Below are 57671 nucleotides of genomic sequence, written 5' to 3' on the forward strand. Positions count from 1 at the left end.
CCGGGCCTCCCGTCCGTCGTTCGGTTGCGTCCTGGACGCGGGCCGGGTTACCGGGCCAGCTTCAGCCAGACGGCGCCGAGCGGCGGGACCACGACGTGCGCTGAGGCCGGGCGGCCCGCCCACGGGGTGTCCTCGGCGGTGACGACGCCGAGGTTGCCGACTCCGGAGCCGCCGTACTCGGACGCGTCGGTGTTGAGCACCTCGTGCCACTCGCCCGCGGTCGGCAGCCCGAAGCGACGCTCCACCGGGACGCCGGAGAAGTTGACGAACACCGCGACGCGGTCGTCGCCGTCCTTCCGCAGGAACCCGAGGGTCGAGTGCGGTGCGTCGCCGCCCTCGAGCCACTCGAAGCCGTCGGCCGTCGAGTCGTGGGTCCAGAGCGCCGGGGAGTCCTTGTAGACGCGGTTGAGTTCGGCGACGAGGTCCTGCACGCCGCGGTGGCCGGGCTGGTCGAGGAGCCACCAGTCGAGGCCCTTCGCCTCGGACCACTCCGCGGGCTGCGCGAACTCCTGGCCCATGAAGAGCAGCTGCTTGCCGGGGTGCGCCCACATGAACGCCAGGTAGGCGCGCACGTTCGCGAGCTTCTGCCACTCGTCGCCGGGCATCTTGCCGTACAGGGAGCCCTTGCCGTGCACGACCTCGTCGTGGCTGATCGGCAGGGTGAACTGCTCGCTGAACGCGTAGACGAACGAGAACGTGATCTCGTCGTGGTGGTAGCTGCGGTACGCCGGGTCGCGCTGCACGTACTCGAGCGAGTCGTGCATCCAGCCCATGTTCCACTTCTGCCCGAAGCCGAGCCCACCGGCGCTCGTCGGCTGGGTCACCCCCGGCCACGAGGTGCTCTCCTCCGCGATCATCACGATGCCGGGGTACCGCTTGTACGCCGTCGCGTTCGTCTCCTGCAGGAAGGCGATCGCGTCGAGGTTCTCGCGCCCACCGTGGATGTTCGGCAGCCAGTCGGTGCGGGAGTAGTCGAGGTACAGCATCGACGCCACCGCGTCGACGCGCAGACCGTCGATGTGGAACTCCTCGAGCCAGTACAGCGCGTTCGCGACCAGGAAGTTGCGGACCTGCGGCTGCCCGAAGTCGAAGACGTAGGTGCCCCAGTCGAGCTGCTCACCGCGGCGGGGGTCGGGGTGCTCGAACAGCGCGTAGCCGTCGAAGCGGCCGAGCGCCCACTCGTCCTTCGGGAAGTGCCCGGGAACCCAGTCCATGATCACGCCGATGCCCGCCGAGTGCAGGCGGTCGATCAGGTATCGCAGGTCGTCCGGCGAACCGAAGCGTGCGGTCGGGGCGTAGTACCCGGTGACCTGGTAGCCCCACGAGCCACCGAACGGGTGCTCGGAGAGCGGCAGGAACTCCACGTGCGTGAAGCCGGTGTACTCCATGTGCCCGATGAGCTGGTCGGCGACCTCGCGGTACGACAGGCCGGGGCGCCACGAGCCGAGGTGCACCTCGTAGACGCTCATGGGGGCGTCGTGCGTGGTGGTCTGCGCACGGCGCTCCATCCACGCGGCGTCGCCCTCGGACCACGTGTACGTGGACTCGGTGATGACGGAGGCCGTCGCCGGCGCGATCTCGGCTTCGCGGGCGAACGGGTCGGCCCGCTCCACCCAGCCGGAGTCGGTGAGGATCTGGAACTTGTAGCGCTGGCCGACGACGGCACCGGGCCAGAAGAGTTCCCAGACACCGAGGTCGCTCAGACGGCGCATCGCGGTGGTGCGGCCTTCCCAGCCCTCGAAGTCCCCGATGACACGCACGGCGGTGGCGCGCGGTGCCCAGACGGCGAATGCGACCCCGTCGACCCCGTCGACCGTGCGGCCGTGTGCACCGAGGTGCTGCCAGAGCTGCTCGTCGCGGCCTTCGCCGAACAGGTGCAGGTCGAGCTCGCCGAGCGTCGGGGCGAACCGGTACGCGTCGTCGGTGGTCCAGGTGGCGTCGTCCTCGTCCGTTGACGCGTCGTAGTCGTACTCCGACTCGACGCGGTACCGACCGAGGGTGTCGGCCGTGGCGCCGGCCCAGAGCCCGTCGCCCTCGTGCGTGAGCTCGATGTCGTCGCCGTCGGGGCGGACGAGTCGCACCGCGCGAGCCAGGTGGCGGACGACGCGGACGCTCGTGCCGCCGTCGACGGGGTGCGGGCCGAGCACGTCGTGCGGCTGGGACCACCGGCCCTCGGCCACCTGCAGGCGCAGCCAGTCCTCGATCGGTGCCGGGCGCGGGTCCGTGGCGGCACCGGCAGTGCCGACGGCCGGGGCCGGGGCATCGGCCGGAGCCGGGGAGGCGGCAGCGGCGCCGGGGGCGACCGGGGCGTCGACGGACGCCGGACGGACGACCGGTGCCGAGCCTCCGGTCGGGGCCTGCGGGTCGTCCGACGACGAGGCTGCCGCCACGGACGGCTGCCGCGGGTGCGTCGGGTCGGCGGGGTGTCCGGCGAGCGTCGCGGACTCCGCCACGCCGCGGTCGGGCGCCTCGCGCTCGGCCGGAGGGGCACCGGGCAGGTCCTCGGCGGGAGCGGACACCTTCGGCTCGTAGCGCGGCACGGCCGGCGGCGGAGGCGGTACCGGCGGCACGGCCGGTCCGCGCTTCGTGGGGTCGGTCGGTTCGGGGGTCATCGGTGGGGTCCTTCCACGACGAGCAGGTGCACGGGCTCCTGGAACGCGTCCAGGCGGACGTAGTTCGACGCGCCCCAGGTCCAGCGCTGACCGGTCACGACGTCACGGACGTCGAACAGGCCCTCGGTCGGCAGACCGAGTGCGGCGAGGTCCAGGTGCACGGTGGTCTCACGGGCGGAGTGCGGGTCGACGTTGGCGACGACGATCACCGTGTCGGGCCGACCCGACCGGATGAAGTCACCCGACAGGTGCTTCGAGTAGACGACGATCGCCGGGTCGTCAGCGGCGTGCACGTGCAGGTTCCGCAGCTGTCGCAGCGCGGGGTGCGCCGCCCGGAACCGGTTGAGCATCGTGACGTACGGGGCGAGGGACGCGCCCTCGGCCTCGGCCAGTGCGAAGTCGCGCGGCTTGTACTCGTACTTCTCGTTGTCGATGTTCTCTTCGGAGCCCGGTCGTGCGACGTCCTCGAACAGCTCGTACCCGGCGTACATGCCCCACGTCGGCGCACCGGTGGCGGCGAGCGCCGCACGCACCTTGTAGCCGGCTCGGCCGCCGAACTGCAGGTACTCGGTGAGGATGTCGGGGGTGTTCACGAAGAGGTTCGGGCGCAGGTAGTCGCTCGTCTCGTGCGAGAGCTCGGTGAAGTAGTCCTCGATCTCGTCCTTGGTGTTGCGCCAGGTGAAGTACGAGTACGACTGCTGGAACCCGGCTTCGGCGAGCGCGCGCATCATCGCCGGGCGGGTGAACGCCTCGGCCAGGAACACGGTGTCGGGGTGCTCGTCGCGGATCTCACGGATGACCCGTTCCCAGAACCACAGCGGCTTGGTGTGCGGGTTGTCGACGCGGAAGATGCGGATGCCGAAGGCGATCCAGTGGCGCAGGACGCGCTCGACCTCGGTGACCAGGCCCTCGGGGTCGGTGTCGAACTGGATCGGGTAGATGTCCTGGTAGCGCTTCGGTGGGTTCTCGGCGGTCGCGATGGAGCCGTCGGCGCGCTGCGTGAACCACTCCGGGTGCTGGGTGACCCAGGGGTGGTCGGGGGAGCACTGGAGCGCGAAGTCGAGCGCGACTTCCATGCCGGTGTTCTTCGCCGTCTCGACGAAGTCGCGGAAGTCGTCCTCGGTGCCGAGGTCGGGGTGGATCGCGTCGTGCCCGCCTTCGGGGGAGCCGATCGCCCAGGGGCTGCCGGGGTCGTTCGGCCCGGGCGTGAGCGTGTTGTTCGGCCCCTTGCGGGCGGTGGTGCCGATGGGGTGGATCGGCGGCAGGTAGATGACGTCGAAGCCCATCCGGGCGACGGCGGGCAGGCGGCGGGCCGCGGTGCGGAAGTCACCGCTCTTCCAGGAGCCTTCGGGGTTCTTCTTCGCGCCTTCGGAGCGGGGGAAGAACTCGTACCAGGCGCCGACGCCGGCGCGGGTGCGTTCGACGTCGAGCAGCTGGGTGGCGGAGTGCGTGCGGAGCGAGGTGAGGGGGGCTTCCTCGACCTCGGCGACGATGCGCGGGTCGTCGACGGCGGCCAGGCGTTCCGCCGGGTCGAGGTCGGTGTCGCGGACCCGTGCGGCGGCGCGTGTGGCGGCGGGGGAGCCGGTCTCGTCGGCCAGCCGGTCGAGCAGCACGGCGCCGTCGAGCAGCGTCGCCTCGGTGTCGACGCCGGCTGCGATCTTCAGGCGTGCGCCGTGCAGCCAGCTCGCCCAGTCGTCGGAGTACGACTCGACGTGCCAGGTCCAGACGCCGACGTGGTCGACCTGCACCGTGGCGTCGTAGCGGTCGGTGCCGGGGGCACCGAGGGTCATGGGGACGGTGCGTGTTCCACCGTCTGGGCGTTCGAGGACGAGGTCGGCGCCGATGATGCCGTGTCCTTCTCGGAAGACGGTCGCACCGAACGTGATCACCTCGCCGTCGAATGCCTTGCCGGGGAAGCCGTTCGGCGTCCTCGGGGCGAGCTCGGTGATCGGGATGCGCCCGATCTTCGGGCGTCGGGGTCGGTCTGCGGTGGCCACGGAAGCGACGCTACCCGGCGGGCGGCTCCGCGTTCCCCGGATTCCGCCCACTGTGGAGGGGCCGGGCGCGCCGTGGACCCTGTGGAGGACCGGACGCAAGGCCCGTGGCGGGGCCGCCACGAGCCTTGCGTCCGCCTGTCGGTCGCTGTGCCCGGCCGCACCCGCCTGCTCGCGCTACGCCACCTCGAACAGGTGGATGCCGGGGCCGTAGGCGGTGAAGACCTGCCCGGCGGGACGGAGGCGCTCGTGGTCTCGGTGCTTCTCGCTCGACCAGGCCAGGCGGTACCCGAGGACGTCCTCGCGCACCGGCAGGGTCAGGTCGCGGGTACGGCCGCTGCCGTGCACGACCACCAGGACGCGGTCGAAGGGCTCGTGCTCCGGTGTCGACTCGACGAAGTACTGCAGGGCGCGGTGCACCGGCTGGTCCCACCCCTCGATCGTCATCGGCTGCCCGTCCGGTCCGTACCAGGACATCCGCGAGGCCCCCGGTGTCTCCTGGCCCTCGACGCCGAAGCGGGTGGGCCGGAGTGACGGGTGCGCCTGCCGGAACCGGGCCAGCGCGGCGACGGCCTCGGTCATCGTCTCGGCGTCCTCGTCGTCGGACCAGTCGACCGGGGTCAGATCGTCGGACACCACGTAGGCGTTGTTGTTGCCGTGCTGGGTGCGGCTCCGCTCGTCGCCGGCGGTGAGCATCGGCACCCCGGCGGACAGCATGAGCGTCGCCACCAGGTTGCGCATCGACCGGCCACGCGCGGCGCGGACCCCCCGGTCGGCGGTGTCGCCCTCGATGCCGTGGTTGAACGAGCGGTTGTCGTTCGACCCGTCGCGGTTGTCCTCGCCGTTGGCCTCGTTGTGCTTGCCGTCGTACGACACCAGGTCGAGCAGGGTGAAGCCGTCGTGTGCGGTGACGAAGTTCACGCTCGCCAGCGGGCCGCGGTCGGCGCCGAAGACACTCCTCGACCCCGACAACGCTTCAGCCAGCCGGCCGATCCCGGTCTGCGGCAGGCCGGTGCGGCGCTCCTCGGCGATGTCGGTGAGCCAGAACTGCCTGACCGTGTTCCGGAAGCCGTCGTTCCACTCGCTCGTGCGGTCCCCGGCCGCACCGAACGCCCCGGTCTTCCAGCCGTCGGGGCCGACGTCCCACGGCTCGGCGACCACCAGGGTGTCCTGCAGGTCGGGGTGGTTCCGGATGCGTTCGAGCAGCGGGTGCGACGGGTCGAACCGGTGCTCGCCGTCGCGGGCCAGGGCGGCCATCAGGTCGAAGCGGAAGCCGTCGACCTGCACCTCGCGCGCCCAGTACACCAGGCTGTCGACGATGAGGTCCGCGGTCGCCTCGACCGAGGTGTCGAGCGTGTTCCCGCACCCGGTGGTGTCGTAGTAGCCGTCCCGGTACGGCGAGGCGGAGTGCGCCCAGCGGTACTGGTTCGCACCGTCGATGCCGCGCAGGCTCGTCGTCGGGCCACCCAGGCCCTCTTCCGCGGTGTGGTTGTAGACGACGTCCAGGACGACCTGGATGCCGGCCTCGTGCAGCAGCCGGACCATGCCCTTGAACTCGCGCAGGACGGCGTCGGCGCCTTCCTGCTGCGCCGGCGCCGAGGCGTGCGCGGCGTGCGGGGCGAAGAACCCGAGCGTGTTGTAGCCCCAGGCGTTCTGCCTGCCGGCGTCGCGGAGCCACCGCTCGGTGTCGAAGGCCTGCACGGGCAGCAGCTCGAGCGTGGTGACGCCGATGCGGTGCAGGTGCGCGATCGTGCTCTCGTGTGCGACCCCGGCGTACGTGCCGCGCAGGTGTTCCGGCAGGTGCGGGTTCGCGGCCGTCAGGGTGCGGACGTTCGCCTCGTAGACGACGGCGCGGTCGAGCGGGACCTGCGGCTTCACGACGCCGCCCCAGTCGAAGGCGTCGTCGACGACGACGCTGGTCCAGCGCGGGCCGGCTGCTTCGTCGTTCCCCGTCGGCAGGATGCCCCGCGCGTACGGGTCGAGCAGCGGACGCGTCGGGTCGAACTCGTGCCGCGGGCCGACCGGGCCGTCGACGAGCAGGTGGTACCGGTCGCCGGGCACGACCCCGGGGACCTCGCCGGTCCACACGTCCGTGTCCGGCACGCGCTCGAGCGGGTGTCGGGTCGGCCGGCCCTCGGAGCCGTCGGAGCGGTCGGTCCCGTCCGCGCCGTCGGCGCTTCCCGCGCTCGTCACGACCAGGACGACGCCCGTCGCCGTCGCGGACCGCAGGGTGAACCGGGGGACGGTCCCGCCCAGGGAGAACCCCGGCGTCAGGTCGATCGCTGTCTCGTGCACGCGACAAGGGTACGAGGACCGGCGCGTATCCTGGACACTGCTCGATCCAGGGGGTGCATGTGTCGGTCTACCTCGACCACGCCGCGACGACGCCGATCCTGCCGGAGGCGCTCGCCGCCTTCACCGATGCCCTGGGCACCGTCGGCAACCCGTCGTCCATCCACAGCGCCGGTCAGCGCGCGAAGATGCTGCTCGAGGACGGCCGCGCCGCCGTCGCCCGCTCGCTCGACGCGGACCCGGTCGAGGTCGTGTTCACCTCCGGCGGCACCGAGAGCATCAACCTCGCCGTGAAGGGCCTGTTCTGGGCTCGCCAGCGTGACCGCCAGCGGCCCCGCATCATCGTCCCGGGCGGCGAGCACCACGCCACCGTCGACACCCTGACCTGGTTGGAGACGCACGATGGGGCCGTCGTCGACGTGGTCCCGTTGGACGCGCAGGGTCGCGTCGACCTCGCCGGACTGGAGGCGCGGCTCGCCGACGCCTCGGACGTCGCCCTGGTCACGTTCCTGTGGGCGAACAACGAGGTGGGCACCATCCAGCCCGTGTCACGGATCGTCGAACTCGCGCACGCCGCCGGCGTGCCCGTGCACAGCGACGCGGTCGCCGCCTACGGCCAGGTGCCCGTGTCGTTCGCGGCGTCCGGCCTCGACGCCCTCAGCGTCTCCGCCCACAAGATCGGCGGGCCCGTCGGCATCGGTGCGCTCGTGCTCGGACGGAAGGCGACCGTCGAACCCCTCATCCACGGTGGTGGGCAGCAGCGGCAGGTGCGGAGCGGCACGCAGGACGCCCCTGCGGCTGCGGCCTTCGGCGTGGCGGCCGGCGCCGTGGTCGCCGAGCCGATGCCGCACCCGGCGCTCGCCGCCCTGCGGGACCGCCTGGTCGCCGGGGTGCGTGCGGCCGTGCCGTCAGCCGTGCTGATGGGGGACCCCACCGACCGGCTGCCGGGCAACGCGCACTTCACGTTCCCCGGGTGCGAGGGCGATTCGCTCCTGTTCCTGCTCGACGCCGCCGGGGTCGCGGTGTCGACCGGATCGGCGTGCCAGGCCGGGGTGCCCGAGGCGTCGCACGTGCTGCTCGCGATGGGGCTGTCGGAGCAGGACGCCCGCGGTGCGCTCCGGATCACACTCGGGCACACGACGACCGACGCCGACGTCGACGCGTTCCTGGCTGCGCTGCCGGATGCGGTCGCGCGGGCCGGTGCCGCGGGGATGGCGTCGCGGGAGCCGCTGCTCGGGCGGTAGGGCCTCTTCCGTCGGGCTGGACGCCACGGGGCACGGTTGCGGTGCTGGACATCGTTCTCGTCCTGACGTCGAGAGCCTCGCGACTCTACGGGTCACGGCGGGTGCGGGTCGCGCGCGGCTGCGGGAGCGGCTGCCGTCGGATCCACACACCGACCCAGACGTGCGAGAGCCCGGTCGCTGCAAGACCGACCATCGCCCACCCGACGACGCCGTGCCCGGTCCCGACCCAGAAGACCCCGAGGACGAGGACGAGCGTCGTCACGACTGCACCGAAGGCGAGCATGAGCAGACTGGACACGGGACTGGCGTTCTGGGCGAGCCGAGCGTCACGCACCCAGGCCGGGTTCCGCACGCGCCACAGGACGATCGCGACGGTGCCCAGCAAGACCGCGATGCTCACTGCGAGCAGACCTGTTCCAGCCACGGCCCGATGGTAATCCGACAGGACCGTCCTCGACGCGATCTCCACGAGGGCCTCGCGACCGACCCGCATCGTTGTGATACTTGGACATGCTCGAGTTGGTGCGACCGCAGACGGCGTTGTACGAGGCGTGGGCTGAAGCGCATGCCGAGTGGGGGCCGGGTCTGCACGAGGACGGGTTCGGGATCACGGCGCACGACGACGTCAGTGACGAGGACGGGTTCCGCACCTGGGTCGGCCGAGTGCACGCCAGGCCCGGCGCGCTCTGGTGGATCGTCGAGGACGGCCGTGTCCTGGGCGGGATCGCACTCCGGGCTCCGGGAGACACCGCCGGCGTGCACCGGTTCGGCCACGTCGGGTACGGGATCCGCCCGTCAGCACGGGGCCGCGGCGTGGCGACGTGGGCGCTGGGCCAGGTGCTCGCCCACGCCTCGCGAGTCGGGATCGACCCCGTGATCGCGCTCTGCCGCGATGACAACGCCGGGTCCATCCGAGTCCTGGAGCACTACGACGCGGTCCTGTCGTCGATCGAACGGCGTGAGGGAGTGCGGCTCCGGCGGTACGCCGTCTCCCGGTCGCACCGGCGTCCCGGGTAGCCGATCGAGCGCACGGCCGCCCCCGGGAACCCGTGTCGACGCGTCACACCAGCCGGGCGAGGAGCGCGTCCGTCTCGGCTGCGGTCGGCGCTGTCGCCGGACCGTTCCTGGTGACCGCGAGGGCCGCCGCGGCGTTCGCCCGGCGGACGGCCTCGACGAGCGACGCACCACGGGACAGCGCAGCGACGAGCACTCCGCCGTGGGCGTCTCCCGCACCGTTGGAGTCCACCGCGACGACCCGGAAGCCGGGGACCAGCACGGGGGAGGCGCCGGGCTCGACGACCCAGCAGCCGGCTGCGCCGTCGCGCACCAGGGCGGTCCCGCGGGCGGCCGCGGCGATCGTGGTGACCGCCTCGGGGAGTCCCGCGGACGTGGGAGCCATGAGTCGCGCCTCCCGTCCGTTGGCGCTGACCACGTCCGCACGCGCCATGACGGGGCCGAGCACCGCCGGGGGCAGCGTGTCGACCAGCGGCGACGGGTCCAGGACGACGCGGACTGAGTCGGGGACACCCCCGAGCCAGTCGGCGATCGCTCGCCCGTTGACGGCGTGCGCGAGGCCGTAGCCGGACACGAACACGGTGTCGTCGGCGACGAGGGCGATCCGGTCGAGGTCGGCGCGGCCGAGCTGCCCCTCTGCGCCGACGCTCGTGACGAAGGTCCGCTCCGTCGAGGCGTCCACGAGTGCGACGCAGTACCCGCTGTCGACGTCGTCGAGACCGGGCTGCAGGACGTCCACGCCGGACGTGGCGAGCGCGCGACGCACCACGTCGCCGAACGGCCCGCTGCCGTACTGCCCCCCGAACGCGACGTCGAGTCCGTCCCGGACAGCGGCGACCATCGTGTTCAGGCCGCCGCCCGCGGTGATCTCCGACGCGGAGGCGATGACGTCGCCGCCCGGATCCGGGATCGCGTCGACGCGCATGACGATGTCGACGATGACGTTGCCGACCGAGACGAGGCGGGGCATCAGGCGCGCGCCCCGGCGTCCGTGGTGGTGGCCGGCTCGTGCTCGGTGAGCCGGCCGCGTGCTCCGCCGGTCAGCAGGTAGACCGCGGCAGCGACGATGAACGTGATCACCCAGCCGAGTCCGTTCGCGCCGATCCAGGTCGCGGAGAACGCACCGACGAAGACGGGGTCCGCGTCACCGACCTGCACCTCGGTGAACAGGAAGCCGATCACGATCGCGACGATCCAGGCGGCAAGGGCACCCCAGGCGACACCACCGCGGTACCAGTACCGGCCGCCAGCGCGCAGGTCGAGGAGCGCCGCCGGGTCGTACCAGCGCCGCCGGACCATGTCGGCGGTGAAGACGCCGAGCCACGCGGTGATCGGGACGGCGAGGACGGAGATGAACGTGATGAACGGGGCGTAGAAACCGTCGGCGACGAGCATGAAGTACATCGCGCCGAGTGTGGTGACGACCACGTCGACCGCGACCGCCCACACGCGCGGGACCTTGATGCCGAGGGTCAGCGTGGTGAGGCTCGCCGAGTACACGGACAGGTGGTTCGACAGCAGCAGGCCACCGAACGCCGCGATGAGGTACGGGATCGCCATCCAGCTCGGCAGCAGGTCGCGGATCGCAGCGACCGGGTCACCGGCCTGCGCCAGCGTCGGGTCTCCGGCGGAGACGAGCGCGCCGAGGCCGACCAGGACGACGAGCGGGATGCCCGCACCGGCGGCACTCGACGCGATGAGCGCGCCGGCCTTCGACGAGGTGCGGGTGTAGCGGGCGATGTCCGCTCCGGCCGTGGCCCAACCGATGCCGGTACCGGCTGCGATCGTGCCGATGCCGATGACCATCGCGGCGACGGGGCCCGCGGGCTGGGACCCGACGACGTCCCAGTCGACGCGCAGCACGAGGAAGACCGCGACGAACACGTTGAGCGCACCGAACACCCACGTCGCCCACTTCTGGACGGCGACGATGAACGCGTGCCCGAGGCCGGAGACCAGCACCGTGGCGACGACGAACACCAGGATCGCGACGATCGTCAACACCGGGTTCGCCTTCGCGTCACCGCCCGTCCCGAACAGGATCGTGAACAGCGACAGGAGCACGAACGCCGCCGTCGTGGTGTTCACCGTCTCCCAGCCGAGCCGCGACAGCAGCGACACGAACGTCGGCCCGATGTTCCCGCGGACGCCGAACACCGCTCGGCTGAGGGTCAGACCCGGAGCACCGCCGCGGCGGCCGGCGACGGAGATCACGCCGACGACCGCGAAGGACCCTGCGGCGCCGATCACCGCGACGAGCAACGCCTGCCAGATGGTCAGGCCCTGGAACGCGACCAGGGTCGCACCGAGCGGAAGACCGAGGATGGAGATGTTCGCGGCGAACCAGACCCAGAACAGCGCGCCGGGCGTACCGGTCCGTTCGTCGTGGGGCACGGGCTCGATGCCCCGCTGCTCGATCGTCGTCAGCGTGCCGCTGCTGAGCGTGGTGGGCGTGTGGGACATGGTTCGGTTCCTCTTACGTCGTCGGAAGGGTGGTGCGCGAAACCGTGCGTCGGCCTGTCCAGGCGACGCCACAGCGTGGGGGGAGGGGGAGGCGGGTCAGCTGCCCGCGCGGAGGGTGAGGAGTCCGTCGACGACCCGGTCGAGCCGGAGGTCGTTGACCGTGGTCACGGTGGCGACGGCATCGGCGGGCCAGGCATCCGGCCCGTGGACGGCGCCGAGCACCGCACCGGCCATCGCGGCGATCGTGTCGGTGTCGCCGCCGAGTGCAGCCGCTGCGCAGAGGGTCTGCCACGGGTCGAGGTCGAGGGCGACGAGGGCGAGTGCGGCGACGACGGACTCCTGGCTGGCCACGCTCGTGCCGATGAGCCGCGTGATCGTGTCGATCTGCGCGGACGCGGGCACGGTCGGCAGGTGCTCACGCGCCCACGTCGTCCTCGCAGCGATCTCCGCACCGGCGACCCAGTGGCCGCGCTCCGCGCCGATCGTGGCGGCGGCGACCGCGGCGTCGAGCGCTCCGGACCGGGTCGCCCCGTCGATGCCGGCGCTCACGGCCCCGGCGATCGCGCTCGCTCCGGCGATGCCGAGCCCGGTGTCGTGCGTGACGCGGCTGGCGTCCTGGACGGCGTCGACCAAGCGGACCAGGTCGTTCGAGGGCACGGCGACGCCGACCGGTGTGATCCGCATCGCGGCCCCGTTCGTCGTGCCGGTCGAGCCCGCCTCGGACGCGGGGACGCCGTCGAGGATCCGCTGCACCGCGGTCTTCGTGCTCGGGCCGAGCAGGTCGAGCGAGCCCTTCGCCTCCATCCCGCGCTCCCAGGCGATGAGCGCCTCGGCGAAGCGGACCGGGTCCAGTCGTCCGTTGCCCTCGAGCAGCAGCTCGGCGAGCATCAGGGCCTGTTCGGTGTCGTCGGTGATCGTGCCAGCCGGCATGCCGGTGGCGATGCGCTGGTGCGGTCCGGCGTCGGCGAACCCGGCGATGGCCCCGTGGTCGGCGAGGATCTGCGCGCGGGACATCGACTGGGTCGGCATGCCGAGGGCGTCGCCGATCGCCAGGCCCGTCAGGGCAGCGAGGGCGTGGTCTCGGAGGCGGTGCTGGTTCACGGTGTCCTGTCGTGGGGTCGTGACGTGGTCCCGAAGCGCATGTGCAGTCGGAAGCGGTCGGGGTCGAGGAGGCTGTCGACACGCTCGACGAACGCGCCTTCGGCCGTGCGTGCGATGCGTCGGCTGCGCAGGAACGGCGTGCCCGCGGTGCGGTCGAGCAAGGCCGCGTCGTCGATGTCGAGCGGCACGACGTCGATCCACTGCTCGGCGCTCGCCGGCACCAGACCGGTCTCGGCGATCGTGGCCGTCAGGGAGCCGTCGACGAGTCCGTCGGTGGTCGCGGACGCCAGGCGCCCCAGGTGCGGCACGACGCTGCGCTCCAGGGACACCGGACTGCCACCGACGACGACACGGAGCCGGTCGACCGCGACGAACGTCGCGCTGGCGGCATCGACCTCGGTCTGGAGCGCTGTGTCCTCGAACCGCTCGATGCGCAGGGTGCGGGTCGACACCTCGGTCCCGGAAGCGGCGATGGACCGTGCCCAGCCGCCGCGGGGGTCGAGGGAGGCGCCGTCGAACGTGACGACCGAGCCGATCCCACCCCGGGTGGCGATGTACTCGTCGTCTGCGAGGTCGGCGAGGGCAGCTCGGACGGTGCCACGACTGACGGCGAAGCGCACGGCCAGGTCGTGCTCGCCGGGCAGGCGCTCGCCGGCTCGGTACCGCCCCGTCGCGATCTCGTCGCGGAGCGCGTCGGCGACGAGACGTCGCTTCGAGGTGATCGGCATGCCGTGAGCGTACATGTACAAGACCTGTTCAGTCGTGTCTCCGCGCTCAGTGGATGACCGGCCGGTCCGGTCCGGGTGCCTCGACGCTCAGAGGTCGCAGACCGCGGTGGGCAGGTTCTGCTCGGCGCTGACCCACACCGATTCGACGTTCGCCCCGCCCTCGCCGAGTTGGAACGAGACGAGGCCGCCGGGCAGCTGGACGTCCCACCGCGACCAGGATCCGTCCGGTGTCGAGATCCGTTCCGTGAGTGACGGGTACGCGGCCCGGAGTGCATCGGAGCTCGACCCCACACCGATCCCCGCGGCGGTCGTCGGCCCCGCCGTCGTCGTCCGGGCAGAGTCACCCTCGGCGCCGATCAGGACCCCGGTCACGCGGTCGTCCTCCTCCATGATCCGCAGCGTCGGGCTGCCGTCGCGCGCCCACGTTCCCGGAGCCGTGCACGTGCTCGGCGTCGCGGGCACCAGACGGTACGCCTGGGCGAGGTCGTCGCTCTCCGCCTCCGTGGCGCCGCCGAGCGCGATCGGACCGACCTCGTCGCCCGAGATGGTCCACGAGGACGGGGCGTCGAGCGCGAAGGGGCCCTTGCTCGGGGTCGGGGCAGTGGATCGTGTCGGTGGGGCTGTGGGCTCCGGGGTCTCCTGGACCGGAGCGGACTCCGGGGTGCTGGTCGTGGCCGGTTCGCTGGGCCCCGGCGTGGAGACGGGGGCGGGGTCGGCGGAGAACGGCTGCGGGATCACGCCGAGTGCGACGCCGCCACCGGTGATCCCGAGGCCGAGCAGGGCGACGACACCGATGACGATCGCGGCGCGGCGACCACGTCGGCGCGGCGCAGGGCGCTGTTCGGTCGCGCGGGTGAGCACGGTGCGCTTCATCGCGACGAGCATGCGCTGCAGGTCGTCGCCGGAGGGAGGCTCAGTGTTCATCGTGCATCACCGCCTGCTGCAGTCGGGCACGGGATCGGGCTGCACCGCGGGGAGCAGCGTCGACGGTGAGGCCGAGGGCCTCGGCGGCGTCCGCGTAGGAGCGTCCGTCGACGAGGCAGGCTTCGCAGAGGCGGCGGTCGACGGGTGCCAGCGCATCGATCTCGTCGCGGACCCAGCGCAGTCCGACGCGGGCATCGTCCGCGTCGGTGCCTGCGGTGTCGCCGTCACCCGTGCCGGGGCGGCGCGCGTGGTCGCGGCACGCGACGAGCAGCCAGGGCAGCAGGGCGTCGGTCGCCAGGCGGAGCGTTCCGCCGTGCTGCCAGAGCGTGAGGAAGGTGTCCTGCACGATCCGTTCGGCGTCCTCGCTGCTGGAGGCCAGGGCCCATGCGAAGCGGGTCAGGGCGGCCGCGTACCGATCGAACGCGTCAGCCAACGCCGCACGTTCGCCGTTCGCGAGTCGACGCCTCAGTGCTGCGTCGGCGTTGGCGCCGTCATCCACGGTTGCCCCCTCTCACCTCAGGAGTGTCGCCAGCGACGCGATCCTGACACAGCGGCGTCCGCCGGCGTGTCGCGCCGCGGGCGGACGCGGGTGGCAGGCCCCCGGTCGACGTCACCGTGACGGGTGTGACGGACCTGCGTCGGGCCTCCCGGTCGGCCGTTTCCCAGCGCGCCGGACAGGCGGGCGCGCTGGGGCACCGCACGGTCGGCGCGTCCGTCGTCAGCGGTCGTCGGCCGTCGGTCTCGGACTGCTCGTCGTGCGCCGCACCACCAGTGACACCGGCACTCGGTGCACGCGCGGCTCCGGCGTTCGGCCGTGCACGCGTTCCCCGAGCCAGCGTGCGGCCTGGGCCCCGATCGCGAAGGTCCCGTTGTCGACCGTGGTCAGCGAGATGTGCCGGATGCTGCCGAGGTACGTGTCGTCGTAGCCGACGAGCGACACGTCGTCCGGGACGGCCAGGCCCAGGTCGTCGGCCGCGGACAACGCGCCGATGGCGACGAGGTCGTTGTAGGCGACGAGCGCGGTCGGACGGTCAGCCATGGCCAGGACTCGTCGGGCCGCCGCGTACCCGCTCTCCTCGCTCATGCCGGCCGGTACCACGACGGCGTCGGCACCGTGGCGGGTCATCGTCGTGCGGAAACCCTGCTCGCGGAGCTCCCCGACGCGCCCGGGGCCGACGAGGTGACCGATCCGCGTGTGCCCGAGTGCGAGGAGGTGCTCGGTCGCGATCGACGCGCCGGCGTGGTCGTCGTTCACGACCACGTCGGTGTGCAGGTCGTCCGGCTCGTAGGTCCCGGCGAGGACCACCGGGATCTCCTGGGCGGCCCGTCGGAGCGCGGCGTCGTCCTCGGTGGTGCCGACCACGACGATCCCGTCGACCTGTTGTCGCAGGAGCATGTCCACGGGGGAGCCGCCCACACGCCGGGTGGTCGCCGAGTCGACCAGGATGGGTGCCAGCCCGACGGTGTCGAGTGTGGCGGTCAGGCCGGCGAGCAGGTCGACGAACCAGGGGTTCCGCAGGTCGTTCAGCAGCACGCCGACGGTGCCCGTCCGCTGCTCACCGAGGCTCCTGGCTGCGCGGTTCGGTCGGTAGCCGAGTTCGGCGACTGCTCGTTCGACGGCCGCGCGACGAGCGTCACTGACCCCTGGGTCGCCGCGGAGCGCGAGCGAGACCAGCGACTTCGAGACCCCGGCGTGCTCGGCGACGTCCCGGATGGTCGGGGCGTGGTGCGGTCTCGACATGGATGCAGGCTAGTCCTATTCTGGACCGGTCCAGTTCATTCCAGTGCTGTCCAACGAAGCGAGCGCAGATGCCCCCGAAGATCTCCATGAACGTCACGACGACGTTCCACGGCAACGTCGTCCAGGACATCCGACTGGCGAGGGAAGCCGGGTACGGCGGGATCGAGCTGCAGAGCCCGAAGCTCTACCGGTACCTCGACGCCGGCTACGACATCCGGACGCTGCCGCCGCTGCTCGAGGGGCTCGAAGTGACGGGGCTCGGTGCGGTGCTCGACATCGAGCGTCAGGGTGCCGGTCGCGACGACTTCGTGGCGGAGGTCGAGCGCATGTGCGGTGTGGCGACCGCCGTCGGGGCGCCCATCGTGCAGCTGTGCACCGGGCCGGTCGATTCCGCGGTCGTCCGTGACCACCGCGCGGGCCGCCTGGCCGACGACGACACCCGGTACCGGGCGACGCTGGGGCTCGACGAGGACGCAGCGGTCCGCATCACCGGAGCGAACGTCCGTCTGGCGGCGGACATCGCCGCGGACCACGGACTCGAGGTCTACCTGGAGCCCCTCGCGTGGGCGCACCTCAACCGATGCCGGCACGCGCTGGACATCATCGAGGAGGCCGGGCGCGACAACGTCGGCATCGCACTCGACACCTGGCACTTCTGGACGACCGGGGACACGCTGGCCGAGGTCCGAGCGCTGCCCGCGTCGGTCATCAAGGCCGTCCACCTGTCGGACGGGTTCGACCTGGACCGCGACCGGACGGTTCCCGACCAAGCCGTCCACCGGAACGTCGTCATCGGTGGCGGTGCGATCCCGCTGCAGCAGTGGGTCGACGCGATCAAGGCCACCGGGTACGACGGATGGTGGGTCACCGAGATGTTCTCCGACCGGGCGAACGAACAGGATCCCGCCGTCGTCGCACGCACGATGCACGACCTGACCGCGATCCTGGTGGGCTGATCATGACGCAACGCTTCGCACTCGTCGGTGCCGGCTTCATCGGCGCCGTGCACGCCGCGTCCCTCGCAGCGCACCCCGACGTCGACTTCGTGGGGATCCACGACGTCGACCGTGACCGCGCTGCATCGCTGGCGGCACGGCACGGCACGCGGGTGCTCACCCAGGACGAGGCGTTCGACGCGGCGCAGGTCGACGCGGTCTTCGTCGCTTCCTCCACCGACACCCACGCGCAGCACCTGCACGCTGCCGCAGACACCGGGATCGCCGTGCTCTGCGAGAAACCCATCGCTGCCGGGTTCGCCGACGCGGTCGCGGTGGTGGAGCACGTGCGTGCCAGCGGCGTGCCGGCGATGCTCGACTTCAACCGGCGGTGGGACCGCGACCACGCCGAGCTGCAGCGCATCGTCGCCGCGGGGGAGATCGGGGCGGTCGAGCTCGTCCAGCTCAGTTCCCGCGGTCCGTCCCTGCCGCCGCTCGACTACCTGCGGGTCTCGGGCGGACAGCTCCGCGACCAGACCGTGCACTTCTTCGACCTCGTGCGGTGGATCACCGGCGAGGACCCGGTGACGGTCGCGGTGGCGGGTTCCGCGCTCGTCGACCCGGCCATCCGGGAGTTCGGCGACGTGGACACGTCGGTCACGACCCTCACGATGCCCTCCGGCGCGCTCGTGCAGATCGACAGCGTCCGACGCACCGGCTACGGGTACGACGAGCGCATCGAGGTCATGGGGTCGTCCGGGCTCGTCGAGTCACGGCGGAACCACCGCGGGAACGTCGCTCGTTACACCGATGGGCAGATCGTCGCGGACGGACTCCACGACGGCTGGTTCGAGCGTGTGCAGGCCACCTACGCCGCGACGCTCGCCGCCTTCGTCGCGTCGCTCGAGTCCGGATCCGAGCCGCCGGTCTCCCTGGAGGACGGGCTCAGGGCCCAGGCCATCGCCGAGGCGGCCACTCGTGCCCTGTCGTCGGGACGGACGGAGCACATCGACTACTGACCCCCGGTCGGCCGAGTCGGACTCGCGCCGGTAGGATCGATGACCATGGTCGAACTGGACTTCACCGAGCAGCTCTCCGCCCTTCGCGAGACCTTCGGCAACATCCGCTCGGTGGTCGACGTCGACCGCCTGCAGCGTGAGATCGCCGACCTCAGCGAGCAGGCCGGGGCCCAGGACCTCTGGGACGACGTCGACCACGCGCAGCAGGTGACGAGCTCGCTCTCGCACCGGCAGTCGGAGCTGAAGAAGATCACCGACACCGAGCAGCGCATCGACGACCTCGAGGTGCTGGTCGAGATGGCGAACGAGGGCGACGACCAGGAGTCGGCCGACGAAGCCCTCGCCGAGCTCAAGGCGATCCAGAAGATGATCGGCGACTTCGAGGTGCAGACGCTCCTCGACGGCGAGTACGACGACCGTCCGGCCGTCATCACGATCCGTGCCGGCGCCGGTGGTGTCGACGCGGCGGACTTCGCCGAGATGCTCCTCCGCATGTACCTCCGGTACGCCGAGCAGCACAACTTCAAGACCACCGTGATGGACACCTCCTACGCCGAAGAAGCGGGCATCAAGTCCGCGACGTTCGAGATCGACGCCCCGCACGCGTTCGGCACGCTGTCGGTCGAGGCCGGCACCCACCGCCTGGTCCGGATGTCGCCGTTCGGCGCCGCCGGCAAGCGCCAGACGTCCTTCGCCGCGGTCGAGGTCATCCCGCTCATGCCGGAGACCGCCGTCATCGACATCCCCGAGAACGACATCCGTGTCGACGTGTTCCGCTCGTCGGGCCCCGGCGGACAGTCCGTCAACACGACCGACTCGGCGGTGCGGCTGACGCACATCCCGACCGGCACCGTGGTCTCGATGCAGAACGAGAAGTCACAGATCCAGAACCGCGCAGCCGCCATGCGCGTGCTGCAGTCGCGCCTGCTCCTGCTGAAGAAGGAAGAGGAGAACGCGAAGAAGAAGGAGCTCGCCGGCAACATCACGGCGAGCTGGGGCGACCAGATCCGCTCGTACGTCCTGGCGCCGTACCAGATGGTCAAGGACCTCCGGACGGAGCACGAGGTGAACAACCCCTCAGCCGTGTTCGACGGCGATCTGGACGGCTTCATCAACGCCGGCATCCGCTGGCGCAAGCAATCCGTCGCCGACTAGGGGTCCGTGAGCCGCGCGCCTCGCTTGCTTTCCAAGCGGGGCGACCTACCCTGATCCGGTCATGATCAAATTCGACCAGGTCACCAAGGTCTACTCGGGCAACCCGAGTCCGGCGCTCGACAACCTCACCCTCGAGATCCTCAAGGGTGAGTTCGTGTTCCTCGTGGGCGCGTCCGGTTCCGGCAAGTCCAGCTTCCTGCGCCTCGTGCTCAAGGAGGAGAAGCCCACCAGCGGGCAGATCCACGTGCTCGGGCAGCGCCTCGGGTCCCTGGCGTCGCGGAAGGTCCCGTACTTCCGACGCAACCTCGGCGTGGTGTTCCAGGACTTCCGTCTGCTGCCGAACAAGAACGTGTTCGACAACGTGGCGTTCTCGCTGCAGGTCATCGGCAAGAGCAAGGGCTTCATCAGTGAAGCCGTGACCGACGTGCTGAAGCTCGTCGGACTCGCCGGCAAGGCCACCCGCATGCCGCACGAACTCTCCGGTGGTGAGCAGCAGCGTGTGGCCATCGCCCGCGCCGTCGTGAACAAGCCGGCGATCCTGCTGGCCGACGAGCCCACCGGAAACCTGGACCCCACCACGTCCGCCGGCATCATGGCGCTCCTCGAACGCATCAACCAGGGAGGCACCACCGTGCTGATGGCGACGCACGACGCCAGCATCGTGAACCAGATGCAGCGGCGGGTCATCGAGCTCTCGAACGGCACCGTCCTGCGTGACGAGCAGTCCGGCGGCTACCAGACCCAGGCGGTCCCGATCCAGCGAGGCACCGTGTCCAACACCACCGGCATGCAGACGATCCCGGGGCTCATCCGATGAGGCTCGGACTCGTCATGTCCGAGGTCGGCTCGGGCCTGCGGCGCAACGCGTCGATGGTCGTCTCCGTCGTCCTCGTGACCTTCATCTCACTGACCTTCGTCGGTACCGCGATCCTGCTGCAGATGCAGATCAACCAGATGAAGGGGTACTGGTACGACCGGGCGCAGGTCGCCGTCTACCTGTGCACCGACACCGACACCACGGGCAACTGCACCGGCGCGAAGGCCACCGCGGACCAGCGCGAACAGGTCCAGGCGCAACTCGAGTCGTCGACGCTCAAGCCCTACATCGAGAAGACCTACTACGAGAACCAGGACCAGGCCTTCACCCGGTTCAAGGAGCAGTTCAAGGACTCGGCCGCGACGGAGTTCGTCAAGCCGGAGTACCTGAACGAGACCTTCTGGGTCAACCTGAAGAACCCGTCGCAGGCCGATGTCCTGGTCGAGAGCCTGTCGAAGGTCGCCGGCGTGCAGAGCGTCGTCGACCAACGCGGGTACCTGCAACCGATCTTCAACCTGCTCAACGCATCGTCGTACACGGCGATCGGCATCGCGGGGCTCATGCTCGTGGCGGCCGTGCTGCTGATCGCGACGACGATCCGGTTGTCGGCGTTCAGTCGACGGCGAGAGCTCGGCATCATGCGACTCGTGGGTGCGTCGAACCGGTTCATCCAGACACCGTTCGTGCTCGAGGGGGTGATCGCCGCAGCCATCGGAGCCGTCCTGGCCGGCGGCGCGATCACCGCCGTGGTGTGGTTCTTCGTCCGGAACTTCCTGGCGGAGCGCTTCACCGGCACGGCGTTCATCGGCATGGGGGACGCGGCCATCGTGGTCCCCGCGGTGATCGTGATCGGGGTGCTCCTCGCAGCGGCATCGGCATCGATCGCCATCCGTCGGTACCTGAAGGTCTGACGCAGCGCAGCATCCGCCAGCGGGCGGCGCGCCGGGAAGGTGCGCCGCCCGCTTCGTGTTGAGTAGTCTGTAGGGCTGCGCGGAACCGTCCGGCGCAGTGCACCGGTCACCATCGAGAGGAGTCGTCATGGCGAAGGAACGCGGTGAGAAGATCGTCGCGACGAACCGTCGCGCCCGACACGACTACCTCATCGAGGACACGTACGAAGCAGGCATGGTCCTGTCCGGCACCGAGGTGAAGTCCCTGCGCATGGGGCGTGCGTCACTCGTCGACGGGTACGCCTTCATCGACGGTGGCGAAGCCTGGATCGACGCCGTGCACATCCCGGAGTACACCGAGGGCACGTGGAACAACCACTCGCCCCGACGGAAGCGCAAGCTGCTCCTGCACAAGCAGCAGATCGTGAAGATCTCGCACAAGACGGCGCAGGGTGGCTACACCCTGGTGCCGTTGCAGATCTACTTCCACGACGGTCGGGCCAAGATCGAGATCGCCGTCGCGAAGGGCAAGCGCGAGTTCGACAAGCGCCAGGCCCTGCGCGAGAAGACCGACAAGCGTGAGGCCGAGCGGGCCATGCGCACGCGGAACCGTGTCGGCGAGTAGCGCCGACGCACGTCCTCGGCTAGAATGAGGGACTGCTCCGATCGGGGCATTGGCAACTCAACAGCGTGACAGCGGTTCGCACGTCCGGCCCGCATGGGGATGATCGGTTTCGACATTGCCTGTGTGCCGACGGGAAGCGGGCCGAGGACCCACGGTTATCTCGTTAACGATCCGTGGAAACCAACAAGTGCCAATTCCAAGCGCACTGACTTCGCTCTCGCTGCGTAAGCAGCCCAGCACATGAAGTCCGTCGGCCAGGTGACCGTCCCCTAACCTGATCCCGACGTCATCCAGAGGACTTGCTGCACGGTTGCGCCTCAGGGCCGTGCGGGACTTGCACTGAGACTGGGCTCGTCGTCCTAGAAGCCGGTAGCAAAGGACGGGGCCGAGCAGAACGAACTATCCGGATACGCCCGTAGAAGACGTCGAATTGCAGCGATGGACGGGGGTTCGATTCCCCCCATCTCCACCATTCGCCGAACGACGAACCGCTGTCACGCTGAGCCACCTGAACGCCCCGGCACCGTCCCCTGGACAGTGCCGGGGCGTTTCCTGTTCCGCCACGTCCGAGGACTACGCTGCGGAGCAGGCGCGCAGAACACGCTCGCGTCGAACCCGAACGAGAGGTCAGCACGTGGTGCAGGAGATCGCGATCCGTGTCCGTCTGCGGGAGCAAGAACGAGTGGTGCTCAGCGAGTACGAGCGGATCGTGGGCTCCGTCGCCACGGTCGCCGCCCTCGCCGCCTGGCTGCCGAACCCCGACACCCGACTGGTCGTCCGCGGCCGCGGTGCCGAACCGGTGCGGCTCGAGACCGTCACGTACGGGTCGGTGGTCGAGATGCTCGTCGTGCTCGACCAGCGCTCCGCCGGGGTGGAACGTGCCGCCGCCGCCATCGCCGCGCTCATCGAGTCGGTCCGGCACGAGCACGTCGCCGACGACGTCTCCGGGGTCGCCGGGGAACTCGACCGGCTCGACCGCGCTGCCCCGCGCGGCCGCTCCGTCGTGGAACGCGCCCTGCGGACGTTCCTCGAGGGGGCACGGTCCGACGTCCTCGCGCGCCGGTCCACGACCCGCGTGCGGACCGCACAGGCGCTGCTCCGACTCGCCGAGGCGGACGCGGTGCTCACGGTCGAACGGGTCGCCGATGCCCTGGCGCCGGTGCTCGAGGAGCACGCTGTCGACGTCGAGCTGGACACCGGCTCCGCCGTGGTCGTCGCGCCGATCGACGGGGTGGAGTCGCCGGAGACCGAGGCTGCGCCCGGCGACGCCGACGCCTCGCAGGCGGAGCGAGAGGCCGTGTCGGCCGTCCTGCCGCTGCCGACGGGTGCGAGCAAGGCGAAGTCGAAGCAGGACGACGGCAAGAAGAAGCAGTCGAAGAAGGACGGCGACAAGAAGAAGCAGTCGAAGAAGGACGACGGCAAGAAGAAGCAGTCGAAGAAGGACGACGGCAAGAAGAAGCAGTCCAAGAAGGACGACAGCAAGAAGCAATCCAAGAAGGACGACGGCAAGAAGTCCAAGAAGAAGTAGCTCGCGGCCGCTCCCGCTAGAAGTCGAACAGGTTCGCCCGGATCCCTCCGGCGCCGTAGTCCCGTCGCAGCAGCCCGCGGCGCCGGAGCACGGGCACCAGGTCGCCGAACATCCGGTGGATCTGCGCCGGGTGCAGGTCACCCGAGAAGATGATCCCGTCGTTGTCGGCGTCGCTGCCGAGCTCCTCGACGAAGTCCGCGAACTCGTCGGCGGTCCCCACGAACCCCGAGCGTGACGCGATCCGCCCCTGCCGCGCCTTGCGGGTGAGCAGCTCCCGCAGCGGTGCGTCCGGGGTGTCCCCGAGCAGCCCGCGGATCGTGCCGGCCGAGACGTGGTCGCCGAAGGTCCCGTCGGGTACCGGGGCGTCCAGGTCGAGCGCGAGCAGGTCGGTCTCGGAGTCGCTCGACCACGCGATGGCCGCCGCACGCAGCGCGTCGTCCGAAGGGTGCTCGGACGCCGCGACGATGCGGTCGGCCTCCTCCGGCGAGGACACGATCACCGGCTTGAGCACGAACAGGATCCGCAGGTCCGACGCGGAGCGCCCCGCCGCTTCCGCTGCAGCGATCACCCGTGCTCGGTAGTCCGTCACCGCGGCGGCCGACAACGGCGCGAGCGCGAGCTGCACGTCCGAGTGGGTCCCGGCGAACGCGAGCCCACGACCGGAGCCGCCGGGGGAGACGACGACCGGGTCCGAGGCGAGCGGCAACGCGTTGAGCGGCCCGTCGGCGGTGAAGTGGGCGCCCTCGTGGTGGAACGCGTCGAGGGCGTCCCCGTCCGCGAAGTGCCAGGAGTCCGGCGCCCCGACGTACCCGTCGCCCCACGAGTGCCAGAGCCGGCGAAGCAGCGTGATCCACTCCTCGGCGCGGTCGTACGCCTGGTCGTGGGGCAGCGGCGGCAGGCCGGCGTGCCGCGCACTGCCGACGTCGGTGACGACGTTGATCCCCAGGCGGTCCGAGGACAGGTGTGCCAGGGTCGCGAACTGCCGTGCCGCCAGGTACGGCGGGGTGATCCCCGCGTTGACGGTCGGCGCGATGCCGATGTGCGAGGTGGCGGCGAACAGGTACGGGGCGAGCAGCAGCGGGTCGTGCTTCGGGCCGCCGTACGCCTGCCGGATGCGCAGGTCGAGGGTCGCGGGGTTCCCGAGCGAGACGGCGTCCTCGGCGATGACCAGGTCCATGCCGGCCTGCTCGAGTGTCCGGACGGACTGCTGGTACAGGTCGGGCTTCGTCCAGTCGTGGCCCCAGTCCCAGTCGGACCGGCCCCACGCCTGCGGGCCGAAGCCCCGCGAGAAGAAGTACCCGAAGTGCTGCAGCTCGGCCATTCAGCGCTCCTGCCGGTCGAGGGCCGGCCCATCGACCGACGAGCGGTGCGCGTCGGACGCTCCACGTGCCTCCAGGCCGGTGGTCGCTGCGGACCGCACGGCGGCGAACCCGCGTTCCAGGTCGCGGAGCAGGTCCGCGATGTCCTCGATGCCCACCGACAGCCGGATCAGGCCGTCGTCGATGCCCTGCTCGGCGCGTTCTTCCGGCGTGCGGCCGGCGTGGGTGGTGGTCGCCGGGTGCAGGATCAGCGAGCGGACGTCGCCCAGGTGGGTCATCCGGCTGAACAGCTGCACGGCGTCGATGAACGCGCGCGCGGCGGCTCCGCCACCGGCGAGCGTGAAGGCGAAGACGGATCCGGCCCCACGGGGAAGGTAGCGCTGGGCGAGGTCGTGGAACGGACTGGAGGCCAGGCCCGCGTGGTCGACGCTCGTCACCTCCGGCTGCTGGTCCAGCCAGGACGCGACGGCCAGCGCGTTCGCGCAGTGGCGTTCCACCCGCAGCGACAGCGTCTCGATGCCCTGGCGGAGCAGGAACGCGTTGAACGGGGACGGCGCCGGACCGATGCGTGCGGCGACGACGTCGCGGGCGAACACGGCGAACGCCCGGTTGCCGTACCGCTCGACGTAGCTCTCGCCGCCGAGGGACCGTTCGGGGCTGGTCAGGTGCGTCCAGCGCTCGGGGGCGGCGGACCAGTCGAAGCGGCCGCCGTCGACGACCACCCCGCCGAGTCCGGCACCGTGCCCGGACAGGAACTTCGACGCCGAGTGCACGACGATGTCCGCACCGTGCTCGACCGGGCGCACCAGGTACGGCGTGGCGAGGGTGTTGTCGACGATCAGCGGGACCCCGGCGCGGTGCGCGGTCTCGGCGACGCCGGCGATGTCGAGGACGTCGTTCTTCGGGTTGGGGATCGTCTCGGCGAAGAACGCCTTGGTGTTCGGCCGGACCGCGGCTGCCCAGGCGTCGAGGTCGCGGGCGTCGGTGACGAAGTCGACCTCGATGCCGAGCCGGCCGAGGTTCTGCAGCAGCAGTCCGCGGGTGCCCTCGTAGATGCTCCGGGCGCTGACGACGTGGTCGCCGGTCTGCAGCAGACCGAGGAACGCCACGGTCGCCGCCGCCTGGCCGCTGCCGACCAGGATCGCCTGGACCCCGCGTTCGAGCAGCGCCACGCGACGCTCGACGTCGGCGTTCGTGGGGTTGCCGAGTCGCGTGTAGGTGTAGCCGTCGTCGGTGTCGGCGAAGCGGTCACGGGCCTGGTCGAAGTCGTCGAACAGGAACCCGGAGGACATGTGGATCGCGGGCACCCGGGCGCCGTGCCCGGCGTCGGGCACGAAGCCGCCGTGCACCTGCTCGGTCGCGAAGCCGTGGTCGTCGGTCGCCATGGGACACCTCCGGGGGTCGTGTGGCGGTAGCCTCGCAGCCCCTCGGAGCGGACAGGCGATTGCGGCCCCCGGTTACGTGGCCGCCACCCCTCAGACGAGCGCGCGGACCCCGGCGACGACGGTGTCCCAGACCTGGAGCAGGGGCTCACGCGCCAGCCACACCGCGACGGCGTTGACGAGGACGAACAGCACGAACCACAGCGACGCCGGCACCCGCATCTCGGCTGCGGCGATGTGGAAGTCGGTCTGCACCCGGGCGCCGGTGAGCAGCCAGCGACCGACCTGCACCACCGACCGCAGGCCGTCGACGACGAAGAAGGCCCCGACGGCGGCGACCACCAGCACGGTCACCTCGGACGGGCGGACGGCCACCCACAGGGCGAGGGCGTCGAAGCCGAGCACGACGAGCAGGCCGAACCAGTTCCGGACGAAGGCGAGCGCCACGAGGCCGATGACCGCGAGCACCACCACGGGCAGCCAGCGGGAGCCGTGCAGCACCCCGGTGACCAGGAGCACACCCGCCCACAGGGGTGCGCTGTAGCCGGCGTACAGGTTGAGGATGCGGACGAGCCACCGGATGCCGCCGGGCACCCGTCCGAGTTGGACCCAGGCCTCGCCGGAGCCGTCCGGGTGCAGTTCGATGCGCTGGATCCGTCCGCCGAACGGCACGACGACGATCGCGTGTCCGACCTCGTGCGCGATGGTGGCGGCGATGCGTGCCACACGGCCGACGAACGGCACGAACGGCAGGACGGCGCCGACGAGGAGCGCGACGAAGACGAGGGGCGGGGCTGCGGTGGTCAAGCCACCAGCATCGCAGCCCCGCCCAGGAAGATCCTGCGGGACCGGCGTCAGGGGAGCACAGCGGTCGTCAGCACCACCGTGACCAGGACCACGGTGCTGGCGATCGCCAGGGCGGTGAGGACGGCGAGGAACACCGTCAGGCGGTTCACGCGTCGGCGCCCGGCTACTCGACCGTCACCGACTTCGCCAGGTTCCGGGGTTTGTCGACGTCGCACCCGAGCTGCAGGGCGAGTTCACGGGCGAGCATCTGCAGCGGCACGACGGCCTCGAGCGGACCCCACGGCGCCGTCATCGCGCCCCAGGCCAGGCCACCGGTGCCACGGCGGCCGAGCGCGGGGATGTCCGCCGACTCGCCGCCGATGGTGATGACGAAACCACCGCGGGCCCGGACCTCGGCGATCGCCGACCGGATCTTCGGTTCGCCGTGGTCGATGACGACCACCGGTGTGCCCTCGTCCACCAGGGCGAGCGGTCCGTGCTTGAGTTCACCGGCGGGGTAGGCCTCGGCCCAGCGGTAGCTGAGCTCCTTGAGCTTCAGGGCGCCCTCGGCGGCGTACGGCAGCCCGGTGCCACGGCCGAGGAACAGGAATCCGGTCGCCTCCTTGACGCTCGACGCCAGCAGCGGCATCCGCTCGGCGGACACCCGCGCGGCGTGCTCGATCCGGGCGGGCAGGTCGAGCAGCTCGTCGACGAGCACCTGGGCGTGCGACGGCTCGATGCGGCCGGAGGCGACCATCGCGGCGATCATCGCCGCGACGCCGACGACGACCTGCGCCGTGAACGTCTTCGTGGCGGCGACCCCGATCTCCGGACCGGCGTGGCAGTCGAGCACGGCGTCCGCTCGTCGGGCCAGCGAGGAGTGCATGTTGTTCGTCAGCGCGAGCACCGGGTGGCGGTCCTCGAACCGGTCCAGGGCGCGGAGCACGTCGGCCGTCTCACCGGACTGGCTGATCGCGACGACCAGGGTGCCAGGACCGAGCACGGCCTGGTCGGCCTCGCTCGCGACGACGATGTCGGTCGGCACCCCGCCGATCCCGCGCAGTGCCGTCGCGATCACCTGACCGGCGTTCAACGACGTGCCGCAGGCGACGATCGCCAGCCGGTGGAAGCCGGCCAGACCGAGGCCCACCCACATGCTGCCGTCGGCGGTGCGCCGGGCCACCCGGTCCAGGATCGTCGCGACGACGTCGGCCTGCTCGCCGATCTCCTTGGCCATGTGGTCGGTGTGGTCACCGAGGTCGAGCGCGGCCGCGGCGAACGGGGACGCCGTGGGGAACGGCACGGGCACCGTGATGCCGTCGGACGACCAGGTCCAGGCTTCGCCGAGCTCGACGACGTCGCCGTCGCGGAGCGCCACGAACGTCTCGCACCACTCGGCGATCGCACCGATGTCGCTCGCCACGAAGTCACCGCGGCCGGAGCGGGCGACGACCAGCGGGGAACGGTCCGCCGCCACGACCATCCGGCCGTCCCGGGCGTCCAGCACCACGATCGCCCACGACCCCTCGAGCTGCGCCGTCGCGATCTGCACCGCGAGCATCAGGTCTGGGTCGACCGTCAGGGCCCGCTCGACCAGGTGGGCGATGACCTCGGAGTCGACGTCGGACCGGAACCGGTGCCCCTGCGCCTCGAGCGTCTGCCGCAGCCGCTCCGCGTTCTCGATGATGCCGTTGTGCACGATCGAGATCCGGCCGGTGCAGTCGGCGTGCGGGTGTGCGTTCGCCTCACGCACCGCACCGTGCGTGGCCCAGCGGGTGTGACCGATGCCGATGCCGGTGAGCGCGTCGCCGGAACGGGCCGCGACGAGCGTGCGCAGGTCGCCGACGCGGGAGACCGAGCGGATCGTCTCGGCGCCGCCGACGGCCGTCCGGACGGCGATGCCGGCGGAGTCGTACCCGCGGTACTCGAGTCGTTCGAGTCCGTCGAGCAGGTAGGGGGTCGCGTCGTCAGACACGCGGGCCGCGATGATGCCGCACATCGGTTGTCCCTTCGGGGGAGCGAGGGTGGGTGGAACGGGGCGGTGGGGCTGCACCGACCGCCGTCGGGTCTGCCGCGCGTCCGGGTCCCCTGGGCGAGGGAACCGGCGCCCGTCCTCGGATCAGGCGAGGACGGACGTCGGTGTCGTTGGGCCGAGGGGCTCGGGTACCGGACGGGGGTACCGCGGGCTGGCCCCGGGGGAGGGGCACGGCGGTCGGTGCAGGAGAAGCCTCACCCGCCGCCGACCCCACGGCAACACCGGTCGGCCGCTCTTGCGGTTCCCCGCGCGTGGGGGCACACCGCCCTGCGGGCGCGTGCGGACTCCCGCAACCGCGCGCGCTTCGCGTGGAGCGACGCGCCAGCGGCGCGCGGCGCCAGCGCCGACCGAGCCTGCGAGGTCGGTTGCGTGAAGACGTGGAGCGCAGACGGACAGGAGGCCCGGTACCAGCTGGTACCGGGCCTCCCCTTCATCCTGTGGTGGCGTCTCCTACGTGAGGAGCGCGACCAGGTGCGATCGCGACCGCGCGCCGACCTTGCGGTAGATCTGCGTGAGCCGCAGTTCCACCGTGCGCTGCGACATGAACAGCGACGACGCGATCTCACGGTTGCGGTACCCCTCGGTGACCTTCTGCACCACCGCGCGCTCCTCGGCGGTCAGCGACGTGAGCACCGCCGACGCGTCCGGCGCGCTGCGCGGCGTCCCGGGGAACGCCGGCGACAGCACCGGCGCGGACCGGACCGACGACGAGCCCGTGCCGAACGGCGGCATCGCCGCAGCCGGCGCCGGGGTCACGAGCGGACGACGCAGGCCCGCCGCCTCGTAGGCCGCTGCGGCCGCCGCACCCAGGCGCGGACGCTCCGCAGGGTTGCCGACCGCAGCCAGCGCCGCGAACGTGCGAGCCCGCTCGTACTGCGAGTCGTGCGGCTGGAACAGCTCCAGCGCGCGGCGACGAGCCGACTCGCGGGTGGTGTCGTCGGCGACGAGCGCCAGGCTCCGCGCCAGCACCAGGGCACCCCACCGACCCGGGCGGGCGTGGTGGTCCGCAGCGAGACGGGCCGTGATCGTCCGGGCATCCTCGATCCGACCGAGGCGCACGTACGCCTCGACCAGGTCACCGAGGTGCCGGAGCACCGCCGGGTTCCGGAGCGACCGGCCGATCGCGTCGGCGGCCTCGAGCGCGGTCGCTGCCTCGTCGAGCCGACCGTCGAGCAGCAGGACCTTACCGCGGAGCGCGTGCAGCTTCGCCGTCGCACCCCAGAGCCGACTCGTCGAACGGTGCTCGAGGCACCGGTCCACCACGTCGAGCGCCTCGGCCGACCGGCCCTCAGCGAAGTGCCGCCACGCGACGGCGATCGCCCGGGACGGCTCACGCAGCCGCTCGGCGACGGACGAGCCGGACTCCCAGACGTCGATCGCGCGGAGCGCCTGCCGGAAGTTGCCGGAGCGCACCTCGTTCTCGGACGTCAGGTACCGGGCCGCCTCGTTCCACACCGCCGCGGACTCCTGCCCACGGGCGAGCACGAGTGCGAACACCCGTCGCGCGCTCCGGTAGCGCTCGCCGATGCTCAGCGCGTGGGCGAGGAGCAGCAGGGCCGGGTCGGACATCGCCACGAGCGCCGACGTCGCGAGCCCGTCGTGCAGCTCGGTGTCGGGCGGCAGCACGCCGTCCACCGCGGCGATGAGCTCGCGCGCGGTCGTCGTGATCTCGAGGGTGTGCGCGGACGCCGACGCCTCGAGCGGTTCGATCCGGTGCAGCAGGTCCTTCGCCTGGTCGAGCTCCCACGCCTCGGCGCGGAAGCACGCCACCATGGCCATCAGTCCGGCGACGGCGTCCACCTCGGTGGGGTCGGTCGCGTCGACGGGGACGAGCAACTCGTCCGCGTGCACGGCGTCACCGCTGAGGTACTCGGCCGAGTACTGCAGACGCAGTCGGCGGACCTCGTTCGGCGTCGTCCGGAACGGACGGAGCGCCGCCAGGTACCGCGCGGCGAAACCGAGCAGACGCTTGCCGAGCATGGCCTCCGCGACCCCGAGGAGCGCGACGTGCTCGTCCTCGGTCCCGCCACCGATGTGCAGGGCACGCTCGGTCAGCGCGATCGCGGCGTGCACGGCGCCGTCCACGACGTACGACCGTGCGGCCTGCAGCAGCGCGACCACGTCGGGGACGTCGTCGACGAAGCTCCGGTGCCACGCGGCCGACCGCGGGTCGGTCTCGGCGCTCGCCGTGGCCAGCTCGGCGTGTGCCGCGCGGCGGTCACGGGCGGGCATCCGCCAGTAGAGCGCGGAACGGACCAGTGGATGCCGCACGGTGACGCTCTGCCCGCGGACGGTCGCGAGACCGGCCCCGACCAGGTCGTCCAGCTCGTCCCGGTCCCACGCCGTGGTCTTCGCGACGGGCACCAGGGCGAGCTTCGCGAGGACGTCCAGATCGCGTCCTGCGGCCGGCTCGAGTGCGAGCGCAGCGATGGCCTCGGTGGTCGGAGTGGGGCGGAGCGGGAGCACGATCGGCTCGGCACCGGTGAGCTGCTCCCGGGTGAGCACCGCGAGCTGTTCGCGGAGTGCGCCGGGGTTGCCGCCGGTCTCCTCGGCGAGGACGGCGAGGACGCCGTCGTTCGCCTCGGCCGGTGCCATGGACCGGGCGAGGAGCAGGGCCTCGTCCGACGGCAGCGGCTCGATGCGCAGGGTCGGCAGGGCCGCGAGCGGACCGTCCGACGGCACCGAGCGGACCGTCGCCACGACGCGCAGGGCGGTGCCCGCGAGTCGTCCGGCGAGGAACGCGATGAGCTCCTGGCTCTCCGTGTCCATCCGGTCGAGGTCGTCGATGAGGACGAGCGTCGGCGGCAGGGTCAGAGCGTGCACGGCGTCGAGGAAGTCGTGGGCCGCCGCCAGTCCGGCCGTCACAGCGGCCGCGGTCCCACCGGCCTGCAGCAGGTGGGCGATGTGCGCGGTCGCTCGTGGGTCGTCCAGCGCGGTGAACAGGGAGGTCACCCCGGCCAGTGGCCAGCGGGATTCACTCCCGTTGACACCGACCCGGACGATGGGCAGGGAAACGCGGTTCGAGACCGCGTCGAGGACGCTGCTGCGTCCGGAACCAGGGTCGCCGACCACGACCATCGCGGACTCCCGTGGGAGCACTGCGAGGGTCGCGATCCGGTCGACCTCGAGACGTCGACCGGTGAGTGCCATGACTCACCGGCCTCCGGGTCCGGAGGCGGATGCTGCGAGGAGGGCGTCGGCGAACACGGGGGTCGCTGCGACGGGGCGCACTGCGGCGGACCGGGCTGCTGCACGGCGGGTGACCGTGGCGGAGCGCGGACGAGAGGCGGCGACTGAGCGCGCGCCGGAACTGTCGTGGATTGGATGCGGTCGTCGAGTGAGGGTGCACTCGGTTCCGCTCGGGAACGATGATGTCATCGTCTGTATCACCCCTCGGGTTAGGGTCTTCGGACGAACACGACGGGTCGGTTCCACCGTTCGGATCTAGGGAATCCGAGGGCGTCACGTGACCTGCCGTCTGGAGCACGATAACTCAGGTCTCGTCCCGCTGAGCGGACTCGCGCGGACGGATGTCCACATCCGTGCCCCCAGTACGGGGGGCCACGAGGGGCCCCCTCGTCCGCTCGCTGCGGGGTGTCCGAACGGGCCGATCGGGGCCGTCGGAGCCAACCGGGGTACAGGGCTGTCCGGACCGTGTTCGTCGCCGCAGGTGTACCACGGACGGGATGTCCAACGCCGAACCGACCGACGCCCGCCTCGACGACCGCACCCGGTGGCGCGCCTTCGCCGTCTGCGTGGCGGTCGCGGCCCTGACGATCCTCGACCTGTCGAAGGTGAACGTCGGGCTGCCCTCGATCGAGCAGTCCCTCGGGGCCACCAGTTCGTCGCTCCAGCTCATCGTGGCGGGGTACGCGCTGGCCTTCGGTCTCGCCCTCGTGCCCGCCGGTCGGCTCGGCGACCTGAAGAGCCGACGGGTCATGTTCATCGTGGGGCTCAGCGCGTTCACCGGATCGAGTCTGCTGTGCGCCGTGGCGCCGAACATCGAGGTCCTGATCGTCACCCGGATCCTGCAGGGCTTCGCCGCCGGCATCCAGATGCCCCAGGTCATCGGACTCGTGCAGCAGCTGTTCCGCGGGCCGGAGCGGGGCCGTGCGTTCGGGCTGTTCGGCGCGATGATCGGCATCTCCACCGCACTCGGCCCGACCATCGGTGGCGGCCTCATCGCGATCGGCGGCGAGGAGTCCGGCTGGCGGCTGCTGTTCTGGATGAACGTGCCCCTCGGCATCGCCGCGCTCGTCTTCGCCATCCGCCTGCTGCCGAAGGGGGCTCAGGGGACGGCGCAGGACCGCGAACTGGACGTCGTCGGCATCCTGCTGCTCGGTGCGGCCATCGTCACCCTGATGCTGCCCTTCGTGCTGACCAGCGGCGGTGGTGGTTCCGCGACGCGCTGGTTCTGGCTGGTCGGCTTCGCGGTGTTCCTCGTGCTGTTCGTGCTCTGGGAACAGCGGTTCAAGCGGCAGGGCAAGTCGCCCGTGGTGCACTTCGAGCTCTTCCGACTGTCGTCGTACCGCAACGGGCTGTCGATCGTCGCCGTCTACTTCGCGGCGCTGCCGGCGTCCTTCCTCATGGTGACGCTCTACCTGCAGGAGGGCCTCGGCCTCTCGCCGCTGTTCGCCGGCATGGTGAGCATCCCCTTCGCGGCGACGAGTGCCGTGGGCTCGTACATCGGCGGACGGATCGTCGACCGGGTCGGGCGGGCGCTGGTCGTCGCCGGGCTCGGGATGGTCGTCGTCGGCTTCCTGCTGCTCATGCTCGCCGCGGTCGCCACTCCGCCGGAGGTCACCCCGTGGGCGATGGCCGGAGCGTTCCTGGTGGGTGGTCTCGGTGGTGGGTTCGTGGTGTCACCGAACCAGACGCTGACCCTGGCCGAGATCCCCGTCGAGCAGTCCGGTGTCGCGGGCTCGATGCAGCAGCTCGGGCAGCGGGTCGGGACGGCGATCGGTACCGCGGTCGCGACGAGCATCTTCTACGGCATCGTCCGGAGCCAGACGGCGGGGTCGGGGTCCGGCGGGTCCGGTCCGGGCAGCCGGCTCGACGCGTACCACGACGCGTTCCGCAGCGGCACGACGTTCACGGTGTCGCTGATGGCGCTGGCGTTGGTGCTGGCGGGTGCGGACCTGGTGGCGCGTCGCCGGGCGGCGCGGCGGTCCGAGGGGGAGTCCGAGCGCTCCGACGCGGCTGCGGAGCCCGCCGACCGCGGCTGATCCGCTCGACGGCGGCCGATCCGCTCGAGGGCGGCCGATCCGCTCGAGGGCGGCCGATCCGCTCGGCCGCCGTCCTAGGACTCGCGGCGGATGACCTCGACGACGGCGTCGTGCACCAGGCCGTTCGTGGCGAGGGCGCTGCCGTGCCAGGGCCCGGGATCGCCGTCGAGCGAGGTGAAGCGACCGCCGGCCTCCTCGACGATGGGGACGAGGGCGGCGATGTCCCACGGCTTCAGGTCCGGTTCGCCGGCGACGTCGAGGACGCCCTCGGCCACCATCATGTACGACCACATGTCGCCGTAGGCCCGGGTGCGCCAGACCCGGCGGGACAGGTCGACGAGCGGCTCGAGGCGGTCGTCGTCGTCCCACTGCTGGATGCTGTTGTAGCTCAGGCTGGCGTCGGCCAGGTCGGCGACCCCGGACACCCGGAGCGGTCCGTCCAACGAGAACGCACCGGAACCCTCGGCCGCCCACCAGCGCTTGCCGAGGGCCGGAGCGCTGACGACGCCGAGCACCGGGCGACCGTCGACCGCGAGCGCGATCAGGGTCGCCCACACCGGCACGCCACGCAGGTAGTTGGCGGTGCCGTCGATCGGGTCGACCACCCACTGCCGGTGCCCTTCGCTGACGGCCTCGGCTCCGGTGTCGGCCGTGGTCTCCTCACCGAGGAACGCGTCGTCCGGTCGCTCGGCGGCGAGCCGCTCGCGCAGGGCCCGTTCGACCGCCTGGTCGGCGTCGGTGACGTGCGTGCTGTCGGCCTTCTTCGTCACGTGCAGGTCGGCGGCACGGAAGCGCTCGAGGCTGATCGCGTCGGCGGTGTCGGCGAGGGAGCGGGCGAAGTCCAGGTCGGCGCTGAGGTCCACGTCGCCCAACCTACCGTCGCTACGCGGCGACGACCTCTTCTTCCTCGAGCCGGGTGACCTCGCGTTCGCGGGCGATGCGGGTCCGGCGTGCGACGAGCCCGTGCACGACGGCACAGAGCAGGAGCGCCGCCGCCAGCCAGAGGGCGAGCACGAGGGACGGCCGGCCGAGCGACGCATCCGGGAAGTACTGCAGGTCCTGTGCGGCCTGCAACCACGCCGCGCCGCTCCAGAAGGTGTGCAGCGCGGCGAAGAACCCCGGCTGGAACGCCGGCTGGAAGATCCCGCCGGAGGACGTGAAGTTCAGCATCACGAACAGCATCGTGAGGATCGGGGTGGTCCACCGTCCGAGCACGGGGTGCAGCCCGACGCCGAGCGCGACGATGATCGCGTCGTAGAGCCAGGCGAACAGGAACACCTGCCAGTGGTGCGTGGTGATGACGCCGTAGACCGGGCCGGCGACGACCACACCGATCCCCGCGACGACCCCGGCGGTGGCCAGGCCGATGACCGCGGTCCACACGGTACGGAGCTTCGTCGCGACCGAGGCCACGGCGATCGCGGACGCGTACCCGCCGACGCTCAGGGCCACGAGCAGGAAGAACAGCCCCTGGCCGGTGGTGTCCTGGTCGCCCGTGGGTACGACGTCGACGACCCGGAACGGCACGCGCTGGTCGTAGGCGATCGGCAGGAACACCTTCTGTGCGGCGCTCGCGGTCGTCTCCGACGCGGCGGTCGAGACGAAGAGCGTGGCACCGGTCGCGGTGGGTGCGTAGACCGCCGCGAGGTCGCGGTCGCGCACCTGCTGCTCGGCGGCCTTCGTCGAGGCGACGACGTGGGCCACGAGTGCGCCGTCGGACTGGTCGGTCACGGTCTGGGCGAACACCTGGGTGGCGGCGCCCTGGCCGACGATGCCGACGGGGAGTTCGTGCGGCGCCGGCGCGTGGAAGGCGCCGAGGTACGCCAGGCCCATGCCCGCGGCCAGGAACAGCGGCACGAGGATGTGCGAGGCGAACGTCAGCAGCACGCGACCGAGGCCGGCCGGGCGCAGGACGCTGTCGGAGCCCTGCGGCTTCGGGGCTCGCGAGGACTTGTGCGTGGGGGAGTGGTGCGCGTGCGACGTCGTCGTCGTGCTCGGGGACGGGGCGTCGACAGCGGGGGTCGGCGCAAAGTTGTACTTTGCAACTTCAGACACGATCGCCAACTGTACAACGCTGGTGCGTGCTTGTCGACGCAGGCCCGGAGCCGAGTCGTCGTCCCGTGCGAGGTTGCCCGCTCCGTGCGAGGCCGCGAGCCCGCACGGAGCGCACGACCTTGCACCGTTCAGAGCCCCTCGCACGGTGCGAGGTCTGCGCGGTGCGACGGGGCGGGCGCGGGCTGAGTGGTCACGACTCACCGCGCGCCGGCGCTCGGGCGGTCACGAACTGTCGGATGCCGCGCCGCCAGCCGACAGTTCGTGACCGCTCGAAGTACACTCCGCGGGGTGTCGTGACCAGCCGCCGACCAGCGCCGAGCGCCGACCAGCCGCCGAGCGCCGACCAGCCGCCGACCAACCGCCGAGCGCCGACCGGCCGCCGCCGAGCGCCGACCAGCCACCGCCCCTCGCGCTACTCCGAACCGGGGTCCGACGCGCCCATCCCGGTCAGCAGCGCCCGGAACGAGTCGAGCCGCTCGACACCGGTCGGCCCGAGCTCCCCGTCCTGCACCCGGTCGACGATCTCCCAGTCGTGCGCCTGCGCCAACGGGATGCCGTCCCGCGCGGGCAGCACCGGGATCGCGTGCGAGGCGAACGCCCGGAACACGTTCGCGGGGTCGACGTGCCCCAGGCCGAACGACCGCACGCCCGGGGTGTCGATGATCCAGCCACCGTCACGGACCCGCAGCGCGATCGACGACGAGGACGTGTGCCGCCCCCGGCCGGTCACGGAGTTCACGACGCCGATCGCCCGCGTCGACCCGGTCAGGGCGTTCACCAGGGTCGACTTGCCGACGCCGGAGTGCCCGACGGTCACGGTCACCTTGTCGTCGAGGAGCTCGTGCAGCGCCTCGAACGGGACGTCGTCCGATCGGCTCGTCACGATCCGCAGATCCAGGCACGCGAAGTGCGCCAGGAACGCAGCCGGGTCGGCGAGGTCGGTCTTGGTGATGCAGAGGATCGGGTCGAGCCCCGCGTCGAACGCGGCCACCAGGTACCGGTCGATCAGGCGGGTGCGCGGCTCGGGGTCGGCGGCGGCCACCACGATGAGCATCTGGTCGGCGTTCGCCACGATGACGCGCTCGACCTCGTCGGAGTCGTCGGCACTCCGTCGCAGCAGTGTGGTGCGTTCGGCGACCTTCACGATGCGTGCCAGCGAGCCGGGGTCGCCCGAGACGTCCCCGACGAGCGACACGTGGTCGCCCGTGACGACGGACTTCTTGCCGAGCTCCCGGGCCTTCGTCGCGGTGATGACGTGGTCGTCGATCAGCACGCCGAACCGCCCGCGGTCGACGTTCGTCACCCACCCGACTGGGGCGTCGTCGTACGTCGGCCGGGTCTTCGTGCGCGGCCGGTTGCCCTTCGGGTTCGGACGCACCCGGACGCTCGACTCGTCGTACTGCCCGTACGGCTCGTCCGCGTCGGAGTCGTCACCGTCGACGTCGTCCCACCAGCTCATGCGTCAGTCCCCACTCGCCGGTGCAGCGGACACCGAGGACGCCACGAGCGCGGCCCACAGCTCCGGGAACTGCGGCAGCGTCTTCGCGGTCGACCCGATGTCGTCGACGGCGACGCCGTCGACGACGAGGCCCACGATCGCCCCCGCGGTCGCCATCCGGTGGTCGTCGTACGCGCCCCAGGCGCTGCCGTGGAGCGGCGCCGGCTCGATCCGCAGGCCGTCGTCGAGTTCGTGCACCGCGCCTCCAGACCGGTTGAGGTCCGCCGCCAGCGCGGCCAGGCGGTCCGTCTCGTGCCCCCGCAGGTGGCCGATCCCGGTGATCTCGCTCGGGCCGTCCGCCAGCGCGGCCAGCGCGACGAGCGCCGGTGCGAGTTCGCCGCCGCGGCTCAGGTCGAGTTCGAGACCCGGCAAGGAGGCCCCACCCCGGATCCCGACGCCGCCGTCGACGACCAGGTCGTCACCGTCACGGGCCACGCTCGCCCCCCACAGGGGCAGGAGCGTCTCGAGGTCGGCACCGACCTGGGTCGTCTCGGTGGGCCAGGTGCGGATGCGGACCGTGCCGCCGGCGACGAGCGCGGCGACCGCGAACGGCGCGGCGTTCGACAGGTCGGGCTCGATCGTGACGTCACGCGCGCCGATCGGACCGGGGTGCACGACCCACTCGCCGACCGACGGCTCGTCGACCCGGACGCCGCGGGCACGGAGCGCCGCGACGGTCATCTCGATGTGCGGCATGCTCGGCAGGCGTTCGCCGACGTGGGTGAGGTGCAGGCCCTCGTCGAAGCGGGGCGCCGACAGCAGCAGGCCGGAGACGAACTGCGAGGACGCCGACGCGTCGATCGTCAGGGCACCACCGCGGACCGAGCCGGTGCCGGTGAACGAGAACGGCATCGAGCCGCCGCCGTCGTCCGTGACGTCGACACCGAGGTCCACGAGTCCCTGCACGATCGCGTGCATCGGCCGCTTGCGGGCGTAGGGGTCGCCGTCGACCGTGACGGGCCCGACGGCCAGGGCGGCGAGCGGTGGCAGGAAGCGCATCACGGTGCCGGCCAGCCCGCAGTCCAGGCGGACGTCGCCGTGCATCGGGGCGGGCGTGATCCGGAGGTCCGGACCGTAGGGGTTCGGGGCGGTGCCGGCCGCCGGCTCGAGCTCCTCGATGCCGACGCCGAGCGCACGGAGGCCCGCGATCATCAGCGCCGAGTCGCGGGAGTGCAGCGGGAGCCGGATCGTCGAGGGGCCGTCCGCGAGGGCCGCGAGCACGAGCTCCCGGTTCGTCAGCGACTTCGACCCGGGCAGCGCGACGTCACCGCGCAGCGGACCCCCTGCGACCGGGGCGATCCAGGGGTCGGCGGGCTGGGCCCCGCTGTGGGAATGCGTCGTGTCTGCCATCGGTTCACCAGGGTACTGAACGCACCGGGAGGATCAGTGGCGACAGCAACACTCGCACGAGAGCGGACCAGCACGGCGACCGTGCTGACCGCGGTGCCGACGACGCTCGGCACGCTCGGCCTAGACTTGGCGGCGATGACGACCGACGAACCGCAGGCAGCTCCGCACCACCCGGTCGACGAGACCGAGGTGCAGCTCGACGCCGTCGAAGACGAGCAGACCGCCCTCGACGACGCAGCCGACGAGCCCGTGGACGCGAAGACCGTCTCCGAGGCGGAGCTGCGGTCCCTGTTCGAGGACCAGGCCCTGCCCTTCATGGACCAGCTCTACGGCGCGGCCATGCGGATGACCCGCAACCCGGCCGACGCGTCGGACCTGGTGCAGGAGACCTTCGTCAAGGCGTTCGCCGCGTTCCGCCAGTTCAAGCAGGGCACGAACCTGAAGGCCTGGCTGTACCGGATCCTCACGAACACGTTCATCAACACGTACCGCAAGAACCAGCGGAACCCGTACCAGGGCACCATCGACGAGCTCGAGGACTGGCAGCTCGGCGGCGCCGAGAGCGTCACCCAGTCGATCTCCGCCCGGTCCGCCGAGGCCGACGCGATCGACCACCTGCCGTCCTCCGCCGTGAAGGACGCCCTGCAGGCCATCCCCGAGGACTTCCGGATGGCCGTCTACTTCGCCGATGTCGAAGGCTTCTCGTACCAGGAGATCGCCGACATCATGAAGACCCCCGTGGGGACGGTCATGAGCCGCCTCCACCGTGGTCGCCGGCTCCTCCGTGGGCTCCTGGCAGACCACGCCCGCGAGACCGGCATCGTCCCGGACGCAGCGTCGACGGCGACGATGCGCGGACGAGGCCGGGGCGCGGCGTCGACGACGAAGGCAACCGCGGCCACGGGTCGCACCGGACGGAAGGACGCACGATGAGCGGCTGCGACTGCTCGAAGGCGAAGGCCGAACTCGAGGAGTTCCTGCACGACGAGCTCCGCCACGAGGACGCTGCGGACATCCGCGAGCACATGGACGGGTGCGAGGACTGCCAGACCGAGCACCGCGTCGGCGTCGTGCTCATGGAGACCGTCCGCCGTGCGTGCAAGGAGACCGCTCCGGACCAGCTGCGCAGCGAGATCCTCGAGCGCATCCGGCAGGAACAGTCGACGCACTGACGTCACGGGCCGGGCGCACGCCCGGCTCGGGTGGCGCCCGGACCGGTCAGGCATCGGCGTTCGCCTCGGCCCGGTCCGGCGTCAGCGGCCGGCCTGGAACGCACGGGTGATCGCCGCTGCGTCGAGGACGCGCTCGTGCACCCGGACCGTGTCCACGTCGCCGGTGTAGACGTAGTCACCGGCGTTCGGCCAACCGGCCAGCGTCTGGCGTCCGGCGCGCCAGTGTCCGGCGTACTGCCGCAGGGTGACGGCGTCGGAACGACTGCCCTGCAGCTGGCCGTCGACCCAGAGCGCCATCGATCGTGACTGGAACGTCGCGACCGCGTGGTGCCATTCGCCGTCGGTGACCGTCGCCGTCGATCCCAGCGTGAACTTGAACTGCGACCCTGATCCCTCGACGCCGAACCGCAGGACTCCGTCGGCACCGATGTACAGGTGCCGGTCGCGGTACTGGGACGCCGCAGAGCGGTCCGAGCCGAAGCCGAACACGCGCCCGCCGTCGGTGTCCTGGGTGCAGAACCAGACCTCGATCGTGAAGGCGTTCGGAGCGTCGACCGCGGTGTCGGTGACCGCCCACCCTTCGGCCCCGTCCTCGGTCCAGAACGTCGCGTACGGGTTCGTGGCGCAGTCGGCGTCGACCCGGGCAGCGGCGGGCGTGAAGGTGCCGTCGGCCCCGGACCCGCTCGAGTCCACGACCCGGGGGCCGCTCTTCTCGGCGAAGTCCCACGCGAGTGCCGCGCCGGGTGCGGGCTGGTGGAAGCACCCGAACCCGCCGGTGCCGAGTGCCGAGGCGGTGCCGGTCGAACCGCTGAACCCGGCTCCGGCCCCGAACCCGGTTCCCGCTCCTGCTGCGGCGAGCAGGGTGAGGACGATGGCAGCCGCCGTGAACGCCGCGACCGGCACGGTGGACGACGACACGGCGGTGATGGTGACGGTGCCGGGCTCCGCGACGACCGGCGAGTGGACGTCCCGGCGCGGCGCGCCGCAGGTCCGGCAGGGGTGACCGGCGGTGATGTCCCGGTCGGCCCGCCCGGCGACGACGAGCACGGCGGCGACGACACCGGTCAGCAACAGGGAGGTCCAGTCGCCCCCGCGGATCCAGACACCGGGCAGCCCGACCCACGGGAAGCGCAGGACGCCGACACCGAGGACGGCGTCCGGGGCGACGGCAGTCCGGTCGGCCGTCGGGTTGGCGTCCCCTCGCAGGCGCAGGGCCCCGTCCTGTTCGACGCGCTCGAGCCGGTGCAGCCGGAGTCGGTCCCGGTGGTCCGGGTCCTCGACGAGCAGCACCCGTCCGGCCTCGAGGTCGTCCGGGTCGACGGGCATCGCGGCGACGACGTCCCCGGTCCGGATGCCGGGCGCCATCGAGTCGGAGACGACGGTCGTCACGTGCCACCCGAGGGCCGCGGGGAGCGACGCCCACAGCGCGAGCAGCAGGGCCGACCAGAGGACCGTGCGTGCTGTGACCGCGAGGAGCAGCCGGGGCACGTCGCCGGCGCAGCGGACGTGACGGCGGGTGGTGGCGTTCGGCATCGGCTGCTCCTCGGGTCGGGCGGGTCGGGCGGGTCGGGTTCGGGACGGGGTCAGTCGGTCTGCGCTTCCCACACGAACGTGGTGCCCGCCTCGGACGACTGCACGGTGTTCGGTGCGCCCGCAGCCAGGTCGTAGCTGAAGCGGTAGGTCGTGCTCGCCGTGCCCGTCGCGGGCTGCCACGCGTCGACACCGGTGCCGAAGGACTCGGACTCCATCAGGCCGGCGAGCGTCCCGTCGTGCACGGTCGTCGCCGTGGTGAAGGTGCTGCAGTCTCCGGGGGTGCCGAGGCTGCCGCGCTCGACGGTCAGTCCGACGTGCTCGGCGAGTGCGTCGTCGTCGGCCTGGTCGGTGGTGAAGAGCTTCACGGTCGAGGCGTTGGTGGTGTTCGCCGTGACGGTGATGCAGTTCGAGCCGCTGGACCCGGGCACCAGGTCGTCGGCGTCGAACATCGCGACGCCCTGGTCGTCGTCGGTGAGCGAGACGGCGCCGGTGCGCCAGCTGTTCGCGGCGTTGTCGGTGCTGCTCGAGAAGGCGGCGTACGAGGCCGTGGCGATGAGGGCACCGCTGGCGACGACGGCGAGCGGGAACGCGATCCAGGCTGCGGTGCGGCCGTGGCGGGAGGTGATGTGCATGGCTGTCCTGTCGGTCGGGATCACCCGGCGGGTGATATGACAGCAGAGTATATGAATATCAGTTGTTATGGAAGCCCGTCGCAACACGACCGGCGGCCCGGGTAGGTTGGCCGACATGACCCTCACCGTCGAGTCGACCACCGCCTGGTCTGACACGGACGTCGCCGACGTCGCCGCCCTCGTCCGCCTGCTCGGTCACGACGTCGACGACGCGTCGATGCGCGCCCGCCTCGAACGGCTCACGCCCGAGGCCGGGCACCGCACCTGGGTCGTCCGGGGGGACGACGGCCGTGTGGCCGCCGTGGCCGGGGCCCAGGTCACGTGGGCGTACGCCAGCGACGAACCGACGGCGCAGCTGCTGCTGCTGGTCGTCGACGACACAGCCCGGAGGCTCGGCACCGGTTCCGCACTCATCGACACGTTCGAAGCGTGGGCCGTCGAGCAGGGCGCGCGTCGCCTCAGCGCGGTCAGTGCGGCAGCGACGGACAACGCGCACCGGTTCTACCAGAAGCGCGGGTACCACGACGCCGGAGTCCGGTACACCAAGTTCGCCTAGGGGCGTCGCACTCCTCGGGAACAGCGAAGCGCCCCGTGCGGGAGTCCATCGGGCTCCCACACGGGGCGCTTCCTCGTGGTTACGCCGACGTGCTCAGTGCCGTGTCGATGACGTCCGCGGCCTCTTGTGCGGAGCGCTTCGACGACCCGGTGGCCGGTGCTGCACTCGCCGAGCGGGCCGCGACGGACAACGGTCGGCCGCCCAGGTGCGGCGACAGGTTCATGCAGACGAACGGCCAGGCGCCCTGGTTCTCCGGCTCCTCCTGTGCCCACACGACGTCGGCGTCCGGGTAGCCGGCCAGCACCTCGAGGATGCGGTCGAGGGGGAGCGGCGCGAGCTGCTCGAGGCGGACGAGCGCGACGTCGGTGATCCCGCGCTTGTCGACCTCGGCGCGCAGGTCGTGGTGCACCTTGCCGGAGTGCAGCACGACCCGGCGGACGGCACCCTTGTCGGTGATCCGGTGGTCGTCCAGCACGGGCTCGAACGTGCCCGTCGTGAAGTCCTCGACCGCGCTCGTCGCCTGACGGAGCCGGAGCATCGCCTTCGGCGAGAACACGATGAGCGGCTTCTGCGGACGGGCCCAGGCCTGTCGGCGGAGCAGGTGGAAGTACGACGCCGGGGTCGACGGTCGTGCGACGATCATGTTGTCCTCGGCGCACAGCTGCAGGTATCGCTCGATGCGCGCAGACGAGTGGTCCGGCCCCTGGCCCTCGTACCCGTGCGGCAGCAGCAGGACGAGGCCGGAGCGCTGTCCCCACTTCTGCTCGGCGGACGAGATGAACTCGTCGATGACGATCTGGGCGCCGTTCGCGAAGTCACCGAACTGCGCTTCCCAGAGCACGAGGGACTCGGGGCGTTCCACCGAGTAGCCGTACTCGAAGGCCATCGCCGCGTACTCGCTCAGCAGCGAGTCGTACACGTAGAACCGGGCCTGGTCCTCGGTGAGGTTCGACAGCGGCAGCCACTCCTGGCCGTTCACCCGGTCGTGGAAGACCGACTGGCGCTGGACGAAGGTGCCACGGCGGGCGTCCTGTCCGGCGAGGCGGACCGGCTTGCCCTCGACCAGGATCGACCCGATCGCCATGAGCTCGGCCATCGCCCAGTCGATGCCGCCGTTGCGCGTCATCTCGGTGCGCTTGGTCAGCAGCTGCTGCAGCTTCGGGTGGATGGAGAACCCGGCGGGCGGGTTGCTGTGTGCGTCGCCGATCGCCCGGACGAGTTCGTCGGACACGGCGGTCTCGTGCACCTCGACCTCGGAGTCGTCGCGCTGCGCTGCCGGGCGTTCGAGGCCCTGCACCGCACCGTCGTCGTCGACCTCGATCACCGGGATGGTGCCGGTCTGCGCCTCGTGCGTCTCGGCGAAGGCCCGTTCCAGGCGGTCCTGGAAGTCGCGGTGCGCTTCGTCGTACTCCTCTTGCGTGATGTCACCACGGCCGACGAGGGCCTCGGTGTACAGCGTGCGGACGGAGCGCTTCGCCTCGATGAGGTTGTACATCAGCGGCTGTGTCATCGAGGGGTCGTCGCCCTCGTTGTGGCCGCGACGGCGGTAGCAGATCAGGTCGATCACGACGTCGCGGTGGAACTCCTCGCGGTACGCGAAGGCGAGCTCGGCGACACGGGCGACGGCCTCGGGGTCGTCACCGTTCACGTGGAAGATCGGCGCCTGGATCGTCTTCGCGACGTCGGTGGAGTACACCGAGCTGCGCGCGGACTCGGGCGGGGTGGTGAACCCGACCTGGTTGTTGATGACGAGGTGGACCGTGCCACCGGTGCGGTAGCCGCGGAGCTGCGACATCTGCAGTGTCTCGACGACCACGCCCTGGCCCGCCATCGCCGCGTCGCCGTGCACGAGCACGGGGAGCACGCCGAAGCTGCCGGGGGCCTCGCGGTCCTGCTTGGCGCGGACGATGCCCTCGAGCACGCCGTCGACGGCCTCGAGGTGGGACGGGTTCGCGGCGATCGTCACCGGGATGCTCGAGCCGTCGGACGTGCGGAACACGCCCTCGGTGCCGACGTGGTACTTCACGTCGCCGGAGCCCTGACCGGACACCGTGCCCGGCAGCGACGAGCCCTCGAACTCACGGAAGATCTGTCCGTAGGTCTTGCCGGCGATGTTCGTCAGCACGTTCAGGCGGCCACGGTGGGCCATGCCGATCGCGACCTCGGCCAGTCCGGCTCCGGCGGCGTGCTGGATCAGGGTGTCGAGGAAGGCGATGGTGGACTCGCCGCCCTCGAGCGAGAAGCGCTTCTGGCCGACGTACTTGGTCTGCAGGAAGGTCTCGAACGCCTCGGCCTCGTTGAGCTTGCCGAGGACGCGGAGCTGCTCTTCCTTCGACGGCTTCGAGTACGGCACCTCGATGCGCTCCTGCACCCAGCGACGCTGTTCCGGGTCCTGGATGTGCATGTACTCGATGCCGACCGTGCGGCAGTACGCGTCGCGCAGGATCCCGAGGACGTCGCGGAGCGGTGCCGAGGTGGTGCCGGCGAGCCCGCCGGTGACGAACTCGCGGTCGAGGTCCCAGAAGGTGAGCCCGTGGCTCTCGATCTCGAGGTCGGGGTGGGTGCGCTGGCGGTACTCGAGCGGGTCGATGTCGGCCATCAGGTGCCCACGGACGCGGAAGCTGTTGATGAGCTCCTGCACGCGCGCGGTCTTGTTCACCCGGTGCGCCAGGTCGACGTTGATGTCGTTCGCCCACTGGATCGGCTTGTACGGGATCCGGAGCGCGGCGAAGATGCCGTCGTAGAAGCCGTGCTCACCGATCAGGCGCTCGTGCACGTGCTTGAGGTACTCGCCCGAACCGGCGCCCTGGATGACACGGTGGTCGTAGGTGCTCGTCAGGGTGATGGTCTTGCCGATGCCGAGCTCGACCAGGGTCTTCGACGCCGATCCCTGGAACTGCGCCGGGTACTCCAGGGCACCGGCGCCGATGATCGAACCCTGCCCCTTCGTCAGACGGGGGACCGAGTGCACGGTGCCGATGCCGCCCGGGTTGGTGAGCGAGATCGTCGTGCCCTGGAAGTCCGCCGGGGTGAGCTTGTTGTCACGGGCGCGCTTGACGAGGTCCTCGTAGGCGGAGAGGAACTGGCCGAACGTCAGGGACTCGGCCCGCTTGATGCTCGGCACCAGGAGCGAGCGGGTGCCGTCCTTCTTGGGGACGTCGATCGCGATGCCGAGGTTCACGTGTGCCGGGGCGACGACGAACGGCTTGCCGTCGCGCTCTTCGTAGAAGACGTTCTGGCTCGGGAAGTCCTTGAGCGCCTGCACCATCGCCCACCCGATCAGGTGCGTGAAGGAGATCTTGCCGCCGCGGGCCCGCCGCAGGTGGTTGTTGATGACGATGCGGTTGTCGATCATCAGCTTCGCCGGGATGGTGCGGACGCTCGTGGCGGTCGGGACCGTCAGCGAGGCGTCCATGTTCGACGCCAGGGTCTTCGCCATGCCCCGGAGCGGGGTCGCCACGTCCTCGTGGGTCTCCTCGTGGTCGTCCGCGGCGTCGTTCGCCTCGGCCGGGATCGGCTGCGGTGCCGGCTGGCGCGAGGTGGTCTTCGCCTGGATCGGACCGGACTTGGCCTCGCCCGGAGCGTCACCGGTGGCGGGCTGCTGCGTCGACGACTGCTGCTGGGCCGGTGCCGGCTGCGCCGGGGACTGGGCCGGGGCCGCAGCGCCACCGACCTGCGTGCGGTGGTAGCTCTCGAGGACCGGCCACCAGGACTTGTCGACCGACTCCTTGTCCGCGACGAACTGCTCGTAGAGCTCGTCGACGAGCCACTCGTTCGCCCCGAATTCGCCCGCGGTCTCGTCCGTTCCGGTCAGATGGCTCGACACAGCCGATCGCCCACTCTCCGTCGATAGATGCTCGTGTGTGTCGTGCGGAGCAACCCTGCGCCGCACAGGTGCCAAGCCTAGCCGCTCCGACATGTCCGTTCCGTGTCAGCCGCGGCGCGAGTCGGTGGCCCGTGGGCACCCGGTCGGGGCCGTGACCGGAGCCGTACAGTGGAGCGCATGAGGTTCTACGAGACGCGGCCGACGCACGACCTGACCTACTCCGACGTCTTCCTCGTCCCGAGCCGTTCCGGTGTGACGAGCCGCTTCGACGTCGACCTGGCGGCGAACGACGGCAGCGGCGCCACGATCCCGATCGTCAGCGCCAACATGAACTCGGTCACGGGCCCCCGGCTCGCCGCCACCCTCGCCCGGCGCGGTGGCCTCGGCGTGCTGCCGCAGGACATGCACCTGCAGGACCTCGACGCCGCGATCCGCTGGGTGAAGGACCAGCCGGTCGACTTCGACACCGCCTACGACGTGGGGGCGCAGACCACCGTCGCCGAGGCCCTGGAGCAGCTCCTGCCCGTCGCCGGCCGTGGCGTGGTCGTCCGCGACGCCGACGGCGAGTACCTCGGCTGCGTGCCCGCCACCCGCCTCGGCACCGCCGGCCCCGACGCCGTCCTCGGCGACCTGCTGCACGGAGCCTCGACCGCCATCGACGCCGAGGACGCCGGGACACCCCGCCACGTCCACCAGGTGCTCTCCGCCGCCGAGGTCGACTTCGCGCCGGTGATGCGGCACGGTCGGGTCGTCGGCACCACGAGCCAGACGAGCGCGATCCGCTCCGACATCTACACGCCCGCCGTCGACGCCTCCGGGCGGCTCCGGGTCGCCGCCGCGCTCGGCATCAACGGCGACGTCGCGGCCAAGGCGAAGGCGCTGGCCGCCGCGGGCGTGGACGTCCTGGTCCTCGACACCGCGCACGGACACCAGGACGGCATGCTCCGTGCCCTCCGCACGGTCTCGTCCCTGCAGCTCGGCATCCCGCTCGTCGCCGGCAACGTCGTCACCGCCGACGCCGTCGCGCACCTGGTCGGTGCCGGGGCGGACATCATCAAGGTCGGTGTCGGGCCGGGCGCCATGTGCACGACCCGCATGATGACCGCAGTCGGCCGCCCGCAGTTCTCCGCCGTGCTCGAGACGGCCGCAGCTGCGCGCTCGCTCGGGGCGCACGTCTGGGCCGACGGCGGGGTGCGCTACCCGCGCGACGTCGCCCTCGCGCTGGCAGCCGGGGCGTCCGCGGTCATGATCGGCTCGTGGTTCGCCGGCACGCTCGAAGCGCCCGGTGTCCTGCGCCGCGACACTGCGGGCAAGGCGTACAAGGAGAGCTGGGGCATGGCCTCGGCCAAGGCCGTCCGCGAGCGCTTCGAGCGGCTCGACCCGTACGAGCGGGCCCGCAAGGAACTCTTCGCCGAGGGGATCTCCTCGTCGACGATCTACCTCGACCCGGAGCGCCCGAGCATCGAGGACCTGCTCGACATGATCACCACCGGCGTCCGCAGCTCCGCGACCTACGCGGGCGCATCGTCGCTCGCCGAGTTCTCCGAGCGCGCGCTGGTCGGCATCCAGTCCGCCGCCGGGTACGAAGAGGGCAAGCCCCTGCCCGTCAGCTGGTAGCGCGGACGGGGCGCGCGTCGCCCTGGTCGCGACCACGAACGGACGGGAGGCGCGGTGCCAGCTGGCACCGCGCCTCCCGTCCGTCCTGCCGGAGCGTCTACCGGCGTCGGGTCGCGTCCTCGACCTCGCCGACGAGTTCCTCGAGGATGTCCTCGAGGAACAGCACACCGAGTGTGCGGCCGTCCGCGTCGAACGCACGCGCCACGTGGCGGCCGGCGGCCCGCATGGTCGCGAGCGCGTCCTCGAGGTCCATCTCGGTGTACAGCGAGATGAGCTGGCGGATGCGCTTCGGCGGCACCGGGTCGTCGAACTCGTCCGGTCGCAGGTCGATGACGTCCTTCACGTGCACGTAGCCCGTGGGGGAGCCGTCCTCGCCGACGAGCACGTAGCGGGAGAACCCACGCTGTGCCACGGCGTGCTCGACGTCGCCGGGGGTGGCGTCGTCGGGCAGTGTGACGAGCTCGGCCATCGGCACGGCCACGTCACGGACCTTCTTCTCGGTGAACTCGAACGCCAGGGCGAGCTTGCCGTCGTCGGTCAGGGTGCCCTCGCGGCGGGACTGCTCCACGATGGTCTGCACCTCTTCCACCGTGAACGCGCTCACCGCTTCGTCCTTCGGCTCGACGCGGAACAGTCGCAGCACGGCGTTCGCCACCTCGTTCAGGCCGACGATGACCCAGTGCAGGCCGTGGCCGATGTACCAGAGCGTCGGCACGAGCAGCAGCGCGGCGCGGTCCGGCATCGAGAACGAGATGTTCTTCGGCACCATCTCGCCGAACACGACGTGCAGGAACGACACGAGCAGCAGCGTGAACACGAAGGCCACCGTGCCGATCACCTCGGCGCTCCAGCCGGTCAGGTGCAGCGGGACCTCGAGCAGGTGGTGGATCGCCGGCTCGGAGACGTTCAGGATGAGCAGCGAGCAGACCGTGATGCCGAGCTGCGTCGTCGCGAGCATGCGGGTGGCGTGCTCCATCGCCCACAGCGTCATCTGCGCAGCCTTCGAGCCCTCTTCGGCGCGGGGCTCGATCTGCGAGCGGCGTGCCGAGATGACCGCGAACTCCGCCGCGACGAAGTACGCGTTGCCCAGCAGCAGGACGACGAGCCAGAAGATGCCCCACCAGTCGGAACTCATCGCAGTCCCTCCTTGCAGCCAGAAGATCCCGCTGCGCCCATCATCGAGTCGGAGCTCATCGGGTGCTGCCCTTCGTCGTGGTGGCCGCGGCCTTCATGGTGGTCGGGGTGCTCTTGGTGGACGGGATGATGATCGCGGTGGCCGCCGTGTCGGTCGGCTCGCGCGTCGGGGTCCAGCGGATGCGGTCGATCCGGCGGCCGTCCAGACGCTCGACGCGGAACACGCCGCCGTCCAGCGGGACCTCGTCGCCGACGACGGGCAGACGGCCCAACGTCGACATGACGAACCCACCGACGGTCTCGTACGGGCCGTCCTCGGGCACCTTCACACCGGCGCGGTCCTCGAGCTCGTCGGGACGCAGCAGACCGGGGAAGGTCAGCCAGTCTCGGGAGCGGACCACGTCGATGCGTGCGCGGTCGTGCTCGTCGGAGACCTCGCCGACGATCTCCTCGATCAGGTCCTCCAGCGTGACGACCCCGGCGGTGCCGCCGTACTCGTCGACGACGATGACCATCTGGTAGCCGCGGCCGCGGACCTCGGCGAGCAGGGTGTCGCCCGGCATCGTCTCCGGCACGCGCTCGGCGTCGGTCATGAGCGCCCCGACGGGGACCTCCGGACGCTTCTCGCGCGGCACGGCGACGGCCTGCTTGACGTGCACGATGCCGACGACGTCGTCCGCGTCCTCCTCGATGACGGGGAAGCGGCTGAAGCCGGTCTTGCGCGCGAGGGCGATGACGTCCTCGGCGGACTCGGACACCCGGATCGTGGAGAGCCGGGGGCGCGGGGTCATCACGTCACTGGCGCTCAGCTCGGAGAACGAGATGGTGCGCTCGAGGAGCGTCGCGGTGTCCTGCTCGAGCGAGCCCTCGGACGCCGACCGGCGCAGCAGCGAGGTGAGCTCCTCGGCACTGCGGGCGCCGGAGAGCTCTTCCTGCGGCTCGATGCCCATCGAGCGCAGTACGGCGTTCGCGGTGCCGTTCAGCAGCGCGACCGCCGGCTTGAAGACCGTCGTGAACGCGATCTGCAGCGGGACCACGAGCCGTGCGGTCTGCAGCGGCAGCGCCAGCGCGAAGTTCTTCGGCACGAGCTCGCCGAGGATCATCGACAGCAGGGTCGCGATGACGAGCGCCACGATCGAGCCGACGGTCTCGACGATGCCCTCCGGCAGGTTCATCGCCAGGAACGGTGCCTCGAGCAGCTTCGCGATCGAGGGTTCGAGCAGGTAGCCGGTCAGCAGCGTGGTCAGCGTGATGCCGAGCTGCGCGCTGGACAGGTGGGTCGAGGTGACCTTCAGCGCGCCGATGACCGGTGCGAGGCCGGCCTCTCCGCGGTCACGCCGTGCTTCGACGTCGGCGCGGTCGAGGTTCACCAGCGCGAACTCGGACGCGACGAAGACACCCGTGCCGAGGGTCAGCAGGATGCCGCCGATCAGCATGACGATGTCGATCGGACTCATGATTCACCCCCGTTCGCGCACAGGGATGACGTGCAGCTCACCGAGTGAGCGGCGGATGAGTGAGGCGAAGAACTATTCGGGGGATCGTCCACAGTGCTGCCAATCGTACCGCCTGCGCGGGCTCGGAGCCGTGGAACCGTACAGATCCGGTCCGCCGTCTACGCCGTGATCCGCGCGCGGTGGTACTGCTGCGGCTCGTAGTCGACCGCCACGCGGAGTTCCAGCGCGGCGCGGAGCGCGAACGACGGGTCGCGGAGCATCTCGCGCCCGATCATCACCACGTCGGCCAGGCCGGTCGCGACGATCTGCTCGGCCTGGAACGCCTCGGAGATCATCCCCACCGCGATGGTCGGGATGCCGGCGTCGCGCTTGATCGCTGCGGCGTGCGGTACCTGGTAGCCGGGGCCGACCGGGATCGGCGCGCTCGCGACGTTGCCGCCGGTCGACACGTCGGCCAGGTCGGCACCGTGCTCGGCGGCCCAGCGGGCGACGACCGTGGTCTCGTCGAGCGTGAGCCCGCCGTCGACCCAGTCGGTGGCCGAGAAGCGGACGACGATCGGGAAGCCCTCGCCGACCTCGGCACGCACGGCGTCGACGACCTCGAGCAGCGCGCGGGCACGGTTCTCGAGCGAGCCGCCGTACTGGTCGGTGCGCTGGTTGCTCAGCGGCGACAGGAACTGGTGCAGCAGGTACCCGTGGGCGGCGTGGATCTCGACCAGGTCGAACCCGGCCTCCACCGCGCGGCGGGCGGACTGGGCGAAGGCGAGTGCGACGACGCGGATGTCCTCGACCGCGAGCTCGCGGGGCACGTCGTAGCCGTCGAACGCCACGGCCGACGGGGCGACGGTGGTCCAGCCGCCCTGGTCGGCGGGGACGGTGCCGCGCGTGGCGTCCCAGGGGCGGTACGTCGAGGCCTTGCGGCCGGCGTGCGCCAGCTGGATGCCCGCTGCGGCGCCCTGCTCGTGCAGGAAGTCGACGATCGGCTTGTAGGCGTCGCGCTGCTGGTCGTTCCACAGCCCCAGGTCCTGCGGGGTGATCCGTCCCTCGGGCACGACGCCCGTCGCCTCGACCACGACCGCGCCGGCACCGCCCTTCGCGAACCCGCCCAGGTGCACGAGGTGCCACGGGGTCGGCACGCCGTCCTGCTGGTCCACCGAGTACTGGCACATCGGGGAGACCCAGATGCGGTTGCGGACGGTCAGGTCACGGACGGTGATCGGGTCGAACAGGGCGTGCGTCACGCGGGCTCCTCAGAGGACGGGTGCCGGTGCCTCGGCCAGTTCCGTCAGGAACGACCGCAGCGACGCCGGCGACGTGTAGTGGTGGCCGACCGCCCCGATCGCTTCCGCACCGGTGGCGTTCTCGGCCCTGTTGTCCACGAACACCATCTGACCCGGGTCGATTCCCAAGCGCGCACAGGTGTCGCGGTAGATGGATGCCGCCGGCTTCAGGACGTGCTCCTCGGCGCTCACCACGACGGTCTCGAACAGCGAGCCCATCGGGGACCGTCGGTACGGGTCGCCGAAGTCGAAGCCCGCGTTGGAGAGCAGCGCCACGCGGGTGCCGGCGTCGTGCAGCTCCTCGACGATGTCGAGGGTCTCCGGCTCGACCTCGAACCACCCGGTGAAGTCGATCGCCCAGAACCGGTGGATCTCGGAGATGCTCCAGTTCCGTCCGGTCCGTTCCGCGATGGCACGCCAGTACGCCACGACGGACAGGTCGCCGCGGTCCAGGTCGTGCCGGAGCTCCTGGTACACCGGGAACAGTTCCTCCGCCGGGACACCGGTGGCGGCCACCAGGGCGTCCCGCGAGGCGTGCGGCGTCCGGCTGATCACCTCGCCGTAGTCGAAGACCACCACGCGACCAGGCAGGAACAGGCTCATGGCCTCCACCGTAACGTGGGGCCGGTGAACGACTTCGTGCCCGTCCGACCGTCCGATGCCGTCGCGTGGGTCACCGCGCCGACGGGGGAGTCCACCAAGTACCGGCGCGGGGTGCTCGGCATCGCGACCGGGTCCGACCAGTACCCCGGCGCCGCCGTGCTCGGGGTCGACGCCGCCGTGCACACCGGCGTCGGCATGGTCCGGTACGTCGGACCTGCACGCGCCACCGACCACGTGCTCACCCGCCGCCCCGAGGTCGTGTCCGGTGGGGGACGCGTGCAGGCCTGGCTCGTCGGCTCCGGCATCTCGGCGTCGTCGCTCGGCGACCTGGACGAGGCGACGGCGTCGGGCTTCTCGCACGCCTCTGACGACGGCGTCCCGGTCGTCGTCGACGCCGGGGCGATCCCGCTCGTCGACCTCGGGCCGCTCGCCGTGCTCACACCGCACGCCGGTGAGCTCGCTTCGTTCCTGGGGGCGGATCGCGCCGACATCGAGCAGGACCCGGCCGCCGCGGCGCTCCGTGCGGCCGAGCGGTCCGGCAGCGTCGTGCTGCTCAAGGGGGAGCGGACCCACGTGGTCACCCCGGACGGGTCGGTGCGGCTCGTGGCGTCCTCGGCGACGCCGTGGCTCGCCGCTGCCGGCGCCGGGGACGTGCTCGGCGGGGTCCTCGGGGCACTCGTCGCCGCGCGGCAGGGCGCCGTCGAGGCTGCCGGTTCGTCGCTCACGCCGTCGGACCTCGCGCACCTGGCCGCGTCGGCCGCGGTGGTGCACGGGCTCGCGGCGCGACGGGCGTCCGGCGGCGGGCCGTTCCCGATGACGACGCTCATCGCCGAGCTGCCCGGGGTCGTCCGGGACCTCGTCGTGGACGGGGATGCGCGCGGGTAGCGGTCGGTGCGCGTGCACCTTCCGACGATCCACGAGGTGATCGACGCGTGTTCTGTCGACGGATGCGAACGCAGTGGGTTCGGCGGTCACGTCACGGGCGTGACGCGCGTCGCGGACGTCAGGTCGCGGGGGTGGCGTGCACCAGGAACTCGACGGAACCGGCGTCGTCGACCTTGACGAACCCCAGGCTCGGCGCCTGCACGCCGTAGTCCGAGAAGGTGATCGGGACCGAGCCGGAGATGTCGACGCCGTCGCCGTTCAGGCCGACCTGCAGCTTCGCGGTGACGTCCTTCGTGACGCCGTGCAGCGTGAGCTTCCCCGGAGCCGTCACGGTCGTCGTGTCGGAGCCCCTCGGCACCGCGTCCGCGATCGGTGCGGTGAGCTCGAACGTGGCCTCGGGGAAAGCCGCGGTGTCCATGGCGGAGTCGCGGAAGTACGAGTCGCGCTGGTCCGAGTCGGTGGTGATGTCGCCGACCTGCACCGTGATCTTCGCGGCGGTGATGCTCGTGCCGTCGACGGTCGCGGTGCCCGAGACGCTGTCGGTGCGGCCGGTGACGGTGACGTCGGAGCCGTTCAGGACCTCGTGGACGCGGTACCCGGCCTCGGAGTCGCCGCCGACCGTCCACTCGCCGGACAGGTCGGTGTCGTCGAGGGTGGAGGCCTGGCGCGTCGCCGCGACCGACGGGGCGGCCGAGGCCTTCGCGTTCTCGTTGCTCGTGTAGACGTTCGTGAAGACCACCGCGCCGACGACGCCGAGGACGACGACGGCGGCGATGACGGAGATCCAGATGACGGCCTTGCGGCGCTTGCGCGGGGTGTCGGAGGTCACGAGCTGAACGGTGACACGTCATGCTCGGGAGACCCTGAGTCCGTGGCGGGGATCGTCTCCGGTCCTGCCGCTACGCTCGTCCGGTGCAGAGGACCTCGACCCGGTGGCTCGAACTCGCCGGCTTCGTCCTGGCGTTCGTCGCCGTGCACGGCTTCCTGTGGTGGCTGACCCTCGTGTCGGCGAACCTGCCGCTCGGTGACGTGACCATCACCTACAGCCGCTGGATCGAGACCGGGCGGAGCGCGGACTTCTGGGTGGGCATCGACGGCGCGTGGGTGTACCCGATCCTGGCGATCGTGCCGATGGCCGCAGCGGCCCTCGGGGGCGTCGAGTCGATCGGCACCGGCTGGCTGCTGCTGATGGTGCTGCTCGACGCCGCGGCGTGCGCGTTCCTGTGGCGGTTCCGGGCGCGCGTGGGGTCGTCGGACCGCTTCGGCGTGCACGGCGTGCGGGTCGCCTGGTGGTGGCTGCTGTTCCTGCTCGTGCTCGGGCCGATCGCACTGGGCCGGATCGACACCGTCGCGACGGCGTTCGCGCTGGTGGGGGTGGCGTTCGTGGCCTCGAGGCCGGCCGTCGCTTCCGCGCTGTTCACCGCCGGTGCGTGGACGAAGGTGTGGCCGGCGGCACTCGTCGCGGTGCTGCTGCTCGTGCGTCGTGGACATCGCCGTGGCGTGCTCGCCGGTGCGCTGGTGCTGAGTGCGCTGATCGTGCTCGTCGACGTGCTGTGGGGTGGTGCGCCGTTCCTGCTGTCGTTCATCGGCGAGCAGACCGGTCGCGCGCTGCAGATCGAGTCGCCGCTCGCGACGCCGTTCATGTGGGCCGCAGCCTCCGGCGTTCCGGGGGCAGCGGTGTTCTACAACCAGGAGATCCTGACCTTCGAGGTGTCCGGTGCCGGCACGTCCGCCGCCGCCGCGGTGTCGACGCCGTTGATGGCCGTCGTCGTGGTGGCCGGGGTCGTGCTCGCGCTCTGGGCCGCCCGCCGCGGTGCCCGTCGGGCCGAGCTCGCGCCGGTGCTCGCGCTCCTGTTCGTGGCCGCGCTCATCGCGACGAACAAGGTGGGGTCGCCGCAGTACATCGGCTGGTTCGCGGTGCCGATCGTGTGGGGGCTCGCCGCAGGCACCCCCAGTGCGCGCCGGTTCGTGCCGATCGCGGTGACCGCCCTGCCGATGGCGCTGCTCACGCAGGTGATCTACCCGGGCTACTACGACCAGTTGCTCGGCGTGCAGCCGTGGATCCTCGTGGTGCTCACGGTGCGGAACGTACTCGAGGTCGCGATCCTGGTGTGGAGCGTGGTCGTGCTGGTGCGGATGGGGCGGGCTGCGGGGCCCGGACGGGTGCCGGCGCGCTCGTCGCCGTCCGTGCGCGACCAGCCCGAGCCGGGCAGGATGGACGCATGATCGTCGCCTTTTCCGTCGCTCCGTCCGGTGGTCCCGCTGCAACGTCCGACGGATCCGTGCACGATGCCGTCGCGGCCGCTGTCCGCGTGGTGCGCGAGAGCGGGCTGCCGAACCGCACCTCGTCGATGTTCACCGAGATCGAGGGGGAGTGGGACGAGGTCATGGACGTCGTTAAGCGCGCCACTGAGGCCGTCGGTGCGTACGGCACGCGGGTGTCGCTCGTGCTCAAGGCCGACATCCGCCCCGGGCACACCGGCGAGATCGACGGCAAGCTCGAACGGCTCGAGGCCGCGCTCGGCGAGTAGCCCGCGGCGCCGTCGCCCGACACGCCGGACCGGTCCCTCGGATGTCGGTGGCCGGGTGTCTCATGGTCGGGATCGAGCCACTTCCGGTGGCCTCCGAGACGACGATGAGGAGCGCGTGATGATGCACGACGGCTGGTGCCCCGACTGCGACCTGCGAACGGTCGTCATCGACACGGACGAACAGGGCGAGAACGCCTGGGCGAGCTGCGCGGAGTGCGGCACCGGATGGGTGCACCGTGACGAGCTGCCCGAGCTGCAGGGTGCGTCGAGCGGTGTCGCCGGGCAGGGTCGCCGCGCAGCCTGACCGCCACGGGTCGGGGCGGTGCCCTCAGCGCTCGAGCGCCCCGTGCACGCCTTCCGCGCGCTGCTGCACCCGCTCGAACACGTAGTCCGGCTCCGGCCGTTCGAGTGACCCCGTGTAGAACCCGAGCACGAAGTCATGGCCGAAGAAGCTCGTGTGATGCTGGTACGCGGTGGCGAACGACTTCTCGCCACTGTCGAGCCGGACCACGCCGAACTGCCCTTCGGCCACGGTCCATGTGCCGTCGGCCGACACGGTGCTCGGGCGGGACCTGCAGGCGTCGAGCTGGTACCCGCCGTTCCCCGAGCCGTCGCAGACCAGGGCAGCGGGGAAGTCCTGTGCCCGGAATGTGCCGTCCTCGTCCAGCACCAGCACCGACTGCCCCCGGTCGTCCTGTGCCCACGTTCCGACGAATCCCTGCTGGACGTCTCCGGGGCTCGGCGTGGCGGGCACCCCGGAGCAGGCTGCGAGCAGCAGTGAACTCACCGCCAGGACGCCAGAGAAGCCCGCTCTGTTCCTCCGCTTCACCGGTCCACCGCCCCCGTCCGTGTCGTGCGCATCGTTCGACCGCAGCGCCTCGGTGCTCGCCAGGAGCGCCCGGCCGGGAGCGCGGCCCGTTCCGGCCACTGTAGTTGCGTGCGCTTCCGTTCGCCCTTTGGAGCGGTCTACACTGCTGAGACCGGGTCGTCGCGGCAGTCACCCACGACGCCGCCCGGACCGTCCCGTTCGTCGCTGAACCCGGACCGGCACCTCCGGTCGTGACGGCGTGATCGACCGTCGCACGCACGCACTGCGCGGACCGGTCTGCCGAACCGGCTGCAGCCGTCGCCGCGTTCCCGATCGCCGCGGTCCCGCACTGCGGACAGTTCTATCTCCCTCCCGCACAGAACAGGCCCCATGTCACAGCTCACGCCTGCGCGTCGCACCCTCGCGCTCATCTCGCTCGCCCTCGGTGGCTTCGCCATCGGCTCGACCGAGTTCGTCGCGATGGGTCTGCTGCCGAACATCGCGCAGGCCCTGCTCCCCGAGCAGTACGGCATCGACCCCGACGCCGGGATCGCCCACGCTGGCTGGCTGGTCAGCGCGTACGCCCTCGGGGTGGTGGTCGGTGCGCCGACCATCGCGGCGATGTCCGCACGGTTCCCGCGCAAGGGCCTGATCCTCGTGCTGCTCGTCGGCTTCGTCGTCGCGACGATCGCGAGCGCCCTGCTGCCCTCGTTCGGCCTGGTGCTCATCGCCCGCTTCGTGGCCGGGCTGCCGCACGGCGCCTACTTCGGCATCGCCTCGATCGTCGCCGGCGACATGATGGGTCCGGGCAAGCGCGGCAAGGGCATCGCCATGGTGCTGCTCGGTCTGTCGGTCGCGAACGTCGTCGGTGTCCCCGCGATCACCTGGGTCGGCCAGATGGCCGG

Annotated in this window: 48 protein-coding genes and 1 other RNA gene (1 of these 49 running past the window's edge); 20 read left to right on the forward strand and 29 right to left on the reverse strand. The window is 71.4% G+C overall.

All coding sequences use genetic code 11. The annotated features are described in order from the left end of the window. Positions 1–47 precede the first annotated feature (47 nt). The 3 genes from glgB to BIU95_RS05860 all read right to left on the reverse strand — a co-directional run bounded on the left by glgB (position 48) and on the right by BIU95_RS05860 (position 6901). Positions 48–2612 carry a 1,4-alpha-glucan branching protein GlgB gene (gene glgB / locus BIU95_RS05850; RefSeq protein WP_139179674.1) on the reverse strand — a complete coding sequence of 855 codons (2565 nt, stop codon included), beginning with the start codon at positions 2610–2612 and terminating at the stop codon, positions 48–50. Continuing rightward, a complete protein-coding gene (locus BIU95_RS05855; RefSeq protein WP_175470727.1) occupies positions 2609–4609 on the reverse strand; it encodes an alpha-1,4-glucan--maltose-1-phosphate maltosyltransferase in 2001 nt (666 codons plus the stop codon). The genes glgB and BIU95_RS05855 overlap by 4 nt, the downstream gene beginning before the upstream one ends. Before the next feature lie 174 nt (positions 4610–4783). Then, on the reverse strand, positions 4784–6901 hold the full coding sequence (locus BIU95_RS05860; protein ID WP_071250899.1) for a glycogen-debranching protein: 2118 nt from the start codon (positions 6899–6901) through the stop codon (positions 4784–4786). A 59-nt stretch (positions 6902–6960) separates the two neighbouring features. Between BIU95_RS05860 and BIU95_RS05865 the strand changes: the two genes are divergently transcribed. Beyond that, entirely contained in the window at positions 6961–8142 is a 1182-nt protein-coding gene (locus tag BIU95_RS05865) for a cysteine desulfurase family protein (RefSeq protein WP_071250903.1), read from the forward strand. Positions 8143–8227: 85 nt separating this feature from the next. Here BIU95_RS05865 and BIU95_RS05870 read toward each other — a convergent pair whose 3' ends face one another. Then, positions 8228–8566, reverse strand: a complete 339-nt coding sequence (locus BIU95_RS05870) for a hypothetical protein (RefSeq protein WP_139179675.1) — start codon at positions 8564–8566, stop codon at positions 8228–8230. 98 nt (positions 8567–8664) lie between these two features. Between BIU95_RS05870 and BIU95_RS05875 the strand changes: the two genes are divergently transcribed. Beyond that, positions 8665–9159 carry a GNAT family N-acetyltransferase gene (locus BIU95_RS05875; RefSeq protein ID WP_201300461.1) on the forward strand — a complete coding sequence of 165 codons (495 nt, stop codon included), beginning with the start codon at positions 8665–8667 and terminating at the stop codon, positions 9157–9159. Positions 9160–9202: 43 nt separating this feature from the next. On the opposite strand, the gene BIU95_RS05880 is transcribed toward BIU95_RS05875, so the two are convergent. The 7 genes from BIU95_RS05880 to BIU95_RS05910 form a co-directional block, all read right to left on the reverse strand. Beyond that, positions 9203–10126: a PfkB family carbohydrate kinase gene (locus tag BIU95_RS05880; RefSeq protein ID WP_071250905.1), complete on the reverse strand. Its 924-nt coding sequence runs from the start codon at positions 10124–10126 to the stop codon at positions 9203–9205. Then, the gene (locus BIU95_RS05885; RefSeq protein ID WP_056068933.1) at positions 10126–11619 is read right to left on the reverse strand and encodes a cytosine permease; all 1494 of its coding nucleotides are present in this window, start codon (positions 11617–11619) and stop codon (positions 10126–10128) included. Before BIU95_RS05885 ends, BIU95_RS05880 begins: the two co-directional genes overlap by 1 nt. A 96-nt stretch (positions 11620–11715) precedes the next feature. Next, positions 11716–12720, reverse strand: a complete 1005-nt coding sequence (locus BIU95_RS05890) for an ADP-ribosylglycohydrolase family protein (RefSeq protein ID WP_071250907.1) — start codon at positions 12718–12720, stop codon at positions 11716–11718. Then, positions 12717–13448, reverse strand: a complete 732-nt coding sequence (locus BIU95_RS05895; RefSeq protein ID WP_017888222.1) for a GntR family transcriptional regulator — start codon at positions 13446–13448, stop codon at positions 12717–12719. The genes BIU95_RS05890 and BIU95_RS05895 overlap by 4 nt, the downstream gene beginning before the upstream one ends. Positions 13449–13535: 87 nt before the next feature. After that, positions 13536–14372: a hypothetical protein gene (locus BIU95_RS05900; RefSeq protein WP_139179676.1), complete on the reverse strand. Its 837-nt coding sequence runs from the start codon at positions 14370–14372 to the stop codon at positions 13536–13538. Then, positions 14362–14805, reverse strand: a complete 444-nt coding sequence (locus BIU95_RS05905) for an RNA polymerase sigma factor (RefSeq protein WP_231564090.1) — start codon at positions 14803–14805, stop codon at positions 14362–14364. Before BIU95_RS05905 ends, BIU95_RS05900 begins: the two co-directional genes overlap by 11 nt. 285 nt (positions 14806–15090) lie before the next feature. Then, positions 15091–16113 carry a LacI family DNA-binding transcriptional regulator gene (locus BIU95_RS05910; RefSeq protein WP_071250911.1) on the reverse strand — a complete coding sequence of 341 codons (1023 nt, stop codon included), beginning with the start codon at positions 16111–16113 and terminating at the stop codon, positions 15091–15093. Between the two features lie 68 nt (positions 16114–16181). Here BIU95_RS05910 and BIU95_RS05915 point away from each other — a divergent pair, with 68 nt between their 5' ends. The 8 genes from BIU95_RS05915 (at position 16182) to BIU95_RS05950 (ending at position 23082) form a co-directional block, all read left to right on the forward strand. Then, on the forward strand, positions 16182–17069 hold the full coding sequence (locus tag BIU95_RS05915; RefSeq protein ID WP_056068922.1) for a sugar phosphate isomerase/epimerase: 888 nt from the start codon (positions 16182–16184) through the stop codon (positions 17067–17069). Positions 17070–17071: 2 nt separating this feature from the next. After that, positions 17072–18067, forward strand: coding sequence for a Gfo/Idh/MocA family oxidoreductase (locus tag BIU95_RS05920; RefSeq protein WP_071250913.1), 996 nt, complete (start codon positions 17072–17074; stop codon positions 18065–18067). Between the two features lie 45 nt (positions 18068–18112). After that, positions 18113–19222 carry a peptide chain release factor 2 gene (prfB, locus tag BIU95_RS05925; protein WP_017888216.1) on the forward strand — a complete coding sequence of 370 codons (1110 nt, stop codon included), beginning with the start codon at positions 18113–18115 and terminating at the stop codon, positions 19220–19222. Between the two features lie 61 nt (positions 19223–19283). After that, a complete protein-coding gene (gene ftsE, locus BIU95_RS05930) occupies positions 19284–20039 on the forward strand; it encodes a cell division ATP-binding protein FtsE (protein ID WP_071250915.1) in 756 nt (251 codons plus the stop codon). Next, positions 20036–20950 carry a permease-like cell division protein FtsX gene (gene ftsX / locus BIU95_RS05935; RefSeq protein ID WP_017888214.1) on the forward strand — a complete coding sequence of 305 codons (915 nt, stop codon included), beginning with the start codon at positions 20036–20038 and terminating at the stop codon, positions 20948–20950. Before ftsE ends, ftsX begins: the two co-directional genes overlap by 4 nt. Positions 20951–21077: 127 nt before the next feature. After that, a complete protein-coding gene (gene smpB / locus BIU95_RS05940; RefSeq protein WP_017888213.1) occupies positions 21078–21554 on the forward strand; it encodes an SsrA-binding protein SmpB in 477 nt (158 codons plus the stop codon). Positions 21555–21649: 95 nt separating this feature from the next. After that, positions 21650–22026: a transfer-messenger RNA gene (gene ssrA / locus BIU95_RS05945) on the forward strand. Between the two features lie 162 nt (positions 22027–22188). Further along, positions 22189–23082 (forward strand): hypothetical protein, encoded by an 894-nt coding sequence (locus tag BIU95_RS05950; RefSeq protein WP_071250917.1) that lies wholly within the window; start codon positions 22189–22191, stop codon positions 23080–23082. Positions 23083–23098: 16 nt separating this feature from the next. Here the strand turns inward: BIU95_RS05950 and BIU95_RS05955 are convergent, their stop codons facing one another. The 5 genes from BIU95_RS05955 to BIU95_RS05975 all read right to left on the reverse strand — a co-directional run bounded on the left by BIU95_RS05955 (position 23099) and on the right by BIU95_RS05975 (position 31754). Then, positions 23099–24403 carry an LLM class flavin-dependent oxidoreductase gene (locus BIU95_RS05955; protein WP_071250919.1) on the reverse strand — a complete coding sequence of 435 codons (1305 nt, stop codon included), beginning with the start codon at positions 24401–24403 and terminating at the stop codon, positions 23099–23101. Continuing rightward, on the reverse strand, positions 24404–25786 hold the full coding sequence (locus BIU95_RS05960; protein WP_071250921.1) for an O-acetylhomoserine aminocarboxypropyltransferase/cysteine synthase family protein: 1383 nt from the start codon (positions 25784–25786) through the stop codon (positions 24404–24406). A 90-nt stretch (positions 25787–25876) separates the two neighbouring features. Further along, positions 25877–26590 carry a M50 family metallopeptidase gene (locus BIU95_RS05965; protein ID WP_017888209.1) on the reverse strand — a complete coding sequence of 238 codons (714 nt, stop codon included), beginning with the start codon at positions 26588–26590 and terminating at the stop codon, positions 25877–25879. A gap of 163 nt (positions 26591–26753) precedes the next feature. Next, positions 26754–28568: a glutamine--fructose-6-phosphate transaminase (isomerizing) gene (gene glmS / locus BIU95_RS05970; protein ID WP_017888207.1), complete on the reverse strand. Its 1815-nt coding sequence runs from the start codon at positions 28566–28568 to the stop codon at positions 26754–26756. A 486-nt stretch (positions 28569–29054) separates the two neighbouring features. Then, positions 29055–31754 carry a LuxR family transcriptional regulator gene (locus tag BIU95_RS05975; protein ID WP_017888206.1) on the reverse strand — a complete coding sequence of 900 codons (2700 nt, stop codon included), beginning with the start codon at positions 31752–31754 and terminating at the stop codon, positions 29055–29057. Positions 31755–32290: 536 nt separating this feature from the next. Here BIU95_RS05975 and BIU95_RS05980 point away from each other — a divergent pair. Beyond that, positions 32291–33829: an MFS transporter gene (locus BIU95_RS05980; RefSeq protein WP_042539629.1), complete on the forward strand. Its 1539-nt coding sequence runs from the start codon at positions 32291–32293 to the stop codon at positions 33827–33829. 74 nt (positions 33830–33903) lie between these two features. Here the strand turns inward: BIU95_RS05980 and hisN are convergent, their stop codons facing one another. The 4 genes from hisN to aroA all read right to left on the reverse strand — a co-directional run bounded on the left by hisN (position 33904) and on the right by aroA (position 38732). Further along, positions 33904–34692, reverse strand: coding sequence for a histidinol-phosphatase (gene hisN, locus BIU95_RS05985; RefSeq protein ID WP_017888204.1), 789 nt, complete (start codon positions 34690–34692; stop codon positions 33904–33906). Between the two features lie 19 nt (positions 34693–34711). Further along, the gene (locus BIU95_RS19050) at positions 34712–35884 is read right to left on the reverse strand and encodes a hypothetical protein (protein WP_254783281.1); all 1173 of its coding nucleotides are present in this window, start codon (positions 35882–35884) and stop codon (positions 34712–34714) included. Positions 35885–36296: 412 nt separating this feature from the next. After that, entirely contained in the window at positions 36297–37343 is a 1047-nt protein-coding gene (gene rsgA / locus BIU95_RS05995; protein WP_071250923.1) for a ribosome small subunit-dependent GTPase A, read from the reverse strand. Between the two features lie 3 nt (positions 37344–37346). Beyond that, on the reverse strand, positions 37347–38732 hold the full coding sequence (aroA, locus tag BIU95_RS06000; protein WP_071250925.1) for a 3-phosphoshikimate 1-carboxyvinyltransferase: 1386 nt from the start codon (positions 38730–38732) through the stop codon (positions 37347–37349). A 135-nt stretch (positions 38733–38867) separates the two neighbouring features. Here aroA and BIU95_RS06005 point away from each other — a divergent pair, with 135 nt between their 5' ends. Together BIU95_RS06005 and BIU95_RS06010 are read left to right on the forward strand one after the other, a co-directional pair. Further along, positions 38868–39665, forward strand: a complete 798-nt coding sequence (locus tag BIU95_RS06005) for a sigma-70 family RNA polymerase sigma factor (protein WP_056069154.1) — start codon at positions 38868–38870, stop codon at positions 39663–39665. Continuing rightward, on the forward strand, positions 39662–39904 hold the full coding sequence (locus BIU95_RS06010; protein ID WP_017888199.1) for a zf-HC2 domain-containing protein: 243 nt from the start codon (positions 39662–39664) through the stop codon (positions 39902–39904). The genes BIU95_RS06005 and BIU95_RS06010 overlap by 4 nt, the downstream gene beginning before the upstream one ends. 81 nt (positions 39905–39985) lie before the next feature. Here the strand turns inward: BIU95_RS06010 and BIU95_RS06015 are convergent, their stop codons facing one another. After that, positions 39986–41437 (reverse strand): LamG-like jellyroll fold domain-containing protein, encoded by a 1452-nt coding sequence (locus BIU95_RS06015; RefSeq protein WP_071250927.1) that lies wholly within the window; start codon positions 41435–41437, stop codon positions 39986–39988. Between the two features lie 50 nt (positions 41438–41487). Beyond that, positions 41488–42069 (reverse strand): hypothetical protein, encoded by a 582-nt coding sequence (locus BIU95_RS06020; RefSeq protein ID WP_071250929.1) that lies wholly within the window; start codon positions 42067–42069, stop codon positions 41488–41490. Positions 42070–42184: 115 nt separating this feature from the next. Here BIU95_RS06020 and BIU95_RS06025 point away from each other — a divergent pair, with 115 nt between their 5' ends. Continuing rightward, entirely contained in the window at positions 42185–42625 is a 441-nt protein-coding gene (locus BIU95_RS06025) for a GNAT family N-acetyltransferase (protein ID WP_042539621.1), read from the forward strand. Between the two features lie 79 nt (positions 42626–42704). Here BIU95_RS06025 and BIU95_RS06030 read toward each other — a convergent pair whose 3' ends face one another. Further along, the gene (locus tag BIU95_RS06030; RefSeq protein WP_175470728.1) at positions 42705–46451 is read right to left on the reverse strand and encodes a multifunctional oxoglutarate decarboxylase/oxoglutarate dehydrogenase thiamine pyrophosphate-binding subunit/dihydrolipoyllysine-residue succinyltransferase subunit; all 3747 of its coding nucleotides are present in this window, start codon (positions 46449–46451) and stop codon (positions 42705–42707) included. A 177-nt stretch (positions 46452–46628) separates the two neighbouring features. Between BIU95_RS06030 and BIU95_RS06035 the strand changes: the two genes are divergently transcribed. After that, positions 46629–48068, forward strand: a complete 1440-nt coding sequence (locus tag BIU95_RS06035; RefSeq protein WP_071250931.1) for a GuaB1 family IMP dehydrogenase-related protein — start codon at positions 46629–46631, stop codon at positions 48066–48068. A gap of 97 nt (positions 48069–48165) precedes the next feature. On the opposite strand, the gene BIU95_RS06040 is transcribed toward BIU95_RS06035, so the two are convergent. The 4 genes from BIU95_RS06040 to BIU95_RS06055 all read right to left on the reverse strand — a co-directional run bounded on the left by BIU95_RS06040 (position 48166) and on the right by BIU95_RS06055 (position 52542). Continuing rightward, positions 48166–49203, reverse strand: coding sequence for a hemolysin family protein (locus BIU95_RS06040; protein WP_017888193.1), 1038 nt, complete (start codon positions 49201–49203; stop codon positions 48166–48168). Between the two features lie 55 nt (positions 49204–49258). Next, positions 49259–50659 carry a hemolysin family protein gene (locus BIU95_RS06045; protein WP_017888192.1) on the reverse strand — a complete coding sequence of 467 codons (1401 nt, stop codon included), beginning with the start codon at positions 50657–50659 and terminating at the stop codon, positions 49259–49261. 158 nt (positions 50660–50817) lie between these two features. After that, a complete protein-coding gene (locus BIU95_RS06050) occupies positions 50818–51900 on the reverse strand; it encodes an NADH:flavin oxidoreductase/NADH oxidase (RefSeq protein ID WP_071250933.1) in 1083 nt (360 codons plus the stop codon). A gap of 9 nt (positions 51901–51909) precedes the next feature. After that, the gene (locus tag BIU95_RS06055) at positions 51910–52542 is read right to left on the reverse strand and encodes an HAD family phosphatase (protein ID WP_056068896.1); all 633 of its coding nucleotides are present in this window, start codon (positions 52540–52542) and stop codon (positions 51910–51912) included. A gap of 24 nt (positions 52543–52566) precedes the next feature. On the opposite strand from BIU95_RS06055, the gene BIU95_RS06060 reads away from it, so the two are divergent. Further along, on the forward strand, positions 52567–53427 hold the full coding sequence (locus BIU95_RS06060; RefSeq protein ID WP_071250939.1) for an ADP/ATP-dependent (S)-NAD(P)H-hydrate dehydratase: 861 nt from the start codon (positions 52567–52569) through the stop codon (positions 53425–53427). Positions 53428–53545: 118 nt separating this feature from the next. Here BIU95_RS06060 and BIU95_RS06065 read toward each other — a convergent pair whose 3' ends face one another. Further along, positions 53546–54256, reverse strand: a complete 711-nt coding sequence (locus tag BIU95_RS06065; protein ID WP_017888188.1) for a YceI family protein — start codon at positions 54254–54256, stop codon at positions 53546–53548. Between the two features lie 83 nt (positions 54257–54339). Here BIU95_RS06065 and BIU95_RS06070 point away from each other — a divergent pair, with 83 nt between their 5' ends. The 3 genes from BIU95_RS06070 to BIU95_RS06080 all read left to right on the forward strand — a co-directional run bounded on the left by BIU95_RS06070 (position 54340) and on the right by BIU95_RS06080 (position 56262). Next, positions 54340–55653, forward strand: a complete 1314-nt coding sequence (locus BIU95_RS06070) for a glycosyltransferase 87 family protein (RefSeq protein WP_017888187.1) — start codon at positions 54340–54342, stop codon at positions 55651–55653. Continuing rightward, positions 55650–55958: a thiamine-binding protein gene (locus BIU95_RS06075; protein WP_017888186.1), complete on the forward strand. Its 309-nt coding sequence runs from the start codon at positions 55650–55652 to the stop codon at positions 55956–55958. Before BIU95_RS06070 ends, BIU95_RS06075 begins: the two co-directional genes overlap by 4 nt. A gap of 118 nt (positions 55959–56076) precedes the next feature. Then, positions 56077–56262, forward strand: coding sequence for a hypothetical protein (locus tag BIU95_RS06080; RefSeq protein ID WP_017888185.1), 186 nt, complete (start codon positions 56077–56079; stop codon positions 56260–56262). A 24-nt stretch (positions 56263–56286) separates the two neighbouring features. On the opposite strand, the gene BIU95_RS06085 is transcribed toward BIU95_RS06080, so the two are convergent. Beyond that, positions 56287–56745 (reverse strand): hypothetical protein, encoded by a 459-nt coding sequence (locus tag BIU95_RS06085; RefSeq protein WP_017888184.1) that lies wholly within the window; start codon positions 56743–56745, stop codon positions 56287–56289. Positions 56746–57156: 411 nt separating this feature from the next. Between BIU95_RS06085 and BIU95_RS06090 the strand changes: the two genes are divergently transcribed. Continuing rightward, positions 57157–57671: the 5' end (the start) of an MFS transporter gene (locus BIU95_RS06090; protein ID WP_071250943.1), read on the forward strand. 748 nt of this gene lie beyond the right edge of the window; 515 of the gene's 1263 nt are visible here — the first part of the coding sequence; its start codon is at positions 57157–57159; the stop codon falls past the right edge of the window.

This window comes from Curtobacterium sp. MCBA15_007, assembly GCF_001864905.1.
GTDB lineage: Bacteria > Actinomycetota > Actinomycetes > Actinomycetales > Microbacteriaceae > Curtobacterium > Curtobacterium poinsettiae.

Bases quoted from the DNA above. Each gene is read 5' to 3' on its own strand.
- glgB (WP_139179674.1), bottom strand. From the start codon at position 2,612: ATGACCCCCGAACCGACCGACCCCACGAAGCGCGGACCGGCCGTGCCG.
- BIU95_RS05880 (WP_071250905.1), bottom strand. From the start codon at position 10,126: ATGCCCCGCCTCGTCTCGGTCGGCAACGTCATCGTCGACATCGTCATG.
- BIU95_RS05885 (WP_056068933.1), bottom strand. From the start codon at position 11,619: ATGTCCCACACGCCCACCACGCTCAGCAGCGGCACGCTGACGACGATC.
- BIU95_RS05895 (WP_017888222.1), bottom strand. From the start codon at position 13,448: ATGCCGATCACCTCGAAGCGACGTCTCGTCGCCGACGCGCTCCGCGAC.
- BIU95_RS05900 (WP_139179676.1), bottom strand. From the start codon at position 14,372: ATGAACACTGAGCCTCCCTCCGGCGACGACCTGCAGCGCATGCTCGTC.
- BIU95_RS05910 (WP_071250911.1), bottom strand. From the start codon at position 16,113: ATGTCGAGACCGCACCACGCCCCGACCATCCGGGACGTCGCCGAGCAC.
- BIU95_RS05915 (WP_056068922.1), top strand. From the start codon at position 16,182: ATGCCCCCGAAGATCTCCATGAACGTCACGACGACGTTCCACGGCAAC.
- BIU95_RS05920 (WP_071250913.1), top strand. From the start codon at position 17,072: ATGACGCAACGCTTCGCACTCGTCGGTGCCGGCTTCATCGGCGCCGTG.
- prfB (WP_017888216.1), top strand. From the start codon at position 18,113: ATGGTCGAACTGGACTTCACCGAGCAGCTCTCCGCCCTTCGCGAGACC.
- ftsE (WP_071250915.1), top strand. From the start codon at position 19,284: ATGATCAAATTCGACCAGGTCACCAAGGTCTACTCGGGCAACCCGAGT.
- ftsX (WP_017888214.1), top strand. From the start codon at position 20,036: ATGAGGCTCGGACTCGTCATGTCCGAGGTCGGCTCGGGCCTGCGGCGC.
- smpB (WP_017888213.1), top strand. From the start codon at position 21,078: ATGGCGAAGGAACGCGGTGAGAAGATCGTCGCGACGAACCGTCGCGCC.
- BIU95_RS05955 (WP_071250919.1), bottom strand. From the start codon at position 24,403: ATGGCCGAGCTGCAGCACTTCGGGTACTTCTTCTCGCGGGGCTTCGGC.
- BIU95_RS05960 (WP_071250921.1), bottom strand. From the start codon at position 25,786: ATGGCGACCGACGACCACGGCTTCGCGACCGAGCAGGTGCACGGCGGC.
- glmS (WP_017888207.1), bottom strand. From the start codon at position 28,568: ATGTGCGGCATCATCGCGGCCCGCGTGTCTGACGACGCGACCCCCTAC.
- BIU95_RS05975 (WP_017888206.1), bottom strand. From the start codon at position 31,754: ATGGCACTCACCGGTCGACGTCTCGAGGTCGACCGGATCGCGACCCTC.
- BIU95_RS05980 (WP_042539629.1), top strand. From the start codon at position 32,291: ATGTCCAACGCCGAACCGACCGACGCCCGCCTCGACGACCGCACCCGG.
- rsgA (WP_071250923.1), bottom strand. From the start codon at position 37,343: ATGAGCTGGTGGGACGACGTCGACGGTGACGACTCCGACGCGGACGAG.
- aroA (WP_071250925.1), bottom strand. From the start codon at position 38,732: ATGGCAGACACGACGCATTCCCACAGCGGGGCCCAGCCCGCCGACCCC.
- BIU95_RS06005 (WP_056069154.1), top strand. From the start codon at position 38,868: ATGACGACCGACGAACCGCAGGCAGCTCCGCACCACCCGGTCGACGAG.
- BIU95_RS06010 (WP_017888199.1), top strand. From the start codon at position 39,662: ATGAGCGGCTGCGACTGCTCGAAGGCGAAGGCCGAACTCGAGGAGTTC.
- BIU95_RS06015 (WP_071250927.1), bottom strand. From the start codon at position 41,437: ATGCCGAACGCCACCACCCGCCGTCACGTCCGCTGCGCCGGCGACGTG.
- BIU95_RS06020 (WP_071250929.1), bottom strand. From the start codon at position 42,069: ATGCACATCACCTCCCGCCACGGCCGCACCGCAGCCTGGATCGCGTTC.
- BIU95_RS06025 (WP_042539621.1), top strand. From the start codon at position 42,185: ATGACCCTCACCGTCGAGTCGACCACCGCCTGGTCTGACACGGACGTC.
- BIU95_RS06035 (WP_071250931.1), top strand. From the start codon at position 46,629: ATGAGGTTCTACGAGACGCGGCCGACGCACGACCTGACCTACTCCGAC.
- BIU95_RS06040 (WP_017888193.1), bottom strand. From the start codon at position 49,203: ATGAGTTCCGACTGGTGGGGCATCTTCTGGCTCGTCGTCCTGCTGCTG.
- BIU95_RS06045 (WP_017888192.1), bottom strand. From the start codon at position 50,659: ATGAGTCCGATCGACATCGTCATGCTGATCGGCGGCATCCTGCTGACC.
- BIU95_RS06055 (WP_056068896.1), bottom strand. From the start codon at position 52,542: ATGAGCCTGTTCCTGCCTGGTCGCGTGGTGGTCTTCGACTACGGCGAG.
- BIU95_RS06075 (WP_017888186.1), top strand. From the start codon at position 55,650: ATGATCGTCGCCTTTTCCGTCGCTCCGTCCGGTGGTCCCGCTGCAACG.
- BIU95_RS06080 (WP_017888185.1), top strand. From the start codon at position 56,077: ATGATGCACGACGGCTGGTGCCCCGACTGCGACCTGCGAACGGTCGTC.